This window comes from Verrucosispora sp. WMMD703, assembly GCF_049178935.1.
In the GTDB taxonomy this organism is placed as follows: domain Bacteria; phylum Actinomycetota; class Actinomycetes; order Mycobacteriales; family Micromonosporaceae; genus Micromonospora; species Micromonospora sediminimaris.
In genome coordinates this window covers 1-54,918 of sequence record NZ_JBMHMM010000004.1, presented here as the reverse complement: position 1 = coordinate 54,918, position 54,918 = coordinate 1, and the positions used below count along the sequence as shown (strand labels likewise).

The window sequence follows — 54,918 nt, the reverse complement described above, 5'->3', positions numbered from 1 at the left end:
GGCGAGCGCCGCCGTCCGGATCCGGTCCGTACCCAGCCGACCGGTGCGAGCGGACGCGGAGGCAGCGTCCGCAGCCATCGACGTACCCTCACCAACCCGGCCCGGACGCAGCACGTCCGGCCCACCGGTCCGGTCGACCGTGCGGGGAGGTGGAGAAGGGTTCGCTGCCATGGCGGGAAGACTGCCACACCTGCCGTCGCCCATCCCATCAGGTCAACGGATGGTTCGGTGGTGACGGGGGGAGGGTCGCCGCGGGCCGCGTACAGTGGCCGCCACCAGCGCGGTCGGTCGCCGCGCACCGGCAGTGGTGAGGTCGACGGATGCGGGAACGGCTGGTGCCGCACGCGGTGGCCGCCGCCGTGACGGCGGTGGTGCTCGCGCCGCTGGCCCTGCCCGGGTATGTGCTGCGCTACGACATGGTCTTCGTGCCCCGGCCGGCGTTGAGCTGGGAGGTGATCGCCCCGGCCACGGCCCTGCCCCGGGCCGTTCCGCAGGACGCCGTGGTGGCGCTGGCCTCGCAGGTGCTCCCGGGGTGGCTGCTGCAACGACTGGTGCTGGTGGCGATTCTCTACCTGGCCGCGCTGGGCGCCGCGCGGCTGGTGCCGACGGAGCGGGTCGGGGTGCGGGTGGTGGCCGCCCTCGGGTACGCGTGGACGCCGTATCTGGCAGAGCGTTTGCTGATCGGGCAGTGGGGGCTGCTTGTCGCGTACGCCGCGTTGCCCTGGCTGGTGCGGGCCGCGATCGGGGTGCGTGGCGCCGAGCGGGGTGCGCTGCGTCGGCTGTTGCTGGCGGTGGCGGCGTCCGCGATCACCCCGACCGGCGGTCTGCTCGCCCTGCTCGTGGTCAGCGTGCTGCTGGTCGGGAAGTACCCGGGGGCGGCCCGGACGGCGCTGGCCGGGGTGGGTACGACGCTGCTGTTGAACGCGCCGTGGCTGGTGGCCGGGTTCGTCAGCTCGGGTGCCGGCCGGTCCGACCCGGCCGGTGTGGCGGTCTTCGCCGCCCGAGCGGAGAACTGGGCGGGGCCGCTGGTGGCGTTGGCCGGCACCGGTGGCATCTGGAACGGACAGGCCACCCCGGCCTCCCGCAGCGGATGGTTGGTGCCACTGGCGACGCTGCTGGTGCTGGCGGTCGCCGGGTACGGCGTGCCGGTGCTGTGGCGTCGCTGGTCGCGGCCGGTCATCGGTCGGCTCGGGTTGTTGGCGGGCGCCGCGTGGCTGGGTGCCGCGCTCGGCGTGCTGCCTGGCGGGGCCGGTCTGCTGGGCTGGTTGGTCACCACCGTGCCCGGTGCCGGGTTGCTCCGCGACGGGCAGAAACTGTTGGTGCCGTACGTGTTGCTGCTGGCGGTCACCGGGGCGCTCGGCGCGGAGCGGCTGGCCGGCCGCCTCGCGGCCCGGTTCGACCTGGCCACCGGGCGGGTGCTGCTGGCCGGCGCGGCGTTGCTGCCGTTGGCGGTGATGCCCGACCTCGCCGTCGGCGGCGCGGGACGCCTGCGGCCGGTGGCGTGGCCGGCGGACTGGGACACGGTGGCGCGGCTCGTCGACGAGCGGCCCGGCGAGGTGGTGTCGCTGCCGTTCCAGGAGTATCAGAGCTACGCCTGGAACGGTGGCCGGGTGGTGATCGATCCGGCGCCCCGGTACCTCGGCGTGCCGGTCCTGATCGACGACACGCTGCGCGTGGATGGCACCGCCGTCGCCGGGGAGGATCCCCGCGCCGCTCGGCTGCGCGAACTGCTCGCGGCCGGCGAGCCGGTGGCGGCGGCCGGTCCGCGCTGGGTGCTGGTGCAGCGCGCCGCCGGCCCGACACCGGACCCGGCGACACTGGCCGGACTGCGGCCGGTGTACGCCGGTGCCGAGCTGGCGTTGTACGAGAATCCGGCGTGGCGTCCGGCAGCGCGGCCGAGCCACCCCGGTCCGGTGGGCCTGGCGCACCTGTTGGCCGGAACGGTGGTGCTGGTCCTCGTTTTTTCGGGCACTGCGCAATGGTGCTACCGCGTGGTAGCGTCCCGGCACGCGAGTCCCGCGGAAGGAGAAGGTGGATGAGGAACCTGCCCGCGTTCGTCGCCGTCGGGGTACTCGGGGTCGTGCTCGGCATGCTCGGCAGCGTCGGTCTGGCGAACGTGCTCAGCCCGTCCGCCAAGGAGGCTGCCAACTCCAAGGTGAGTGAGCAGACCGAGGCCCCGCTGTACGGCACGCGCTGACCTCGAACGGCGGAAAGGCGCCCGCAGCAGGCGGGCGCCTTTCGTCGTGTCCAGCACCGGCCGGTCAGCCGGTGCGAAGAGTTGCCGCCGCGACCAGCTGCGCGAACCGGGCACCGGTCGCTGTCCAGGTGTAGCGGGCGGCATGGGACAGGGCCGCCTCGCCCATCGCCTTGCGCCGGACATCGTCGGCGAGCAGTTCCCGAACGGCCGCCGTGAACTCCTGTTCGTCGTCGACGAGCAGGCCGGTCTCCGTGTCGACCATCGCCTCGGCGACCCCGCCCGCGTACCTGAAGGCCACGGTGGGAGTGCTGCGTGCGGCGGCCTCCACGATGGTCAGACCCCAGCCCTCCTTGAGTGACGGGGTGAGCGCGAGCCAGGCCGAGCAGAGCAGGGCGTGCTTTTCCTCCTCGCTGACGAAGCCGGTGAACCGTACCCGGTCGCTGATCCCGAGGGCGGCGCATCGCTCGCGCAGCGGCTCCTCCCACCACCCCTGCCCGGCTACCACCAGCTCCAACTCGGGTAGCTCCGCAGCCAGCTCGGCGACGGCACGCAGGGCGATCTCGACCCGCTTGTGCGGAACGAGGCGGCCGAGCACCAGCAGCGACGGGTTGCGGGTGCGGGGCAGGGACGGGCCGGTAACCGGAGGGGTTCCGTTGGGTACCACGTCGATCCGTTCGGCGTCGACGCCGAGGGTCGCCAGCTCAGCGCGGGTCGCCTCGGAGACCGTGACGTAGCGGCACCGCCGGTAGAGCCGTACCGCGAGCCAGGATTCGATCCACCAGCCGAGCCGGCACATCCACGGCCCGAAGACCACCGGCCACTGCTCCCGGTGGACGTGGTGGACCAGCGCGATGACCGGCCGCCCAGCGTAGAGCGGGGCGAAGAACGGCACACCGTTGCAGACGTCGACGATCAGGTCGGGTCGGCCGAGACCGCGCCGGCTCAGCGGGCCCAGGCCGAACCGGCCGGCGAGGCAGACCAGCGCCGCCCGGAGGTACACGGTCATCCGCGAGCCGCGGCGCAGCACGCGTACGCCGGATTCGGTGGTCCCGGCCGGCCCGGCGTTGCCGTGGGCGGCACAGAGCAGAGTCACCCGGTGACCGAAGGTGACCAGTTCGGCAGCGATCCGCTCGATGTAGACCTCCGAGCCGCCGCCCTCGGGATTGGTGGTGTCTCGCCAGTTGAGGAACAGGACGTGGCGGGAGGGGGTGTCGGTGTTGTCCACGCTGCTCCTACTGGTGAGTAAGTGAGCACGATCGCGCCACCCTAGGGCGGTCCGGCCCGGCTGCGCAATGGGCAGATCTGGCGGCGACGATCCGGTAACGGGTCGTGGACGAGGGGTTTGCCGACGGGCGGAAACCTTGGCAGGGTGTGCAGCGCAACCGCGTGCGATGCCCGGTGTCTGGTGGCCGATTTCGTCGCGGCAGGTGTTGTGACCTGCGGCTGGACATCGTCCGCAGGCGTGACGAGGAGGTGAGGCGGCGGTGGTTGCCGACCGTCCCGCGCCGGCGCGCGTCCTGTCCCGCCGTTCACCGGTGGTGCTGCTCAGTGCCGCCCTGGTGCTGCTGCTTGCCGGCTGGGCGGCGGTGTCGTACATCCGGGCCGATCGGGGCACCCCGACCTGCGTCGAACAGGTCCGCCTCCGGGTGGTGGCCGCTCCGGTGATCGCCCCGGCCCTCGACCGGGTGGCCCGAGCCAACGCCGGAAGCCAACCGTGCGTCTCCGTCGAGGTGCAGGCCCGGCCGTCGGCGGCGGTCGCCCGGGAACTCGCCAACGATGGCGACGTGGCCGACGCGTGGCTACCGGAATCGACGTTCTGGCTGCGCCGGGCCCGTGCCGCCGGTGCTTTCGAGGTGCCCGGACAGGGCACGTCGGTGGCGAGCACCCCGGTGGTGCTGGCCGTCACGGATCGGATCGCGCGTCGATCCGGTTGGCCGGACAAGCCGCTGAACTGGGCGTCGCTTCTAGGCACCCGGGCGAGAACGGTCCAGGTCGGGCTGCCCGATCCGGCGGCCGACCCGGCCGGGGTCAGCGCCCTGCTCGGCGCCCGCGCGCTGGCCGACGACAACCGGGACTCGGCCGCGACCGTGGCGGCCACGTTGCGTCGGCTCGCCGAGCGGACCTTCAGCCCGGCCGAGGAAGCCAGCTCGTTGACTCCGAACCAGGACCTGCCGGGTCGGGTGAGCGTCGTCGCCGCCAGCGAGCAGGCGGTGCTGGAACACAATGCGCTGGCGGCCAGCGGCAAGCTGGTGGCGGCGTACCCGGAGGTCGACGTGCCCTGGCTGGATCTGCCTTACGTGGTGCTGCCCGCCGCGCAGGGGCGGGCTCGGGACGCCGGTGGCGCGTTCCTCGACACGTTGCTGACCGGCGAGGCCCGGGAGGTGTTCGCCTACTACGGTTTCCGGACCGCGGCCGGTTTCCCGCCGGCCATGCCGGAGGACGACCGGCTGCGGGCCGAGGAACGCCGGCCGGTGCCACTACCCGCCGAGGAGACGGTCAGCGACGTGTTGACCGGTTGGAGCGGCGTCCAGCGCAGCGCCCGAATCCTCACCCTGTTGGACATCTCCGGCTCGATGGCGGCACCGGTACCGGCCGGTGGCACCCGACTCGACGCCACGGTGCGAGCTGCCCGGGAAGGGGCGGCGCTGCTGCTGGACAACAGCGAACTCGGCATCTGGGCCTTCTCCACCAAGGTCGACGGCGACCGGGACTACCGCGAGGTCCTGCCGGTGCGCCCGCTGGGTGGCCAGCGCAAACGGTTGACCGAGGCGTTGGCTGAGATCGCGGTGAAGCCGCAGGGCGGCACCGGGCTGTACGACAGCACGCTGGCCGCGTACCGCGACGCGCGCCGTAACTGGACCCCGGGCCGGATCAACCTGGTGCTCGTGATGACCGACGGGCGCAACGAGGACGACGACACCATCGGGCGGGCCGACTTCCTGGCCGAACTCAAGCGGTTGCAGGAACCACGCCGCCCCCTGCCGATCATTTTCATCGGTCTCGGCGCGGACATCGACCCGGAGGAGCTGGAGGCCATCACGAAGGTCACCGGCGGCCGGGTCTTCGTCACCGAGCAGCCGGGCGGGATGCGGCGCATCTTCTTCTCGGCGCTGGCCGACCTGAGCTGCCTGCCACCGGAGTGCCGCCGATGAGGAGAATTCCGGCGCGGCTGCGCCGCTCGCCCGGCACGGTGCTGTCGCTGTTACTGCTCACCGCGATCGCCTTCGGCCAGCGGCCCGGTCAGGTCACCTTCGACACCAAGCTCGACCTGGCCGCGAACCCGATCCACTTCATGGCCCGGGCGCTGCACCTGTGGAACCCGGAAGCCACCTCGGGAGAGTTGCAGAACCAGGCGTACGGCTACCTCTTCCCGATGGGACCGTTCTTCGCCGCCGGGCAGTGGCTGGCGGTGCCGCCGTGGATCACCCAGCGGCTGTGGACGGCACTGCTGCTGGCCGCCGCCTTCTACGGGCTGTTGCGGCTGGCCCGGGCGCTGGACATCGGCACCGAACCGACGCGGTACGCGGCGGCGCTCGGCTACGCGTTGGCCCCGCGCATCCTCACCGAGGTGGGCGCGCTCTCCTCGGAGACGCTTGCCGCCTCGATGCTGCCCTGGGTGCTGCTGCCGCTGGTGACCGTACGCCGGATCGGGTCACCGCGCCGGGCCGCCGCGCTCTCCGCCCTGGCCGTGCTCGGGATGGGCGGGATCAACGCGGCGGTGGTGCTGATGGCGCTGCTGCTGCCCGGCGTCTGGTTGCTCACCCGGCGGTGGGACGCGCAGCACGTACGGCTGGTCGCCTGGTGGTGCGCCTGCGTCGTCGGGGTCTGCCTGTGGTGGATCGTGCCGCTGGTGCTGCTCGGCCAGTACAGCCTCCCCTTCCTCGACTACATCGAGTCATCCACCACGACCACCGCGGTGGCCTCCCTGTTCCAGGCGGTACGCGGCACCAACCAGTGGGTCGCGTACATCGTGCAGGGCGAGCCGTGGTGGCCGGCGGGCTGGCTGCTGATCGACCATCCGGTGCTGATGGCGCTGACCGCGGTGGTGGCGTTGGTCGGGCTGGCCGGGCTGGCCGGCAACCTGCTGCCGCAGCGACGCTTCCTGGTGACCGGGTTCCTCACCGGGCTGACCCTGCTCACCATCGGCTACGTCGGGGCGGTGGACAGTCCGCTTTCCGAGCTGGTCCGTGATCTGCTGGACGGCCCGTTGGCGCCGTTCCGCAACGTGCACAAGCTCGACCCGGTGCTTCGGCTGCCACTGATGCTCGGTTTCGCGCACGGCGTCGACGCGGTGGCCACCCGGATGCATCACGCCCTGGCCCGTCGTAGGCCCGGGATCCGGCTGCGACCGTTGGTCTTCGTGCCGGTGCTGCTGCTCGTGCTGGGGGCTGCCGCGCCGGCCTGGCTGGGCCTGTTGCGTCCCGGCCCGGGTTGGTCCGACCTGCCGCCGCACTGGCGATCGGCGGCGACCTGGCTGGCCGACCGTGACGCGCTGGCCCGCACCCTGGTGGTGCCCGGCTCCGGCTTCGGGCAGTACGACTGGGGACGCACCGTCGACGAGCCGTTGCAGGCGTTGGCCGGAGCGCCGTGGGCGGTCCGCCACCAGGTGCCGCTGGGTTCGGCGGGCAACACCCGGATGATGGACACCGTCGAGGAGGTGCTGGCCAGCGGCCGGGGCTCGACCGGCCTGGCCGACCTGCTCGCCCGCTCCGGTTTCCGGCATCTGCTGTTGCGTAACGACATCGACCGGACCCAGGGGGACGCTCCGCCGGTGACGGTGCTGCGCCGGGCACTGGCCGACTCGCCCGGTATCGGGCGGGTGGCCACCTTCGGCACCACCGACGCGCTGTCCCGGACACTCGGCAGCCCGGTGGACGATGGCGCCGGTTCCTTACCGGCGATCGAGGTGTACGAGGTGCAGCGGCCGGTGCCGGCCGCCTCGGCGGTGCTGACCGCCGACGTGCCGACAGTCAGCGGTGGTCCGGAGTCGTTGCTTCCCCTGCTGGAGCAGGGGGTGGTGGAACGGGACCGGCCCGTGGTGCTCGCCGGGGACCGGGACGACTCCCCGGCTGACGCTGTCGGTGGCCGGTGGATCGTCACGGACGGTCTGCGTCGCCGGGAGCGCGACATCGGCCGGGTGCGGGACAACCTCTCCCAGACGTTGACCGCGAACGAGGCGGGACGACAGGGCCGCGTCGCCCTCGACGTGCTGCCCTTCGCCGGGGAGCAGCACCAGACGACCGCGACCTACCAGGGCATCCGTGAGGTGACGGCGTCCTCGGCCGCGAGCTTCGTGGACAGTCTCGGCCCGGCCGACCCGTCGCGCCTGCCGTTCGCCGCCGTTGACGGGGAGTACGGCACCGCCTGGCACTCGGCGCCCCTGGCCGGACCGGTCGGGCAGTGGCTTCAGGTGGATCTGGACACCCCACGCCAGGTGGACAGCGTGCGACTCGCGTTCGTCAGCGATCTGGCGGTTGGCTGGCCGGTGCAACGGTTCCGACTCACCACCGATCGGGGTTCGGTGGACCACGACGTTGCCGACACGCTCGGCGGGCACTCGTACTACACGTTGCCGGGCCCCACCAGCCGGATCCGGGTGACGGTGCTGTCGGTGACCGGCGGCCGGCTCGACGGTGCCGTCGGCATCGAGGAGCTGTCCATTCCGGACACCGAACCGCGCCGAGCGCTACGGGCCCCGGCGGATCTGCCGGACGACCTGTCGACGCCGGTCAGTTGGGCGTTCAGCCGTGGGCCGGCGGACCGGCCGGCGTGCTATCCGGCGCAGCAGACCGGCCCGGAGTCGGTGCCCGCTGGTGGTTCCGGCGGAGCCTCCCTCCGGCCGGACGGCACGGTGATTCGTTGCGACCGGTTCCTCGCCCGGGTCGGTGAGGAGCCGCTGGGCCTGGACCGGTTGTTCCGCAACCCGGCCGCCGGTACGTATCGGCTGGAGCTGTCGGCGGTGCCGCGGCCGGGTGGTGAGCTGACGCTGTCCGGTACGAAGGTGCGGGCGGCTTCGTCGTCCCGACTGAGCGGCGACCCGGCAGTGGCCGCGCACGCGGCGATCGACGGTGACCCGGGAACGACCTGGCTGGCCGGCACCGGAGACCTGCGTCCCACCCTGAGGCTGAGCTGGTCCGGTGAGCGTCGCATCGACAGGTTGCGGCTGCGGGGCAGCGAGTTGCCGATCGGGTCGCTGCCGCGACAGGTGGAGATCCACACGCCCGACCGCGAGGTACAGGTGCCGGTCGAGGCCGACGGGACTGTCACCTTCCCGGCGGTACGTACCGACCGGCTCGACATCGTGGTGCGGGAGACCGAGCACCGGCTGGCGGATCTGCGGGGCAACGGCTGGCCCGCCACGGCCGGAATCGCGGAGGTGGAGATCCCGGCGTTGGCAAGCCTGCTGAAGCCGATCGACACCGACACCCGGGTGGTGGAGCGCTGCGGTGACGGACCGACAGTCGAGCTTGACGGTTTCCGGTACGACACCTCGGTCTCCGCGAGCCTGGCGGACGTGCTGGCCGGGCGGCCGGTGCCGGTCCGGGTCTGCGGCGAGGACGGTGCGGTGCTGGACCTGCCGGCGGGCGGGCATCGGCTGGCCACCACGCCGTCGGCAGGCTTCGTCGTGCAGGACGCGACCCTGCGGCCGGACGGCGACGCGAACCCCGCACCCCGGCATCGGGAGGTGACGGTGCTCGACTGGGCGGCGACCGACCGGACGGTCCGGGTCGCCGCGGGTGAGCGGGCGTTGCTGGTGGTGCCGGAGAACGCCAACGCCGGCTGGACGGCCACTCTCGACGGAACGCCGCTGGTCCGATCCCGGGTGGACGGGTGGCAGCAGGCGTGGGTGCTGCCGGCCGGTGCCGGCGGCGAGATCCGGCTCGTCTTCGCCCCCGACCGGGCGTACCGGGGCGGCCTGGCGGCCGGCGCGGTGGCGGCGGTTGGTGTGCTGGTGCTGGCCGTCTGGCCGGTGCGCCGCCGGGCAGTGAGCAACGGGGACGCGGCGGACGCCATCGTGGCCGAGGCTCCCGCCTGGGCGATCGGGGTGCTGCTGGTGGTGCTTCTCGCCGCGTTGGGCGGGGTGCTTCCGGTGGCCATCGTGCTGGCCGCGATGCTGCTGCGGCAGTTGGCGGTACGCGCCCTGCCGGTGGTGGTGCTCGGCGGGCTGACCGTGGCCACCGTGATCGCCGTGGCCGGTCGGTTGCAGGGCCATGGACAGGACTGGGCGTACCGGTCGTGGGTGCAGGCGGCGATGCTTGTCGCGATCGGCGCGGTGGTCGCGGCGGTCGTCCCGGTCCCCGGTGTACGCCCCGGACCAACCATCCCGCATGATGTGACGCCGGGCACGTCCGGTGGGCCGCCGGCTGCCGGCCGGGGCGAGGACGAGAACGGGACGGTGGCGCGGTGACGGCAGCGGACGACCGTACGCGGCGGGCGGAGCGACGCCGTTTCGCCTCGCTGCGTCGCTCGGTGGCGCTGTTCCGGGCGTTCCTGGTGGAGCAGACCGACCCCGACCACTTCTACGGCCTGCTGGCTGCCGACTCGGTCCGTCAGGTGTCCGGCTACACCGAGCTGACCGGCCGGACGCTGCTCGACGTGGGCGGCGGTCCGGGGTACTTCGCGGCCGCCTTCCGAGGTGCCGGTGCCCACTACCTGGGGCTGGATCCGGACGTCGGGGATTTCTCCGCTGCCGGCGAGTCGGTGGCGGGAATGCTGCGGGGCAGCGGCACGGCGCTGCCGATCCGCACCGGCAGCGTGGACGTGGCGTTCTCGTCAAACGTCGTCGAACACGTCGCCGAGCCGCCCCGGATGCTCGACGAAATGGTGCGGGTGACCCGTCCCGGCGGGCTCATCTTCGTGTCGTACACCCCCTGGCTGTCGCCGTGGGGCGGCCACGAGACCGCGCCCTGGCACTATCTCGGCGGCAACCGGGCCCGCCGTCGCTACGAGCGACGGATGGGACGGCCGCCCAAGAACCGCTACCGGGAGACGCTGTTCCCGGTCTCGATCTCGGACACGCTGCGTTGGGCGCGGGGAAACCGCGACGTCGAGGTGCTGGACGCGTTGCCGCGTTATCACCCGTGGTGGGCGCGGTGGGTGATCCGGGTGCCCGGCGTTCGGGAGGTGGCGGCGTGGAACTTCGTGCTCGTCCTGCGGAGGGCCGGTGACGGGCAGCCCGGTGCGGTGGAGAAATCAGAGCTGACCGGGGGTCGCGTGGCTATGTGACTTGGTAGTAACCTCGCGGCCATCTCACTGATTGACATCGACGATATTGAGCTCCTCAGGGAGGAAACATGAAGCACCGCGCCGTGGGTGCCGTGCTGTTCGGCGGCGGCGTCCTGCTCCTGGCGCTGGCCGCCGGGTTGGTGTTCGTCGTCAAGCCTGCGATGACCAAACTGCCCTACGACCTGGAGTCGTCGACGTCGGTGGCCGAGGCCCGGGCGGCGACGTTCCTTCAGATCACCAACGGTGCGGTCGACATCGTCGATCAGACGGACCTGAGGTCGACCGTCCAGGTCACCCCGGAGCGTGCCAAGACCGCGGCGCTCAGCGGCGACCTCGCCGGTGACGCGGTGGTCTGGCGGGTCGGCCAGACCGTCGAGCGGACCGACACCAAGGCGCTGGTCAGCGCGTACGGCGCCGAGCTGGCACTGGATCGGGTCTCCGCGGCCGCCGTGGAGTGGAACGAGCAGTTCCTCGACGAGAGCGGCACGCCGGAGAAGGTCTCGTTCGCCGGCCAGGTCTACAAGTTCCCGTTCAACTCCGCCAAGGACAACTACGAGGTCTTCGACCGGGATCTGCGGCAGACCCGGATGGCCGAGTTCAAGGGCACCGAGGACATCAACGGCATCGAGGCTTACCGCTACGAGCAGGTCATCACCGACGAGAAGCTGCCGTTGGCCACCGACCGGGTGGCGCTGCTGCTCGGTGCGCTCGCTCCGGGCTCCACGTCGGGTGACGTCGTCTACAGCAACACCCGTACGGTCTGGGTGGACCCGGTCACCGGCTCCTACCTGAAGGTCCGGGAACAGCAGAAGAAGGTGCTCGTGCCGAACACGGGCACCCCGGTGACGCTGCTGGACGCCGACTTCTCCTACAACGAGGAGACCGTGGCGTCCTCGGTGGACCGCGCCAAGGAGAGCCGGAACCAGCTCAACATCCTCGGAGTGTTCGCACCGCTCGGGCTCGCCGTGCTGGGCCTGGTGCTGATCCTGGTCGGGCTGCTGCTCTCGCGTAGTCGTACCCCGGCCACGGTGGCCCGGCACGCCGCCGCCGACCCGGCACCGACCCGGGTCGATCAGCCGCCGGTGCGGGACGAGGCTCGGCCGGGTGGGCCGTTGACCGACGAGATCCCGCCCGCCTCGACCAACTGGAAGTCCGAGGAGCCCACGGTGCCCAGCCAGCGGTCGGCACAGGGCGAGTCAGAGAAGCAGTAGCACCAGCAGTGACGGTTGTGGGGGCGGGCCGACTGCCCGCCCCCACAACCCGTCAGCCGCGAGCCGCGAATCAGCCGATCAGGCTGTCAGAGCCGGGCCAGCGCCCGGCGGAGCGGGTCGAGACCGAGCGCACCGAGGTCGAGCGCCTGGCGGTGGAACTCGCGCAGGTCGAAGTCGGCGCCCTTGCGGGCCTTCGCGTCCTCCCGCGCCTGAAGCCAGATCCGTTCGCCCACCTTGTACGACGGTGCCTGCCCCGGCCAGCCCAGGTAGCGGTTGAGCTCGAAGCGCAGCATCTCGTCCGGCACCCGGCAGTGCGCCCGCAGGAACTCCCAACCCAGCTCCGGGGTCCAACGCTCACCCGGGTGGAAGTCGAACGGGTTGTCCTTGGGAATCTCCAGCTCCAGGTGCATGCCGATGTCGACGATGACCCGGGCCGCCCGCAGCGCCTGACCGTCCAGCATCCCGAGTCGGTTGCCCGGGTCGTCCAGGTAACCCAGTTCCTCCATCAGCCGCTCGGCGTACAGCGCCCAGCCCTCGCCGTGACCGGATACCCAACAGAGCAGCCGCTGCCAGCGGTTGAGCAACTCGGCCCGGACGGCGGTCTGGCCGATCTGGAGGTGATGGCCGGGGACCCCCTCGTGGTAGACGGTGGTCACCTCCCGCCAGGTGGAGAAGTCGGTCAGGCCCTGCGGCACCGCCCACCACATTCGACCCGGTCGGGCGAAGTCCTCGCTCGGGCCGGTGTAGTAGATGGAACCGTCACTTGTCGGCGCGATCATGCACTCGATCCGCCGGACCTGCTCGGGGATGTCGAAGTGGGTGCCGTTGAGGTCGCTGATCGCCTGGTCGGCCAGCTCCTGCATCCAGTCGCGGAAGGCGTCCCGACCCCGGATGGTGCGGGCCGGGTCGGCGTCCAACGCCGTCACGGCCTCGTCGATGGTGGCGCTCGGACCGGCGATCTGGGCGGCCACCGTCCGCATGTCGGCCTCCAGCCGGGCCAACTCCGTGAAGCCCCAGGCGTACGTCTCGTCGAGGTCGATCCGAGCCCCGAGGAAGTACTGGGAGGCCAGCTCGTAGCGCTCACGCCCGGCGGCCTGCTTCTCCCGTCCGTGGGGAGCCAGCTCGGTGCGGAGGAACTGCCCGAACTCGGCGGTAGCCGCCGTGGCCGCAGCCGCACCGCGACGCAGTTCGGAGCCGAGGGCGCCATCCTCGCCCAGCCGATCGACCAGCCCGTGGAAGACGTTGTCACCGTCCGGATCGACCCAGGTGTCGCACTGTTTGGCCACCTCGATCAGCTGTGCGCGCGAACTGATCCGTCCGGCGGCTGCCGACTCCCGCAACGTGGTCTTGTAGTCCTCCAGCGTGCTCGCGAAGAGGTTCAGCCGGGCGGCCAGGTTGGCCCGGGCCTGCTCCCCTTCGGTGGGCATCAGGTCGAAGACCATCCGGATCTCGTGCAAGCCGCTGGTGATGACGCTTACCTCGCTGGCCGTCTCGCCGGTGTCGTACCGGTCCAGTTCGAGGCCCAGACGCTCCTGCATCGCCTCCCGCGCGGTGCGTTCGGCCTCCGTCACCGGCTCGATGCTGTCGAGCTCGGCAAGGGTGCGTCGGGTCAGTTCGGCGCGTGCGGCGTACCCGTCGGGGGAGAGGTCGTCGAACTTGTCGTCATGGCCGGCGATGCCGACGGAGGTGGCGCCGGTCGGGCTCAATGCCGCCCAGTCGGCGACGTAACGGTTCGCGAGATCGTCGATTCTTCCCACGCTGCGTACCCTACGCGAGGTGCGCGTCGCGATGATGCCGCCGACGCCGTCAGGGCAGCAGGTCGGCAGGATCGAAGTCGATCGGGAACGGCTCGTCGGCGCGTAGCCGGTCACCGCTGACCGCCTTGGCGAGCGTGTCGTAGCCGCCGAACGTGCCGAGGGCGAACAACTCCACCGCGGCGTGCCGCAGCCGGCGCGAGATCTCCACCCGCATGAAGTAGGGCACCCGCCCCTCGGCGCAGCGGATCGGCTTGTCGACGAAGTCCTGCCGGCGGCTGCCGGGGGAGACGAACTCCACGGCCATGGTGCACAGGTGGGCCGGGATCCAGCGGTCCTCCTCGTCCGTCTTCGGCAGCGCGTGCAGCACGGTGATGTCCGGCTGGATCCACCGCTGCGGGGAGAAGGTCAGATTCACCTGACCGAAGACGTAGAAGTTGTGGGCCTCGGCAGCGGGTGAGAGTAGCCAGGCGAGTTCGATCTCGCCGTAGCTGTTCGTGCCGACCGCGGCGGGCGTCCTGACCAACCTCCCGTCGATGCACTCGTACCGCGCATCTGGTAGCTCAGGCAACGGGAGGTAGCGGTCGGCGAGCTGGGTCGTCCACATGCCGTCAAGGTCGACGAGCGGGTCGAAACGGATCGGCATCGCCACGATGTTCACCTCCTCGGTCGGTCAACGCCCTATCAAAGGATGTGGTTTCTGTGGCGCGCGACACGACGGTCGAAAACCGCAGGACAATGTCGTACCCCGGCGGCAGAGTGTCAGGGGTGACAGGCGACTTCACCCCTGACCGGCCGGCGCTGCGGAGCTGGCTGCCCGGCTTCATCGCCCTCGCCGCGATCTGGGGTTCCAGCTTCCTCTTCATCAAGGTCGGGGTGGCCGAGCTGCACCCGCTGCACCTCACCCTCTACCGGGTCGCCTCCGGCGCGCTGACCCTGCTGGTGGTGCTCGCCGTGCTGCGTGACCGGCTACCGCGCGAGCTGCGGGTCTGGGGTCACCTGACGGTGATCGCCGCCTTCGGGGTGGCGTTGCCGTTCACCCTGTTCGGCTACGGCGAGCAGCGGGTCGAGTCGATGCTCGCCGGCATCTGGAACGCGACCACTCCGCTTGTCGTGCTGCCGCTGGCGGTGCTGGTGTTCCGCACCGAGCGGCTGACCGCACGCGGCGCCCTCGGGCTGGCGCTCGGCTTCACCGGCGTAATGGTGGTGCTCGGCGTCTGGCAGGGCGTCGGCGGTGCGCACTTCGTCGGCCAGTTGATGTGCTTCGGCGCCGCCGCCTGCTACGGCTTCGCCATCCCGTACCAGAAGAAGTTCATCGCCGGCAGCACCCTGTCCGGGCTGTCCCTCTCGGCGGCGCAGCTGATCGTCGCGGCGGTCCAGCTCGCGATCGTGGCGCCGGTGGTGGCCGGTGCGCCGCCGCTGCCGACCGCGCTGTCGCCGCGGGTGCTCGCGGCCGTGCTGGCGTTGGGCGCGCTCGGCACCGGGCTCGCCTTCGTGATCCACCTGCGGAACATCCGGACCGTCGGCGCGACGACCGCCTCCACCGTGACGTACCTGATCCCGGTGTTCGCGGTGCTGATCGGTGCCGTCGTGCTCGGCGAGCGACTCACCTGGCACCAGCCGGTCGGCGCGCTGATCGTGCTGCTCGGCGTCGCCGTGTCGCAGGGCCTGCTCGGCCGACGTCGTCGCCGCCGGGTGGCACCGGGTGTGGGCACCCCGACGGCACCCCTGGTCGAGCCCGCTACCCGCTGAGCGGAGGCGGGCGGGCCGGGCGGTTGGGCACGCGTCAGTCGCGCGTCCAGGCGATCAGCTCGTCCGCCGCCCACGTGTTGATCACGCGGTCCGCGGGGACTCCGCACAGGGCGGCCCGCTCGCAGCCGAAGCGCTGCCAGTCCAACTGGCCGGGGGCGTGCGCGTCGGTGTTGATGGCGAACCGGCAACCGGCCTCCAGCGCCCGCCGGATCAGCCGCTTCGGCGGGTCCTGCCGCTCCGGCCGTGAGTTGATTTCCACGGCGACGTCGTGTTCGACACAGGCGGCGAAGACGGCGTCGGCATCGAAGTCACTCTCGGCCCGGGTCCGGGCGCGGTGCCCCCGGTCGCCCGGCCCGGTCACCCCGGCCGGTCGGGACGAGACCATCCGACCCGTGCAGTGGCCCAGGATGTCCAGATGCGGGTTGGCGATGGCGGCCAGCATCCGGCGGGTCATCTTCGCCCGGTCGTCGTTGAGGCCGCTGTGCACCGACCCGACCACCACGTCCAGCCGGGCCAGCAACGCCTCGTCCTGGTCGAGCGACCCGTCGGCGAGGATGTCGACCTCGATGCCGGTGAGGATGCGGAACCCCTCCGGCAACGCCTCGTTGACGCGTGCCACGTGGTCGAGCTGGCGGCGCAGCCGATCCGCGGTCAGTCCCCGGGCCACCTTCAGCCGGGGCGAGTGGTCGGTGAGCACCAGGTACTCGTGGCCCAGCTCGACGGCGGCCAGCGCCATCTCCTCGATCGGTGACCCACCGTCGGACCAGTCCGAGTGGGTGTGGCAGTCGCCGCGCAGGGCGGTACGCAGGGCGGTGGCCTCGGCGTCCAGGTCGGTGCCCTCGGTGGCGAGCAGCCGGCGCAGGTAGACCGGCTCCTCACCGGCAAGCGACTCGGCCACGCAACGAGCGGTGACGTCGCCGACCCCGGCCAGCTCGGTGAGCTTGCCGGCACGGGCCCGCTCGGCCACCTCCTCGACCGGCAGCGCGGCCAACGCCTTGGCCGCCGAGCGGAAGGCGCGTACCCGATAGGTCGCCTCGTTCGCCCGCTCCAGCAGGAAAGCGATCCGGCGCAGATCGGCAATGGGGTCCCGCTGATGATTCGCTCGCTGGCGCTCGCTCATGTCGGCAAACCTACGCGGCCGCGCCGCCGGTCGGGGTACGACCGGCGGCGCGGGGCGGATCGCGGTGTGCGGGATCAGGCGTACGGCAACCGCACCACGGAGCGGTCACCGACACCGAGGTTGGTGGGGTTGTTGCCGATGGCGGACCAGACCTCCACCCGGACGGTGCCGCCACGCAGGTTGCCGAGGGAGCCGCTGCTGGAGTGCAGCCCAGCGGCCTGGGTGTAGTGCTCCCAGCCCGGCACCGGGTCGGTGGCGAAGTAGCGGTACGTCTCCACCCGCTCCCAACTGCCGTCACCGGTCAGGTCGTACGAGACGCGGGCCTGCACCCCGTTGCCGACCGCCGTGCCGGCATCGAGGAAGAGATCGAACGCGGTCTGCCCGCCGTTGTGGTTGAGATTGAGCCCGGTCGCGGTGAAGACCACCGGGTTGCGCGGCGTGCCGTCGTGGTTCGCGCCACCGGCGCTGCTCACGGTGGTGGTGCCGGCGCTGCCGGACGCACCCAGACCGCCCCCGGACAGCAGGTAGCGCACAGGTGAGCTGGACGGCGGGTCGGTCGGCGTCGGCGTGGGAGTGGGCGTCGGGGTCGGCGTCGGGCTGGACGTCGGCGTCGGCGTCGGGCTCGGTGGCGTACCCCCACCGCCGCTGCCTCCGCTCCAGGTGTGCGCCCCACTGGTGGTGGTGCGCCCGGCAGCCACGGTCAGCTGCGTGCCGTCGGAGAACCGTACGGTCAGCGGTGAGCCGGAGATGTTGCTGGCCACGTACGTCCGGGCGCCGTTGCGGTTGAACACCGCGGCCAGCGGGTGGTCGGCGGTGACCCCGGTGTCGACCCGGCCGAGCGCGGCCAGGTTACGGACCCAGTGGAAGGTGTGCGCCCGACTCTCGCCCTCCTCCGGGGTGTAGCCGGGGTTGGCCCGCAGCTTGGCCAGCGCCGCGTCGGCGTCACCGAGGGCGAGGAACTGCCAGTGGATGTCCTGCCACACGGTCGGCTCACCGCCGTTGTTGCGGACCAGTTCGGCGTACTTCACCGAGTTGTAGTTCGGGTGCTGGCCCAGGTAGAGGTGCCCACCGGTGATCGGCAGCAGGTTGATGCCCTGGATCATCTCGGGCTCCGCGCTGAACCAGGTGGCGTACGCGCCGCCGTCACCCCAGACCATGCCCACGTTGGAGTGCCCGAACTCGGTGGGGAAGTTCTCGCCGGTGACGTCGAACCAGTACTCGTGGATTGCGGCGGCCTGGGTGGTGTAGAGGTAGATGCCGGCGTCGCGTACCGCTGTGTCGCCGGTGGCCTGTCCCCACTGGATGAGGGCGTTGGCGAAGTTCATCCCCTCCGACGACGACTCCTGGTTGTTGCCGCTGGCGAACGCGCCGTGCCCGGAGGCCCAGTCGTGCCCGGCGTAGATGTCGAAGTCGCGCAGGTACGGGAAGCGGGTGTCCGACCTGTCGTAGTTGTTCGCGTCCCGGATGAGCAGGTCGATCATGCCGCCGTACTGGTCGTCCCGGGCCCAGGCCGGGTCGAACTTGGCAAGCGTGGCGGCGGCGGCGATGTAGTAGCCGTAGTGGAAGTGGTGGTCGTTCAGTTCCTGGTCGGAGCCGTACGACGCCGGGTAGCCGATGAGCGTGCCCCACCGCTGGTCGTAGTAGAACAGCCGTTGGGTCTCGCCGGACGAGGCGGTGAGCCAGTCGTTGAGGGTGGTGCGGATGGCGTTCAGCGCCGAGGTGCGGGTCTCGGTGTCGCCGACCAGGTCGGCGATCTCGGCGATGCGGGCCGCCCGGCCGAGTCCCTTGCCGGTCCAGTAGGTGTCGCCACCGCGCTGGTCCATCGGGTTGCTCCGCACCGCCGCCAGGTGCTGCCGCAGCGTGGTCAGGTCGCTGCCGGCTCCGGTGGCGACGGCGGGCAGTTCCGGCAGTACGCCGTTGAACCGCATCGAGGTGCGGAACTCACCGACGCCGGTGACCACCTTCATCCGCCCTCGGGCGGAGGGGTAGGTCGGCGTGATCGGCGTGACACCGGTCAGCGCTCGCCAGTGGTGCGGGTAGAGGCTGACCACGGTCCGCGTCTCGGTGCCCTCGCGGGGCGTGGTGGTGAAGGTGTAGCGGGTCTCCACCCGGCTCGTCGTCGCGTTGTAGCTGTAGCTGACCCGGGTGCCGGTGACGTGGGCGTGCGCGTACTGACCGTAGGTGCCGGCGAGTTGGGTGCGGGCGGTGCCGCCACCGGTGGCCGGGAGCAGCGCGACGCTGAAGTAGCCGCGTCCGGCGAGGTTGGAACTGATCCGGCTGCCGCTGACGGTCCAGGTCGCGCCGCTCGGCGCGTACGCCACGTAGTCGTGGCCGCGGACGGTGAAGCCGATGCTGCTTCCGTTGTTGGACCAGACCGCGGGGCTACCACCGGTCGCGTTGATCACCGCGTCACCGCCGCTGGTGCGGAAGTACGCCAGCGGCAACCCGTGGCCGATGGTGGCGCGCATCGTCCGCGCCCCGTCGCCCCAGTACGGGGTGACCGTCCAGTCAGTCCAGTCGTCCACCAGCACGTTGGGGGCGGCAAGTCCGGCCACACCGACCCGGATGTCCTCGACGTAGGGGTACTTGAACTCGCCCACCCCGGTGGCGGTGCCGGAGATGGCGGGGGTCGAGGTGGCGGAAAAGCCGAGCCCGTCGGTGACGGGTTGGTAGGACACCGGGTGCGCGTGCAAGGGCTCGCTGAAGGTGCAGTTCAGGCGCTTCCACAGCAGCGAGGACCACCAGTCGTTCGTGGGTACGGCCCCCGATGGCGCGGCGGCGGTGACGTACTGCCGGGGGTTGCTGGCGATGTTGCCGCAGCCGCCGGGGAGGGGGCCGACGGGAGTTGTGGTGTAGCTGCCGGCGCCGACCGGTGCGGCCTGCGCGGGGGAACTGGCGATGACGGCCAGCCCGCCGAGAACGAGGGTCGCGGCGGCGGTGGCGGCCAGGATCCGATGGTGGGTGCGGCGTGGGACGGGAGGTCTCATCTTTCCTCCAACGCGTGCCGGCCCGGCCGCGCCGGTCGGCGCACGCTTCGTCGGTATTGTGAATTAAGCGACGTGAGAGAGCGCTCTCTCTGGTCTACCGGACGGTAGTTCACCGGCGAGACCTGCGTCAATGTTTCGGACTGATGAACCCGGATGGCGCTTATCGGCGCGCGGGCGGTTTGCTCGGGCAGCCGTGCTTGCGATGCCACGCGGTCACCTCGGCGGCCGGCTCCCGGTTGCCGCCCTTGCGCCACGAGTCGAGGTACGGCGCGGGCCAGACCACGCCCCGGCGGATCCACCAGCCGTCCTCGCCCAGGCACGGCGGGGAGATGCCGAAGTGCAGATGGCAGACGTTGTTGGCGTTGCCCGTCCGGCCCACCGTGCCGAGCCGTTGACCGGCGCGTACCCGCACCCCCGCGTCGATGCCCTCGGCGATGTCGGTCAGGTGCGAGCCGTAGTAGCGCACCCCGTCGTCACCGATGACCGATACGGAGAGGCCACCGTTGTACGGCCCCTGCGGACCACTCTTCTTGTACCGGTCACGCCGGCTGACCTCGCCGATCGTGCCGTCGGTGACCGCCACGACCGGCTCACCGCAGTCGGCGAAGATGTCCGTCCCCGGGTACGCCGAGTGGGTCGGGTGATACGACACCTTTCCGGCGCGTACCGGAAAGATGTGGGGCAGGCCCTTGCGGGGAGTCGCCGCCGGCTGGTCCGTGAGATCGGGCGCCGCGCTGGTCGCGGTCGGTGCGCCGGTGGTCGCCGCGGCGGTCGGTCCGGGCGCGGCCGTCGGGCTGGTAACGGCGGTGGGGCTGGTCACGGGGGTCGGGCCGGCGTCCGTCGGTACGCCGGGCGTACCGCAGCCGCTCGCCGCGAGTACCGGCACGAGCAGCAACAGGGCGTACGCCCGGCGGCGTCCGATCGTCAGCGGAACCATCCGGCCATCCTGACAGACTCGATACGGTGGTAAGACAGCGTCCGTGCGTGTGGAGGAGTGGGTACCGGTGTTGCCGTACAACCCGTCGGGCCTCTTTCCCTCCGGGCGGCCACCGCGCCCCGCCTACCGCGAGCCGAACCCGGTCGGCGGTGCCGGTGTCGCGGCGGGAGCGGTCGGAACCCTGGCCTGGCTGGTCCTCTTCGGTCTGCTCGGTGGCAGCCTCGTCGGGTACGTCTGGTGGACGCTGCTCGCCGGTGCGCTGGCCTGGCTCGCGGCCCTGGCGTTGGTCAGGTACGGCGATCGGGGAGTGGCGGCCGGCATCGCGATCGTCACCGCCGGAGGGTGGAGCATCGCCACCGCTGCGGTGGTCACCCGCTGGATGAGCAGCGGTGACTGGCCGCTCTGGTGAACCGTGCCGGTGGCGACTGCGGTGCGTCGTCGCGCAGACACCGAAACCCGTCTTGACTGGATGGCCGTAACTCGGCACTCTCCCGGTATGGCCTGGACCACTCCGCGGCTGGATCCCGATCGCAGCCGCCGCCGCCTTCAGCTTCTGGCGCAGTTGGCGGACGCGCGCGCGGTACGCGAACGCGAACGGCCACAACGCGCCCGCACCGCACAGCTCCGCCAACTGATCGCCACTCGCCGACGCCTCGCCGGCTGAGCGGCGCGGAGATCCTTTCCCCAGGAATGACCGGCCCTTCGGGGCGTTGACCGGTCGCCTGCCGACCCGACCGGCTAACGTGCACGCGTAACGGGTCGGCGAGTGCTGTGCCGAGGCAACTTGGGGGAAACGTGTCGTACTTCGCTGCGGCCGTCGTACGCGAGAAGGGCGGCTGGACAGCCGCCGAGCTGAGTCTGCGGGGTGCCGCAGACGTCGATGACGTCGCCGAGCGGCTCCGCGATGTCGCTCCGGACGCGGACGTGTCGCTGCTGTTCGTCGAGGCGGACGACACCTACCTGGTCATCCTGCGCCTCGACGAGGGCGAGGACCTGCGGGTCTTCGGCTCCGACTCGGCGTACGCGGAGGAGTCCCGGCTGGGCGCTCTGCTGGTCGGTGACCTGAAGACGTCGGTGACCGGGCTGGACGACACCGAAGAGGTGCGTCCGGCCGCCGCCAGCGGTGGCGACGACAACGAGCAACCTGCCGTCGATCCCGAGGCGGACCCGGTGGGCGAGGCGGATCTCCTGACCGACCTGGGCATCCCCGCGCAACGGCTGCTCGGCCTCTGCGCCCACGAGGGGATGATGCCGGCCGACGTCACCGCCGAGATCTGCCAGGTGCTGGGTTGCGTCGACGACGTCGAGGAACTGCGTGAGGTCTGAGCCGTCTGACGTGACCGATCCGGCGCTGGAGACGGTCCGGCCTGGGCAGCCCACGCCCGGTTCCGTCGGCCGGCGCGGGCCGGGAGCGGACGAGGGCCTGGCCGACCCGACCGGCACCGGCCGGCGACAGCGGCACGAACTCTGGATGCGCCGCGCCCTCGAAGTCGCGGTGAGCGGCCCGGCGGTCCCGGGCGGGGGCGGCGGTCCGGCCGGCGCGGCGGACGGTGACGCTGTCGCGGTTGAGCCCGGCCAGTCCGGCGATGTGCCGGTGGGCGCGGTGCTCTACGGGCCGGACGGCAGTGAGCTGGCGATCGGTCGCAACGAGCGCGAGCTGACCGGCGACCCGACCGCGCACGCCGAGGTGCTCGCGCTACGCCGGGCGGCCGAGCGGCTGGGCCGCTGGCGGCTGGACGGCTGCACGCTGGTGGTGACCCTCGAACCCTGCACGATGTGTGCCGGGGCGCTGGTGCTGGCCCGGGTCTCGACAGTGGTCTTCGGTGCCTGGGAACCCAAGACGGGTGCCGCCGGTTCGCTCTGGGACGTGCTGCGTGACCGCCGGCTCAACCACCGACCCGAGGTGTACGGCGGCATCCTGGAGACCGAGAACGCCGCCGTCCTGCGCGCCTTCTTCCGCTGAGCCCTCAGGGATTCAGGAGCGCAGCAGCGTGGTGGCGACCGCGCGGGCGGTGTCGGTCCAGGGGGCCGGCCGCAGGGTGGCCGGGTCGAGGCGGACGACCGCGCGCTGCCCTTCCGCGTACGTCGTGGTGCCGTCGAGCGAGTGGAAGCGGAAGGCGTACCTAGCGCTGCTGGTGCCGAGCTGCTCCAGCCAGAAGTGCACCGCGACCGGGCCGGTGCCGGTGACGGGCGCGAGGTAGCTGATGGTGAATTCGCGTACCGCGTGGAACACGTCGGGCGTGCTGGCCCGGCCAGCCTGGTAGGCGACGCCCCGGTCGGACCAGTACGCGGTGAGCGCCCGTTCCAGCAGCAACGCGTACCGGGCGTTGTGCAGGATGCCGAGGGCGTCGAGGTCGTCGAAGTGAACCATGGTGCGCTCGACGTGGCCGTACTCGACGGCGGGTTGTTCGGCGACTGCGTGACTCATGACGGGCCTTCCGGTAGCAGAGCGGGATCGGGGCAGAGCGCCCGTAGGCGGTTCAGCACGCCCAGGCGGGCGTGCCGGTAGGTGACCTCCGGGTCGAGCAGGCGGGAGCGCATGGCGGCGGCGATGCCGTACGCGTCGATCTCGTACGCCAGCAGCGCCACATCCGTGCCGGCGGGCAACTCGCCCAGCTCGACCGCCTCGGTGACGAGCCGTTCCAGGAACCTCGTCCACGCGGCGAAGACCTCGGCGAGACGGTCGCGGACGGCGCCGGGTCGGGCGTTGAACTCGAATTCCGTGGTGGCGAAGAAGCAGCCGCCGGGCAGCACCCGACCGGCGTAGAAGGCGATCCGGGCCTCGTGCAGGGCGTGGATCCGGCGTACGCCCCGGGGGGTGCGCAGCGCCGGGCCGATGATCTGTTCCTGCCACTGGGCGACGGCCCGGTCGATGGTGGCGAGCTGCAACTCCTCCTTGGAGCGCCAGTGCGCGAAGAGGCCGGACTTGCTGACCCCGAGCGACTCGGCGAGATGCCCGAGGGAGAGCCCGTCGAGGCCGCTGGCGGAGGCCAGGCCGACGGCGGCGTCCAGCACGGCGGTGCGGGTGCGCTGTCCCCGGGCGAGCCGGCCGTCGACGTTCATGCGGCGAGACTACTAAATAAGAACGACCGGTCGTATACATTTATCGAGTGGAGGCCGTCACACCGACCCCGACACAGAGCGTCCCGCCACCGCACGGGGGGTGGCGGGACGTCGGGCTCGACCGGGATCAGGCGATGATGGTGTCCAGGGCGATCTCGACCATCTGGCTGAAGGTCTGCTCCCGCTCCTGGGAGGTGGTCTTCTCGCCGGTCTTGATGTGGTCGCTCACCGTCAACAGGGTCAGGGCGCGGGCCTTGAACCGGGCCGCGATCGTGTAAAGCGCCGCCGACTCCATCTCGACCGCCAGCACGCCGTACTCCGCGAGGCTGTCGTAAAGGTCCGGCCGGTCGGTGTAGAAGGCGTCCGCGGCCAGGATCGGCCCGACCCGCATCGCGATGCCGCGCCGCTCGGCCACCTCCACCGAGGTACGCAGCAGCCCGAAGTCGGCGACCGGGGCGTAGTCGATCAGCCCGTCGAAGCGCATCCGGTTCATGTTCGAGTCGGTGGACGACCCGATCGCCGCGATCACGTCGCGCAGCTGGAGATCCTCAGTGAGCGCGCCGCACGAGCCGACCCGGATCAGCGACTTCACGCCGTACTCGTTTACCAGCTCGTGGGCGTAGATCGAAGCCGAGGGCATGCCCATGCCGGAGCCCTGCACGGAAACCTCCACGCCGTTCCAACGGCCGGTGAAGCCCAGCATGCCCCGGACCGTCGAGTAGCAGTTCGCGCCCTCGAGGTAGGTCTCCGCGATCCACTTGGCCCGCAGGGGGTCACCCGGCATCAGGACCCGCTCGGCGATCTCGCCCGGCTTCGCGCCGATGTGCGTACTCATGGCGTTGATCCTGCCAGGCCGGCCTGGCCGGGACCGGTTCGGCGTCGGAACCTGTGGTCCTGTACCCTCGTCGGCGGTGGCGTGTCCGAGCGGCCTAAGGAGCACGCCTCGAAAGCGTGTGAGGGTTTACGCCCTCCGAGGGTTCAAATCCCTCCGCCACCGCTCGTGAGCAGCGCGAACGCCCGGCAGGTCCGCGAGGACCGGCCGGGCGTTCCGCTTTCCTCGCGGAGTCCCAGAGCAACCTCCGACGGGCTGAGCGACGTTCCGGCACGTGAGTCACGCTCAGTGATCGATTGCCTTCGCTGGGAAGTAGTGCCATGGTAATTGCATGGTGGCGGTCGAGGGCGGTCCAGTACGACACCCGTTGAACGTCGACGCCGATGGCATCGACCGGACGCGCGGCCCGGAGAAGCACCCCTACTACGCGCAGCTCGCCGCCTCGGAATCCGGCGTCCTGCCGGTGGTCCGTCAGGTTGGCGGGGAGTGGCTGCCGGCGCTGCTGATCTGCCGGTACGACGACGTCCGGGAGGTGCTCCGCCGCCAGGATCTGTTCTCCCGGGCTGCCGCCGCCCACGCTGACCAGGTCGATGTGTCCGGGACGATGCTCGGCATGGACGGGGCGGAGCACGCCGCGGTCCGGGGAACTGTGAAGGACAGCTTCACCAAGCCCGCCGTGTCCGGGCTACGCGAGACGGTGCGTGCGGCTGCCGAGGCTCAGCTCGCGGTGCTGGCCGCCAAGGGCGGCTCGGCGGATCTGGTGGGTGACTTCGCCGTACCGTTCGCCCTGAACGTGATATCCGACCTGCTCGGCCTGCCCGAGCCGGACCGGGCGCAGTTCCGCCGCTGGGGCGACATGTTCATGGGCACCGCCGACCTCACCCGAGCCGAGGCCGCCCGGTCCGCCGAGGAGATGGGCGGCTACCTGTGGCAGCAGCTGGACGGGCGGCGCGGTTGCCCCCGCGATGACCTGATGACCCGGATCGCGACCGCAGCGGCGGACCAGCCGGTGGACGTCCAGGTCAAACTTCCCCTGTCGCTGCTCGTCGGCGGGTGGGAGACCACGGCCAGCTCCATCTCGACGTTCGTGTACCTGTTGCGCACCCGCCCGTACGCGGGGCACGACTTCGCGTGGGACTACCTACTGGAGCATCCGGAGCAGGTCGACGGGGCGGTCACCGAGTTGGAGCGGCTGCACTCGACCTCCAACGGCGACGAGATGCCCCGACGGGTGATGGCGGACGTGACGCTGCCCAGCGGCGTGCGGCTGACCGAGGGCGACATCGTGATCCCGTCGCACGACGCCGCGAATCGGGACCCACGGGTATTCGCCGACCCGGAGCGGATGGACTTCGGCCGGGACCCGAACCCGCACCTTTCCTTCGGGTACGGCCCGCACTACTGCGTCGGCGCGCACCTGGGTGCCCTGGAGGTCCGGGTCGCGTTGGCGCTGCTGCTGCGCGAGCTGCCGACGTTGCGGCTGGCCGTGGCTGCGGACGAGGTGCGGTGGAAGCAGGGGCACGCCATCCTCGGCCCGGTGGAACTGCCGGTCAGCTGGTGACGCGGTTCAGCAGGGGGCGTGGCCCTCGATAAAGAGGCGGTGGGCCCAGTCGGCGTACCCGGCGATGACTTTTCGCACCGTCTGGCCGTCGTGCAGGAACAGGTAGGCGCGGTCGCCGTCGCGGGCGAGCAGGCCGTCGAAGCGGTACGTCCCCTGTGGAGCTTGCAGTTCGCGTACCGTCGGATGGCTCGCCCGGACCTCGGCGACGGGTGAGCCGGCCGCGATGCCTTCCGGGGTGCGGACCGGGTCGCCGGCCCAGAGCAGCACCAGCCGATCCTCGATGAAGATCGGGCTTATCTCGTCGTGTCCGGCCAGCGTCGGGCCGCAGGCGTCGACGTCGGTACGCAGAATGCCGCGCCGGGTCAGCTCGCTCTCCGAGTCACCGAAGTCCACATCGGCCACTCCGTCGAGATCGACGACGCTCACCGACGCGACGGGCTCGCGGACGGCGATGGTGTCCGGTGGCATGACTCCGCTGCCCGATGCCGAGGCAGCCAGAAGCAGTGCGGCGATGAAGCCGAATTGTCGCAATTTCATCAGAATCCCCCAGTCCCCAACGTGACGGGGGCTCTGAGGTTATTGCCGAGCTTCCCATTCGTCGGCCAATTCGTCCCAGTAGTCGGCGCTGAGCCCTCGCCGCCCGTGCGCGAGCCACCCCTCGGTGCTCCGCTCGACGTGCAACCCCAGCTCAGCGAAGGGGTCGATCCACCGGCCCGGCTCCACGCCCAGCTCGACAAGTGCCGCGTTGATCGGCCAGTCCGGACGCGGCCCGTCGAACGCCGCGTCGAAGCGCGGCCCCCAGGTGAGGGCACCGTCGAGCCAGACCGCCGCGGCCTGGTGCCCGGCCCCACCGGCGAACTCCGCCTCGACGTACGCCAGCGGGCCGCGCACCGACCAGCGGGCCAGGACCTCGGTAAGCGCGGGAGAGAGGATCAGCTCGAACGGCTGCGTCGGGTCGGGATCGTCGGTGAGGTAGTCGGGCGGGGCCCCGGTCAGCTCCACCACGAGCTGCGGCGTGACCGGCAGCAACGCGAAGTCCTGCCGCAGCCCGCCGAGCACGGCATGATCCAGCTCGCGGGTCTCCTCGCGCAGCAGCTCGGCGTCCGCGACGACCGCGCTGAGCTGGTAACTCACCCGGCGTCCACAACCTGTGGATAGAACATGTGTACGACGGTGGTCAGGTCTTGTCGACGGTGGCGACGAAGGCACGCCAGGCGGCCGGGCTGAACAGCAGTGCCGGACCGGTCGGGTCCTTCGAGTCGCGTACGCCCACCACGTCGGGCAGGTTCCCGGCGACCTCGACACAGTCGCCGCCGTTGCCACTGCTGCGGCTGCTCTTGTGCCACCGGGCGCCGGACAGCGCCGGGGTGTCGCTCAGTGCCATGACTCCGCCACCTCCCTGATCAGGTCGACCGACTGCCAGTGCGAGAGTGTCTCGCCGCGCACGTTCTCCCAGGCGGCCAGTATGGCCGCGATCTCGGCCTGCTCGCTCACCACCTGCCCCTGCAACTGATTGTCGAGGTAGCCGGCTATGCGGTGATCGGGCGCGGTCGCCAGCACGAACGGGCCGTTCAGCCCAGCGTATTCGCCCACTGTGGACGGCACCACATGTAGCCGGATGTGCGGCTGGGTCGACGCCTCGGCGAGCGCCAGCAGCTGCTCGCGCATCACGGCCGGGCCGCCGACCGGCCGGCGCAGCACCGCCTCGTCCAGCACGGCGGTGAGCAGCGGCGGCTCCTCGCGGTGCAGGATCAACTGGCGGGACATCCGGTGGTCGACAAGCCGTGCCACCTCGCTGCGCGGGATCAGGCCACCACCGGTGAGCACCGCGCGGGCGTACGCCTCGGTCTGGAGCAGGCCGGGTATCACCAACGGTTGGTATGAACGCAGCGTGGTCGCCTCGCGCTCGATCTCCTGCCAGGGGCGGAACCAGACCAGCGCCCGACGTCTCGAAATGTCCGGCCAAATGTCCGAGACATTCTTCTGGAGCGCATCTGCCGCCGTCAGGCGGTGCCGGGCATGCGGGATCCGATCTTCGAGCAACCAGCGGCTTACCGTCTTCGGGTCGACGCCGACGCGTTCCGCGAGCGACTCGATCGTGTGCCCGGTGTCCCGCAGCGCCACCCGCAGCGCGTCGTTCATGGCCGCCTCCCATCGGACGTCTCGAATATCCGCCGACCATACCCACACGCCATGTAGTTGTCCCGTTACCTGCGGCAAGTTGGGGTATCGATGGCGCGGCCGGTGGAGGTTCATCCCCCTTGACCCGGCGGTCGCGACATCGGGGGCCGCCGCCGGGCGAGCAACCACGGCGGCCCCCATCCACTACTCGACGCGCTGTCGAGCTGAGCACGCGGATGGCTCACCCCGGGCGCGTCGAGTGACCTGTGCAGACAGTTCGACCGCCGGATGGAGCGAGGTGCCCAGTGCCGCACCACAGCGCGAGCCGCCGGCCGCACCGTCGTCAGGTCGGACACGCTGCCGGCCGAGACGCCATCGGCCAGGGCGTCGTCGGGCGGGACGCCGTCGGGCCCCATCCGTGCCGCCGGCCCGGTCCGTGCGTGTGCGCTGGCTCGATCAGCCCCGGGGAAGTCTTCCTGCTGAGCAGCGCGGCGTCCCCGCAGTTCGTTCGCCCGATCACGGTCCGGGTCATCCGGCACCGCACCGACCGGGTCACCTACGACGGGTGGACCTGGATCGAGTGCTACCAGCTTGACGCCCGAGGCGACGCTGTCGAGCGCCGAGAGCTGTTCCTGATGCCGGCCGGCCTGATCCGGGCCGGAGATCACCCGTCGGCGTCCCGTGCCCGGTCAGGCCGTCCGGCCGGGGTGGCTAGCCGATGAGCCGCCGTCGTCCGGAACATGCGCCGTCCCGCCCTACCTGGCGTTGCCGAAACTGCGGCGTCAGGTGGCCGTGCAGCGCGGCCAAGCTCCGGCTGCTCGGCGAGTACCGGGAGGACCGGGCCGCGTTGCTGGTGCACCTCGCGACGCTGTACGCGCAGGCCAGCGTGGAACTCGGTGACCCGGCGTCGACGGTCGGGCTGTTCGACCGCTTCGTGTCCTGGGCGCGTGTGCGAGGTTAGGAGGCTGTCCGCGTACCGTCGCGGGTGCCGGACCGGGACGGGCCCGGCGCATGCCCAGGGGCCGCTCCCGGTCGGAGCGGCCCCTGCCCCCGTTGTCGCGCGTCAGCCCGGTACGACGCTGGGCTGTGGTGGTTGGTCGCCCGGACGGGCGGTGAGGATCGCGGCGACGGCGACCACGAGCCCGGCGACGGTAAGCCCGAGCACCAGCCACTGCGGGCCGAACGGGTAGTACTCGCCGGGCGTGAAGGCGCTGTGCACGGTCAGCGGAGAGCCTTCGTGGACGCTGCTGTCCCGGAACACCCGCATGACGTTGCCGTAGAGAGCGACCGCCGGTAGGGCCAGCACCATCAGGGCACCACTCCAGAGCGCTGCGGCGGCGTGGCGGCGTCCGGACGGCGTTGCCGTCATCCGGTACGCGCCGGCTGCCGCCAGCAACCAGCCAGCGAGCAGTCCGACGGCGGTACCGGTGACGACCAGAGGAAGGAACGCGGCGGTACGCGCCGGTATCGCGTAGAGCGAGACGTCACTGCGGATGGCGGCGGAGCGGTTTTCCGCAGGGTTCCAGCCCATCACGTTGATGATCACGCCATCCGACTCGGCGGTGAAGCGCGTGCCGCGCAGCGGAACCTCGACGAACGAGCCGGCGTCGTCGACGGTGCCCGACATGCCGGTGATCGGGGTGAAGCCGGAAACCGACCAGCCGTCCGCAACGAGCCGCTGCCGGACCTGCTCGGCATCCCAGGTGCCGTCGACCCGGCTGAACGAGTGGGCCGTTTCGGCGGTCCACGGCGATGACGAGTAGTAGGAGTGGAGCGTGTCGTCGCCACCGGTCTGTTCGGTGAGTCTGGCCATGCCGGCTTCGCCGGGCAGATCGGCGAAGGTCTGGGCACCGAGCCAGGAGCCGGCGGCGGCACCGAAACCGCCCATGACCAGTGCGGCGAGCAGCGCCGCGATCGCCATGAACGGCCGGCCGGCGGGCAGCCGGAACCGCAGCCGCAGACCGCTGCCGATCAGGTGCAGGGCCTCGCCGACCCGAGGTCGGCGCTGGCCTGGTTCCGCCATCTCCAGCAGCGTGGTCACCACCTCGGTACCGTGCCGCCGCCGGTGCCGGCGCGGGTAACTGAGCAGCAGCCGGCGGTAGCCACGCTCCAGCCGGTCATCGGCGTTCGGCCAGGCCGCCGTCATCCGGTCACCGTGCCGAAGATGGGGGCGCTCGCCGGGCCGAAGCTCAGCGCATCGCCGAGGCGCCTGCGCAACTGGATCTCGGCTGCGGTGGCGTGCCGGCGCAGCCGCTCGACCTGTGCCCGCAACGCGGCGGCACCGGCGTCGCTGAGCCGGTAGTAGCGGCGCAGCCGGCCCTCGACGGCCTCCTCCCGGTCGACGGTGACCAGGCCCTGCTCGGCCAGCCGGTCCAGCGCGCCGTAGAGGGTGCCCGGCCGCAGCTTGACCTCGCCCGCCGACAGCTCGTCGACGGACCGGATCACCCCGTACCCGTGCAGCGGCTGCGCCGCCAGCGCGGTGAGGATCAGAAAGGTAGGTTCCTGCATGAGTGGATAGTACGTCTGGCGTTATATATCGTCAACTTGACTTACTGGCGTGGCTCGGCCCTTGGCGTCATGAACCGTTCCAGCCGGTGGGGAGGGTGTAGCGCCAGCCCTCCTGCCAGCCGAAGGGTGCATCGACCTGTTCTTCGAGTGGGACTCCGGTCAGGAGGTTGGCCAGAGCCCATCGGTTGGCGGAGTGCGCGATGAGAAGGATCTTCTTGCCGTCCCAGTCGCGCGCGATTTCGATGAGGAGATCGCGCGTCTGGTCGACCACGTCCTGGTAGCTCTGCCCTCCGGGAAACGGCTTACTGATGTGCTGGAACCTGAGCCGCGCGAGTTCGGTGACCGGCATCCCGTTGAACGTTCCGTAGTTGCACTCGCGCAGTCGCGGGTCGTGACGAAGGGGGATACCGGTTCCGGCGAAGGCGATTTCGGCGGTCTCGACCGCGCGGGCCAGGTCCGAGGTGAACACCACGGCGAGGCCATCCTCACTGCGGCGCTGTCCGAGTTCCCGAGCAAGCCTTCGGCCCGTCTCCGACAGGCGCCCGGGCAGCCAGCCGGTAGCGATGCCGGTCTCGTTGTCCGTGGTGATCGAGTGGGTCTCGTAGATGATCTCAACTGGCATCGTCGACTACTCCTCGCTGCCGCCCTCGGGCCATCGTGGCAACCCCTGACCGTCGCCTGGGCTCGTGGGGCAACGCATCTCCGTCTGTCGCTCTATCGTTCTCGCCATGTCGGAGGCGGAAAGCACCGAGCCGCACCGCCACGGCCGGTTGGATCGCCACCGTGATCTGACGGGTTACGTCCTGACGCCGCTGCTCACGCTCGCGGCGGCCCCGTTGGTGGCCTGCTGCACGGCGTTGCTGGCCGACGACGGTCAGGCGTACCCATCGGTGTGCGACCCGGTGCGGGCCGTCAACGGATGCGAGGAACGCGTTCTCGGCATCGTGGCCGGGCATGTCCTGTCTTTCGCCGCGCTCTGGCTGTTGCTGTGGGTGCTGCCATGGTGGCGGGGCCTGCGGATGGCACGGATCCTGCTCGCCGTCATCGCCTCCGCAGTGGTCGTCGCCCTGGTGCTGCGGATCGACTGATGTCCGCCTGCCGGCCTCGTCGTTGCACCGACGAGGCAGTTCACGTTGCGGCAGGCGATGTCGACCGTGCCCGTCGAGACGACTCAGGGCCGGTCCCCACTGGGGCCGGCCCTGTCGTTCGTGCTGCTCAGGTGAGCGGAGGATACGAGATTCGAACTCGTGAGGGTGTTAACCCAACACGCTTTCCAAGTCTGCTCAGCTTCGTACGTCCTTGATTCAACCAGTTCACCACTTCAGTGGGCTGTACCTGATGTCCGTCTACAGCCGCCCCCGTACGTGGACGAACGAGACGACAAGTGAGACGAGGGCAGGGCAGCAGCACTGCACCGTCTAGGGCCTGCCCCTGTCTCCGCTCTCTGTTGCCGGTGGGGTCGTTCTCTGCGTCGCAACGGGATCTTCAGCGGGCTGACGGGCCATCGGTGGCTGGGCCAAAATAACCGAATCCAACGCCCCGCTATCTCGTAATCCTTGGTAGAGGGGATCTAGCCGTATCCTGAGCGGAGTCAACTTACCCGCATCAAGTAGATCTCGTGTGGATTGGATAGCGTACTCGGTTTTTTCGAGCAATACCGCACGAACGTGCACGTAATATGGTTCCAGTCCACCTATGTCCCATGCCTCAACCTCGCGGCGCATTTTGCGTTCTTCACCTAGTTGTCGCATCGCGATCCACTGGCGAATTCGAAAATCGAGGTCATGCTGACGCGACAGACGGCCCCGGCTGGTGCGCAGAATTGTTGTCGTTATAGTCCTTACCGCGTTTTGATGGCCGCTCTCCGAAATTTCCTGGACCTTGCCTGACAGCCAGGCGATGGGAAGGATGGACCCCTTCTCGATCTGCAACAAGCATCCTGTCGTAAGCAGCGCGGCAAAGGCTGTCATGCGGTCAAGTGCTAGCGACAGATATGCCGGGTCAACTACGATCATGTTACCAGCTTCTGGGAGATCGTCGGTCCACCCTGCGTCTCGCAGCCGCGATAGGTACTGCTGGTTTGCCTTGCCATCGTTATGAACGACGAGATTACGTCGTGCAAAGATTTCCGCGAAGTGAGGCCAATGATCAGTCATATCACGAAACTTAACGCCAAAACCTCCGAACCATGATTCCCAGTCGGCTAGGCTTGCTCGAAGCAAGTCCTCCACTCGTCTCTCAATAACGTAATTTACTGCGGCCTGTACGCTGCCGAATTGGGTAAGCTGCGCCAAGGTTAACGTTGCGTCCGCTCCCCTTACCGCATCGGGGACTTTGTGCATTATGGCGGAGGCGACCTTGCCGATTAGTAGCTCGAAATCGCTGACGCTCAACATGAGTAGTGATTTGCATAGGGTTTCGGTGGGATCTGGCGTTATGGTCCTCGCTGTTCCCGCATTGAGGAGTCGGAAAACCAATTCATTGACATGTGGATCGGAAGTATTCGGTGCAATTGCCCGAGGCGTTTCCCACTTTTCACCCCTGCGCTGCGCGTCCACTGCTTCATGAAATAACCCGGCTAACTTTTCCAGTTGCCCAGTAAGTTGATCTAACTGCGTATTTGACATTGCCTCCAGTTCGGCTGAATAGAAATCAGGAAGCCTCTCTGGGGTTATTCCCACTGCTATCGAGGCAAGTCGCCGAACGGCAGCTGCACGGGCGAGATATCGGTTTCCCGCATTCACAACCTGAAGCTCGAACGCCCCGAACCGGTACTGGCCATCTTTCATGTCGCTCCCTTGTCGCTCCATGAGCTACAGCTAGGCGGTTGGATAATGAATGGCCCACCTCGTGCAGTTGGCATTTACTTGCCGCTATTCTGCTAGCAGCCCGGCTGGGATGTCTTTAAGTTCAATGACCTGGCCGGGTCCTATGAAGCGCCGAGCGACGAGCAGCCCGGCAGCGTGAGCTTCGGCCCCGGCGTGGCTGGCGGAAGCGTCAGCAATTAGCCACGGTGTAAAGCCCCGCTCGAATGCGTCAACAGCACCCTTCAAAACGCAACTTTCCGTTGCGATGCCGCAGAAGTAGAGATGGTCCCAGTCTTGCTGTTCAAACAGTCGAATGCCTTCATCTGTAAAGGGACTGTAGATCCTCTTGTCTAGAATCATCCCTCTTTTGACGAACGGGCGAAGTTCGGAGACAATGTCCGTTTCCGGGGGGGATTGAAGTCGCCGCCAACCGAAAAAGCGCTCGAACGGACTGCCGGGATAGTTCAGGTAGCGGGTGAAAACCGTCTCGCCGCCGGCTTCCTGCCAGCGGTCAACCAGACCCACGACGATAGGAACGATATGCGCCGACTGCTCGCGTACGAACCCGTTCTGCATGTCGGTCACGACAAGCACAGGGCGACCCGACGTCATTGGGCTCAACCTCGATTCGTATCGCGGAGGGTTTCGATGGCTTGGTCTAGTGCTGGCATTAGGTCGCACGTCCGCAGAATCGCTCGACGCATCGCCTGATGCTGTCCGGTCTCCCGCAGGCGAGAGACAGTCAGACGGGAGCGTACTCCACGGAGGTAGCGCCATCCATATTCCGGCGGCACCTGTGGGTCTTTCCCTTGCTCTACTTGACGGGCGATTGCGTCGCAATATGCCCACACGGATTGAATCGCAAGCTCACAGGAAGTCATCTCGGCTTCCGTCAAGGAGCGCTCGGCCGAGATTGGGTGGTACACGACGCCGGACCATGAGGCGTAGCCCGCTGAAATGCCGCGTACGCCGAATGACTCGATGCCCACATGGTCATACGCCTCAGAGAGCAACGACTGTTCGATTAGCTCTGCATGTGCCAGGTGTTCGTCATCCATGGCACGGTCTCGGTGCAGCAACACCTTTGGCGTCGACATAATGCGTAGCGCAGTCTCCAGCAACTCTGCCGGCCACGCTGGCTCAACAACCCAATGAGCACCCAGGACGTACACCGCAGACTCGTCAACCACGGGCGCGACGGGTGCGAGGTAGTCGATAGCCCACTTGATGTTGTCGCCGTACGAGACGGCCCGCCATGCTGCGAGCGCTGCGATCGTGGATAGCTGGACCGGCTCGACCAGGTGGAAGACTGTCGACCCGCACGGCCAGACGTAGAGCGTGCAGTCGCCTTCCGGGTGTTCGACGGGTGCCGAGTAGCAGGTATGCCACTCTCCTGTGGCCGGCGTGCAGCCCGTGACTTCCCGCAACCGGGCGGACCTCTCAGCGCCGACGAACGCTGTCACGAACTTGTGGGATCGCGCCGTGAAGTGCGGCCGATCTTCGGCGCTGCCGGTCAGTTCGCCGAACAGGTCGTGGGGCTTTGCGTCGTACGCCAGGCAGTAGAGCTGGCGGTAGATGGGGTCGGTGACCGCCACTCGCCCGGTCTCGTGGCGGTACATCGCCTTTTCGATGGCCTCAACGGTGGGCGTCTCGCGGATGCCGCGCTGCTGGCCAACGCGGTGCAGCTCCCGCGCGGCGCGCTTGCGCGACTCCCAACCGACCGCCTTCCGGCGGTTGACCAGCACAAGGTTCGGCTTGTACTGCCGAGGAACCTCAGTGGACATACGCCGTGTCCTTCGTGTCCGTGCGTAGGACCTGCCCGGAAGGCCGCCCGCCGGGCAGTCTCATTGGCAGGCGAGCAAGGTGCCGCCGCAGACGGGAACCGAGGACAGGAGGCACCAGATGATCCGACCTAGCCGGTGGTGCCTCGGCGCGGCCTCTCGGCCTGCCACTTTCGGATGGTCTCGGGCTGCCACGCCGGAGACCGGCCGAATACTCGGTCAGGCGCGGGAGCCTGCCCGCGTGAGACGTATGAAGCCCAGGTTGCGCGACTGATCGGGGCACCTACCGACGCGAGGTAGGTGCGTACGTGGTCCGTCGTCCACCAGTCGGCGGGCAGGTCAGCGTCAGTCATCAGTACAAGCCTACGTGGTACGGGTGCTTGCGCGAATACAACGTGGCGTTGTAGCGTCACGAATACAACGCCACGTTGTATCTCGTCAGTTGGGGTCCGAGGAAGGCAGTGCGTAGCAGCGCTGCGCGCCTACGTCCCGCTGTGCGGTTGGTCTTTGACAACTTCAGAGCAGAAGCGCCGCGTTTGATCTGGCTTGCGGTATTCCCGCCTTGAGTCACACGGTGGCCGACCCCTGTAGATCCAGGGCGAGCGGGCCGAGCGGGCTAGGTCTTGGCGCGCGGACTGTCTTCTGCCTCTCTGCATCTGCCCCGGGGTGGGGCGTCGCGCCGTTCTGGTGCGCGGCCTCACCCCGGTTTCCCGTCTTGATCCCCGCTTGTGGAGGTGAGCCGTCATGACCGTGAGCGTCTTCGCTGCCGTTCGAGTGACCACCAAGAACAGCGCCGTTTGGCGTACCTGCCACCGCTGCGGCGGGCTCGCCCCGCTGGCACCCGACGAGCGTCACTGCCGCCCCTGCCGGCCCGTGTTGCGCTCTCGCCGTTCTGGAAGGAACCGATCGAAGTGATCACCCACCTCCCCACCGCCACCGCTGAGCCGACCGCTGCTGACCTGGCCGCGATCGACACCGAGTGGCCGCTGATCGCCGCTGAACTCGACGTGCTCGACGCGCAGATCACCATGCTCTACGCCGAGGACCACGGCGGCCCGACCGCGCTGGACTGGCGTCGGCTGCGTCGGGCTGAGGCCCGCGTGACCCGCGCCGCCGCCGAGGTGGCCGCCCGCAGCACCGATCCGCAGCGCGCGGCCTGATGTCCCGCATCCGCGCCGCCTACTACGACCCGGACGGGTCGCGGTACGGCATCCCGACGTTCTGGTGGCGCGGCGCACCGCCGGGCTACGCCACCCGCCGCCAGCTGCGCGCCGCCGGCCTATGCCCAGGTGGTCAGCCGATCGCCGCGCAGATCCTCTGGCGCGGCATCGGTGGCACCCGCACCGCCTACCTGTACCGCCTCGATTTGGCCCGGCCGAAGCGCACCGCCACCCCCGCGCAGCTACGCGCGATCCGCGCGGCGTTGACCGCCCGCCGCACCTGCCCGACCTGCCGAGTTGTCCGGCCCTACTGCATCCCGCGCTCGCTCGGCGAGTGCGTCGACTGCGCCTACCCGATGGAGGAAGCAGCATGACCGCCCCCACGATCAACGGCACGAAGTATCCGCAGCCGGTAGAGGCACTGCTGCCGGCCGCTCGCGCTCTGGAACTGCCGGACGGGCAGGAGTTCCCGTCGCGCAACCGGCTGATGCGCGAGTTCCGCATCGGCGCGCCGAAGGCCGATGACCTGCTCGCCCGGCTGCGGGCCGAGCACGCCGAGCGGACCCGTACCGACACCCTGCGCTCGGCGATGGCCGTTCGGGGTGCGCTGCTGGCACCGCAGACCGACATCGACACGCCGCCCGCGCTTCGGTTGGACTACGCCGAGCCGATCGGCTCGGACCCGGCACCCACCCCGGTCGTGCCCGAGCACGCGCCACCGCCCGCCGAGCCGGTGAAGATCCCACCGCCCGCGCCGCCCGCCGAGGCCACGACGGTCGGTCACCCGGACACGCCCACCCCGGCAGCGCCGGTCCGGCCGGTGGCCGCGTGGCCGGTGATCCTGCTGGCGCTTCCCGCGTTCGTGGCGATCTGGTCCGGGTGGGTCGGCCTCGGCGGACTCACCGGGTTCGGGGTGGTGCACCCGCTACCCGGTATCGCGGACGGATTCGCGATCAATACCGCCATCACCCTGCCGATCGGCGTGGAGACGTACGGCGCGTACGCGCTGTACGTCTGGCTGTCCGGCCGGGTACCGCACCGGGCGCGTGAGTTCGCGAAGTGGTCGGCCATCGCCTCACTGCTGGTCGGTGCGCTCGGCCAGGTCGCCTATCACCTGCTCGTGGCACCGCCGAACGGTGCGCCGTGGTGGATCACCACCGCTGTGTCGGTGCTGCCGGTGGCGGTGCTCGGCATGGGCGCCGCACTGGCGCACCTGGTGCGCTCGCACGACTAGTTCCGCCCGGCGGCACGGCCCCTGGCTTCCCAACCTGCGCCGTGCCGCCGGTCCCTCTGCTGATCCGTAGACCGTTGGAGGAACCCCCATCATGACTGCCCCTGATGATGACCGTTTCGACTGGCAGGCCGCCGAGCGCGACCTGAACGCCCCCGGCCCGGATGCCGAGGTGGTCGACCTGGACGCCGCCCGGTCCCGCCGTCAATCCGCCGCCCCCGACAACGACCCGGCCGAGGCCACCATCGGCCCGCGACTGGTTGACTCGCCTGCCGCGCAGCGGTCCCCGCGGTTCACCGTGGCCGGGTTGCAGGACGCGAAGCGTCGGCCCATCGTGCCTGCGTGGCTGCGTTCGCGGGCCGAGCTGCGCGACGCGGCCCGGTGGACGGTCGGTCACCTGTTCCACGCTGGCACCTATCACCTGACCCGTAGCCCGAAGTACGTCGGGAAGTTGGCGTGGCGTGCCCCGCGCGGCGCGTACCGCATCCTGACGGGTTGGGGTCGGTGGTTGTTCGACCTGCAAGGCGAGCATGTGCGGCAGGTGTTGGCGGACAAGGGCGACGCCGAGTTGTACCTGAAGGTGTCGCGGTTGCGTGACCAGCGGGTGCGGTGGCGTGGGTTCGTCACCGCCGCCGTGGTGCTCGGCGTGCTCCCGGCGCTGGGTATCGCCTACGCGCTCGCCCCGCCCGAGGCCCGGTATGCCACCCTCGCCGCGCTGCTGGCCGCGTTGGGTGCGTTGGGCCGTCCGGCGGACAAGCCGCTGCTCGACACCGCCGTGGTCGTTCCCCGTGTGCAGAAGCTGACCTCGGATGTGGTGGTGCGGGCGTTGGGCAACCTCGGCATCACCGGCATCAACCAGGCCATCTCCAAGGGCGACCGGGGCAAGGACTGGTTTCCCGCCCCGATCACCCGTGACGGCCCCGGCTGGCGCGCGGATGTGGAGCTGCCCAACGGCGTCACCGCCACCGAGGTCATCGAGAAGCGGGAAAAGCTGGCCGCTGGCCTGTCCCGGCCGCTTGGCTGTGTGTGGCCGGAGGGACAGCCCGAGGTGCACCCCGGCCGCCTCGTGTTGTGGGTGGGCGATCAGGACATGTCGAAGGCCCGTAAGCCGGTGTGGCCGCTGCTCAAGGCAGGGACGGTGGACCTGTTCCGGCCGCAGCCGTTCGGCACCGACCCGCGCGGCCGGTGGGTCGAGCTGACGTTGATGTTCATGGCGATGGTCATCGGTTCCATCCCGCGTATGGGCAAGACGTTCGCGCTGCGGGAGGTGCTGCTGATCGCCGCGCTCGATCCGCGTGCGGAGATCCACGCCTACGACCTCAAGGGCACCGGTGACCTGTCCGCGTTGGAGCAGGTCGCGCACCGCTACCGCGCCGGTGAGGAAGACGAGGACATCGAGTACGCGGTGGCCGGTATGCGGGAGCTGCGCGACGAGTTGCGCCGCCGCGCCAAGGTGATCCGCGACCTGCCCCGCGACCTGTGCCCCGAGAACAAGGTCACCCCCGAGTTGGCGTCGAAGAAGTCGCTTGGCCTGCATCCGCTGGTCATCGGGGTGGACGAGTGCCAGAAGTGGTTCGAGCACCCCGAGTACGGCAAGGAGTTGGAGGCCATCTCCACCGACCTCGTGAAGCGCGGGCCGGCACTGGGGATCATCCCCGTGTTCGCCACGCAGCGGCCGGATGCCAAGAGCCTGCCGACCGGCATCTCGGCGAACGCGTCGACGCGGTTCTGCTTGAAGGTGATGGGGCAGACCGAGAACGACATGGTGCTCGGTACCTCGCAGTACAAGCAGGGCATCCGGGCGACCATGTTCGCCTGGACCGACAAGGGCACCGGCTACTTCGTCGGTGAGGGAGCCGACGCGAGGATCACCACCACCGTCAACATCGACGGACCCCTCGCCGAGCGGATCGCCGCCCGCGCTCGCGCCGCCCGCGAGGCTGCCGGACGGCTGACCGGGCACGCGCTCGGCGAGCAACCCGCAACCGCCCCGGCGCTGTCGTTCAACCTGCTGGAAGACATCACCGCCGTGGTTCCCGCAAATGAGGCCAAGGTGTGGTGCCGCACCGTCGCCGCCCGCCTGGCCGAGCTGCGCCCGGACACCTACGGCGGGTGGGACGCCGAGCAGGTGACCGTGGCCCTCAAGCCGTTCGGCGTGAAGGTCGGCCAGACGTGGGGCACCGATCCGGACACCGGCAAGGGAGCCAACCGAGGCGGTTTCGAACGCGCCGCCATCATCGCCGCCATCGCAGAGCGTAACCGCAAACGGGACGCGAGCTAACCCGCGATCGGTCCTAGGTCTAGGACCACACGACTCCTAGACCTAGGACCACCCCTAGGACGGCATCCGAACCCTGATCAGGACGCTAGGAATCTAGCGGCCTCCACCGAACACACCCCGAAACCGGCCCTGGAGGCTGTCATGGACCCCCGCACCCTGCTAGCCACCGCCCCCTGCCTCACCCTCGCCATACTCACCCTCGGTTACCTCGCCGCGTGCGTGGTCGTCCCGTTCGGACGCTGCCGCACCTGCCACGGCACCGGCCGCAAACGCTCCCCGATCAGCCGCGCCGGGCGGGAATGCCGCCGCTGCGCGGGCACCGGACTACGGCTGCGCGTCGGCCGGCACGTCATCAACCACATCAAAGACGAGTACCAGGCAGGCAAGCGATGAACCGCCACCGCAGCGCCCGCGACGGTCACACCGGCTGGTGCGCCGGTGGCCACCGCTGCAACCTCGGCGAACACCGCTCCGCCGAAATCGTGGTCGACGCTGGTCACGCGCGGGCGGTGCTCGTGCGCGTGCGGTCCGCCGCCGGCCGCGACCATGCCGAGGTGCGCGTCAGGGTGGCGCTCGCCCCGACCGAGGTGGCCGCACGCCGTCAGTTGGTCGGCCTGCTCGGCGACGTGCGCCAGGCCGTCACCCGCGCGGCGATCGCGGCGCAGCCTCGGCCGCGTCGGGCCGCGTGATGGCCGGGCCGCGCCGCGATGGCGCTTCCCCTCGCGATGCCCGGCTGTCCGGGTTGGAAATCTGGCTGACCGGCACACCGGCCGAGCTAGACGCCGCCACCGCTGCTTTCACCGCCGCCGGGCACCACGTCGCCCAACGCGGCACCCGCCGCCCGCTGACCGGCGCTGATGCCGGTCGGTGCCGCCTCTACCTGCGGCTGTCCATCGCCACCGCCACCCGGCCGTTAGGCCGCACGCCGGACACCGGCGGCGCGGCGCTGCTCGACCTGGACACCGCCCGCCGCAAGACCGCCTGATCAGGAGAACTTCCCCATGTCTGACCTGCTCACCGCCGCGCTCGGCCACGCCGAACGCGGATGGCATGTTTTTCCGCTCCGTCCCGACGGCAAGCGGCCCGCCTTCCCTGACCATGCGGCCGACCGGTGCACCGGCCGTGACCCTCGCTGCCGTGCCGGACACGTTGGGTGGGAGGTCCGGGCCACCACCGACCCGGACCGCATCCGCCGCGCATGGTCTGCCCGCCCGTACGGCATCGGCATCGCGTGCGGGCCGTCTCGGCTCGTGGTGGTCGACCTCGACACTCCGAAACAGCCCGCCGAGGTGAGCCACCGGGACGGCCTGGTGGTGCTCGCCGCACTGGCCGACTCCCACCGGGCGACCATCGATCCGACCTACACCGTGACCACCGGCCGAGGCGGCACCCACCTCTACTACCAACACCCGGCCACCGGCCCGGCTCTCCGGAACACGGCCGGGACGCTCGGGCCGATGGTCGACACCCGCGCCGCCGGTGGCTACGTCGTCGCCGCCGGCTCGACCGTCGCCGCACGGCCCTACACCGTCGCCCTCGACGTCGATCCCGCGCCGCTGCCCGGATGGCTCGCCGACCTGCTCGCCCCCGCACCACTGCCGGAACAGCGGCCCGTGGTGGTCGACCTCGGCACCGGCCGGGCCGGTGCCTATGTGCGGGCCGCCATCGCCCGGGAAGTCGACCGGGTGACCGCCGCCGCGCCGGGCGAGCGGAACCGCAGCCTGTACGTGGCCGCCGTCGCGCTCGGGCAACTCGTGGCCGGTGGCGCGCTGACCGAGGATGACGCTCACAGCGTGCTGGAACAGGCCGCAGTGTCGTCCGGGCTGCGCACCGCCGAGGCGTATCGCACCGTCCGATCCGGCCTGACCGCCGGTGCCCGCCGGCCTCGGACGGTGGCCGCATGAGCGCCGCCCGTCTCCACCTCGTGACCACCGACCACCCGCACACCACCGCCGAACAGTCGCCGGCCGGGCCGCTGTGGGATGTTCCAGTGCCCCTGACCGGCCCCACCACCGCGCCGCCGCCGTTCCCGGTGGAGGTGTTCCCCCGCTGGTTGGGCGACATGGTGACCGGGGTGGCCCGGTTCACTGCCACCGACCCGGCGATGGCCGGCACCCTCGCCATGGCCGTGCTGTCCGCGTGCGCGGGTGGCCGGTTGGAAGTCGAACCGGTGCCCGGGTGGCGGGAGCCGGTGAACGTCTTCGCCGCCGTCATCGCCGGCCCCGGCGAACGGAAGTCCCCGGTGCATCGGGCGATGACCGCGCCTCTGTTCGCCGCTCAGTCGACGCTCGCTGAGGCGGCGCGGCCTCGGATCGCTGAGGCCGCCGCGTTGCGGGATATCGCCGACCGGCAGGCCGAGCAGGCGAAGACGGCTGCGGCGAAGGCCAGCGACCCGCACAAGCGCGACGAAGCAGCGGCCGAGGCCGTCGCCGCTGCCATCGCCGCCGAGGCCATCACGGTTCCGACCTTGCCGAAACTGATCGTGGACGACGCCACCCCGGAAGCGCTGATCGGGTTGATGGCCGCGAACGGTGGACGGATGGCGATCATCTCGGATGAGGGCGGGATCTTCGACACCCTCGCCGGCCGGTACTCCGGTGCGCCGAACCTCGACCCCTACCTGAAAGGGCATGCGGGTCAGCCGATGAGCAACGAACGGCAGACCCGCGAAGGCGCATCCGTCGACAAGCCGGCGCTCACGGTGTGCGTGATGGCGCAGCCGACCGTGCTGCGCAAGTTCGGCGGGAACGCCGACCTGGCCGGGCGTGGCCTGCCGGCCCGGTTCCTGTTCGCCCTACCCCGATCCCTGGCGGGGTATCGGCCGGTGGACACGCCGCCGGTGCCGGAGCAGGTGACCGCCGGCTACCGCCACCGGGTACACGACCTGGCCGCGACGTTCGCCGAGTGGCCCGACCCGAACGTGGTCACCCTCACCGACGACGCCGGCCGCGTGCGGCGGGCCGCCGCCGAGCAGGTCGAAGCCGAGCTACGGCCCGGCGGCACCCTGTACGACATGCGCGAGTGGGGCAACAAGCTCACCGGCGCAACGCTGCGGCTGGCCGGGCTGTTGCACGTCGCGCACCATCCGACCGATGCGTGGCTGCGACCGATCGACGCCGACCGGATGACCGACGCCGTACGGCTGGCCGAGTTCTTCGCCGCGCACTACCGGGCCGCCCTCACCGCCATCGGCACCGACACGGCGGTGGAGAACGCCCGGTACGTGCTCGGCGTGCTCACCGGCAAGGGCATGACGACGTTCACCCGCCGGGAGCTACACCGCCGGGTGTCCCGCCGGCTACCGAAGTCCGATGACGTGTCGGCGGTGCTCGCCGAGCTGGCCGCGCTCGGATGGGTCCGCCACGGCCCGGACGGACGCTACGAACTGCACCCACGCGCCACCGCCGACGAGTCCGGAAGCGTTGACACGCTGACACCCGACCCCGACCCCGACGTTTCCGCAGGTCAAGACATGCGCGAGGGTGTCAACGGGTCGCGTTGACAGCCGTTGACAGGCGTTGACAACCCACCGCCGGCCCGCCCGGTGTCAACGGGTGTCAACGCCTGTCAACGGCCCCCGTTGACACCCGCGCACCCGCCGCTGCCTGCGGAAACGCTCGAATGTCGGCGGATTGTCAACGTGTCAACGCCTCCCGGCCCCACCACCCGACCGACAGCAGTCATCCGACCGGCTCGCCGGTGGCCGGAAACGGCCCGCTGAGAGCGACTGAGAGCGCCACGCCCTACGCCCTACACCGGAACACCCGAGATCTTGCCTCTGTGGCGCTCTCAGCGGGCCGTTCTGCGGCGTTCTGCGGTGATACCTCCCTATCCCTCCACAAGTGACCGCCACCGACCGGAAGGCCGCCACCGTGCGAATCAGGCTGCACGGCACACCCACTGAAACAGCCGCAGCACTCGCCGCCATCGCCCGAGTGCTGCACATCCGCTCTGCGTCCCGGCCCTACCCCGACCGCCGATCCCCGATGTTCCAGCGCATCTACCTCGACGCCACCCCGAGGGAGGACACCCGCCGATGAGCACCCCCGACAACCACCTGGTTCTGACCATCGAGCAAGCCGCAGAGCGACTCGGTATCGGCCGCACCACGATGTACGCCCTAATCAAGACGGGTCAGATTCGCACCGTCACGATCGGCCGTCTACGCCGAGTGCCCACCTTCTGCCTTGACGAGTACGTGCAGAGCCTCCTGGCCAACCCGACGCAACTCGACCACGCCGCCTGACGAAAGGAGCCCGTCGAATGGGAAGAAAGCCGAACGGCGCATCCAGCATCTACAAGGGCGGTGACGGCTACTGGCATGGCCGGGTAACTGTCGGCGTCAAGGACGACGGCAAGCCGGACCGGCGGCACGTTCAGGCGAAAACCGAGGCCGAGGTAATCCGCAAGGTGCGTGCCCTGGAACGGGAGCGCGACAACGGCACGGTTCGGAAGCCGGGTAGCCGCTGGACGGTCGAGAAGTGGCTAACGCATTGGGTCGAGAACATCGCCGGCCCGGTGGTGCGGACGAACACGCTCGACGGCTACCGGGTCGCCGTTCGTCGGCACCTGATTCCCGGTGTCGGTGCCCACCGCCTTGACCGCCTGGAGCCGGAACACCTGGAACGGCTTTACGTCCGGATGATGGCCAACGGCAGCGCGGCCGGCACCGCCCACCAGGCGCACCGGACCATCCGCACGGCACTCGGCGAAGCGGTCCGCCGTGGGCACCTCGCCCGGAACCCTGCCGCGTTGGCCAAGCCGCCCCGACTGCCGGATTCCGAGGTGCAGCCCTACTCCGTTCCGGAAGTACAGGCGATCCTGCGTGCGGCATCGTCACGGCGGAACAGCGCGCGATGGGCGGTGGCGTTGGCGCTTGGTCTGCGCCAGGGCGAAGCGCTCGGCCTGAAATGGTCAGACGTGGATTTGGACAACGGATCGTTGACCGTCCGCCGGGCACTACTTCGGCCGAAATGGCGGCACGGCTGCGACGGGAAGTGTGAACAGAAGTTGTCCGGTCAATGCCCCGAGCGGGTGAACGACCGCCCGATTGCGGCTGACACGAAATCGCGTGCTGGTCGACGCTCGATCGGTCTGCCGGATGCCCTGGTCGACCTGCTGCGCCGGCACCGGAAAGAACAGGACGCCGAGCGCGAAACCGCCGCGCAACTCTGGCGGGACGAGGGATGGGTATTTGCCTCGCCGACTGGCGAGGCGATCCACCAGGCGACGGACTACGACGAGTGGAAACGGCTTCTCAAGCTTGCCGGAGTGCGGGATGGCCGACTGCACGACGCTCGGCATACCGCCGCCACCGTGCTTCTGGTTCTCGGCGTCTCCGGCCGCGCCGTGATGGGCATCATGGGCTGGTCTAACTCGGCGATGGCCGTCCGGTACCAGCACATGACCGACCAGGTACGCCGGGACATCGCGCAGCAACTCGGCGGACTGCTCTGGGGTGACCCGCCGAGCGGGTCGGGGGAGAAGGCCACCGAGCCGCCGCCTGACGAGCCGGAGCAGGGCAAGTGAGACGACAACTGAGACGAGAGCGACCGTAGACACGACTCAGGGCCGGTCCCTTCGGGGGCCGGCCCTGTCGTTTTTCCAGCTCAGGTGAGCGGAGGATACGAGATTCGAACTCGTGAGGGTGTTAACCCAACACGCTTTCCAAGTCTGCTCAGCTTCGTACGTCCTTGATTCAACCAGTTCACCACTTCAGTGGGCTGTACCTGATGTCCGTCTACAGCCGCCCCCGTACGTGGACGAACGAGACGACAAGTGAGACGAGGGCAGGGCAGCAGCACTGCACCGTCTAGGGCCTGCCCCTGTCTCCGCTCTCTGTTGCCGGTGGGGTCGTTCTCTGCGTCGCAACGGGATCTTCAGCGGGCTGACGGGCCATCGGTGGCTGGGCCAAAATAACCGAATCCAACGCCCCGCTATCTCGTAATCCTTGGTAGAGGGGATCTAGCCGTATCCTGAGCGGAGTCAACTTACCCGCATCAAGTAGATCTCGTGTGGATTGGATAGCGTACTCGGTTTTTTCGAGCAATACCGCACGAACGTGCACGTAATATGGTTCCAGTCCACCTATGTCCCATGCCTCAACCTCGCGGCGCATTTTGCGTTCTTCACCTAGTTGTCGCATCGCGATCCACTGGCGAATTCGAAAATCGAGGTCATGCTGACGCGACAGACGGCCCCGGCTGGTGCGCAGAATTGTTGTCGTTATAGTCCTTACCGCGTTTTGATGGCCGCTCTCCGAAATTTCCTGGACCTTGCCTGACAGCCAGGCGATGGGAAGGATGGACCCCTTCTCGATCTGCAACAAGCATCCTGTCGTAAGCAGCGCGGCAAAGGCTGTCATGCGGTCAAGTGCTAGCGACAGATATGCCGGGTCAACTACGATCATGTTACCAGCTTCTGGGAGATCGTCGGTCCACCCTGCGTCTCGCAGCCGCGATAGGTACTGCTGGTTTGCCTTGCCATCGTTATGAACGACGAGATTACGTCGTGCAAAGATTTCCGCGAAGTGAGGCCAATGATCAGTCATATCACGAAACTTAACGCCAAAACCTCCGAACCATGATTCCCAGTCGGCTAGGCTTGCTCGAAGCAAGTCCTCCACTCGTCTCTCAATAACGTAATTTACTGCGGCCTGTACGCTGCCGAATTGGGTAAGCTGCGCCAAGGTTAACGTTGCGTCCGCTCCCCTTACCGCATCGGGGACTTTGTGCATTATGGCGGAGGCGACCTTGCCGATTAGTAGCTCGAAATCGCTGACGCTCAACATGAGTAGTGATTTGCATAGGGTTTCGGTGGGATCTGGCGTTATGGTCCTCGCTGTTCCCGCATTGAGGAGTCGGAAAACCAATTCATTGACATGTGGATCGGAAGTATTCGGTGCAATTGCCCGAGGCGTTTCCCACTTTTCACCCCTGCGCTGCGCGTCCACTGCTTCATGAAATAACCCGGCTAACTTTTCCAGTTGCCCAGTAAGTTGATCTAACTGCGTATTTGACATTGCCTCCAGTTCGGCTGAATAGAAATCAGGAAGCCTCTCTGGGGTTATTCCCACTGCTATCGAGGCAAGTCGCCGAACGGCAGCTGCACGGGCGAGATATCGGTTTCCCGCATTCACAACCTGAAGCTCGAACGCCCCGAACCGGTACTGGCCATCTTTCATGTCGCTCCCTTGTCGCTCCATGAGCTACAGCTAGGCGGTTGGATAATGAATGGCCCACCTCGTGCAGTTGGCATTTACTTGCCGCTATTCTGCTAGCAGCCCGGCTGGGATGTCTTTAAGTTCAATGACCTGGCCGGGTCCTATGAAGCGCCGAGCGACGAGCAGCCCGGCAGCGTGAGCTTCGGCCCCGGCGTGGCTGGCGGAAGCGTCAGCAATTAGCCACGGTGTAAAGCCCCGCTCGAATGCGTCAACAGCACCCTTCAAAACGCAACTTTCCGTTGCGATGCCGCAGAAGTAGAGATGGTCCCAGTCTTGCTGTTCAAACAGTCGAATGCCTTCATCTGTAAAGGGACTGTAGATCCTCTTGTCTAGAATCATCCCTCTTTTGACGAACGGGCGAAGTTCGGAGACAATGTCCGTTTCCGGGGGGGATTGAAGTCGCCGCCAACCGAAAAAGCGCTCGAACGGACTGCCGGGATAGTTCAGGTAGCGGGTGAAAACCGTCTCGCCGCCGGCTTCCTGCCAGCGGTCAACCAGACCCACGACGATAGGAACGATATGCGCCGACTGCTCGCGTACGAACCCGTTCTGCATGTCGGTCACGACAAGCACAGGGCGACCCGACGTCATTGGGCTCAACCTCGATTCGTATCGCGGAGGGTTTCGATGGCTTGGTCTAGTGCTGGCATTAGGTCGCACGTCCGCAGAATCGCTCGACGCATCGCCTGATGCTGTCCGGTCTCCCGCAGGCGAGAGACAGTCAGACGGGAGCGTACTCCACGGAGGTAGCGCCATCCATATTCCGGCGGCACCTGTGGGTCTTTCCCTTGCTCTACTTGACGGGCGATTGCGTCGCAATATGCCCACACGGATTGAATCGCAAGCTCACAGGAAGTCATCTCGGCTTCCGTCAAGGAGCGCTCGGCCGAGATTGGGTGGTACACGACGCCGGACCATGAGGCGTAGCCCGCTGAAATGCCGCGTACGCCGAATGACTCGATGCCCACATGGTCATACGCCTCAGAGAGCAACGACTGTTCGATTAGCTCTGCATGTGCCAGGTGTTCGTCATCCATGGCACGGTCTCGGTGCAGCAACACCTTTGGCGTCGACATAATGCGTAGCGCAGTCTCCAGCAACTCTGCCGGCCACGCTGGCTCAACAACCCAATGAGCACCCAGGACGTACACCGCAGACTCGTCAACCACGGGCGCGACGGGTGCGAGGTAGTCGATAGCCCACTTGATGTTGTCGCCGTACGAGACGGCCCGCCATGCTGCGAGCGCTGCGATCGTGGATAGCTGGACCGGCTCGACCAGGTGGAAGACTGTCGACCCGCACGGCCAGACGTAGAGCGTGCAGTCGCCTTCCGGGTGTTCGACGGGTGCCGAGTAGCAGGTATGCCACTCTCCTGTGGCCGGCGTGCAGCCCGTGACTTCCCGCAACCGGGCGGACCTCTCAGCGCCGACGAACGCTGTCACGAACTTGTGGGATCGCGCCGTGAAGTGCGGCCGATCTTCGGCGCTGCCGGTCAGTTCGCCGAACAGGTCGTGGGGCTTTGCGTCGTACGCCAGGCAGTAGAGCTGGCGGTAGATGGGGTCGGTGACCGCCACTCGCCCGGTCTCGTGGCGGTACATCGCCTTTTCGATGGCCTCAACGGTGGGCGTCTCGCGGATGCCGCGCTGCTGGCCAACGCGGTGCAGCTCCCGCGCGGCGCGCTTGCGCGACTCCCAACCGACCGCCTTCCGGCGGTTGACCAGCACAAGGTTCGGCTTGTACTGCCGAGGAACCTCAGTGGACATACGCCGTGTCCTTCGTGTCCGTGCGTAGGACCTGCCCGGAAGGCCGCCCGCCGGGCAGTCTCATTGGCAGGCGAGCAAGGTGCCGCCGCAGACGGGAACCGAGGACAGGAGGCACCAGATGATCCGACCTAGCCGGTGGTGCCTCGGCGCGGCCTCTCGGCCTGCCACTTTCGGATGGTCTCGGGCTGCCACGCCGGAGACCGGCCGAATACTCGGTCAGGCGCGGGAGCCTGCCCGCGTGAGACGTATGAAGCCCAGGTTGCGCGACTGATCGGGGCACCTACCGACGCGAGGTAGGTGCGTACGTGGTCCGTCGTCCACCAGTCGGCGGGCAGGTCAGCGTCAGTCATCAGTACAAGCCTACGTGGTACGGGTGCTTGCGCGAATACAACGTGGCGTTGTAGCGTCACGAATACAACGCCACGTTGTATCTCGTCAGTTGGGGTCCGAGGAAGGCAGTGCGTAGCAGCGCTGCGCGCCTACGTCCCGCTGTGCGGTTGGTCTTTGACAACTTCAGAGCAGAAGCGCCGCGTTTGATCTGGCTTGCGGTATTCCCGCCTTGAGTCACACGGTGGCCGACCCCTGTAGATCCAGGGCGAGCGGGCCGAGCGGGCTAGGTCTTGGCGCGCGGACTGTCTTCTGCCTCTCTGCATCTGCCCCGGGGTGGGGCGTCGCGCCGTTCTGGTGCGCGGCCTCACCCCGGTTTCCCGTCTTGATCCCCGCTTGTGGAGGTGAGCCGTCATGACCGTGAGCGTCTTCGCTGCCGTTCGAGTGACCACCAAGAACAGCGCCGTTTGGCGTACCTGCCACCGCTGCGGCGGGCTCGCCCCGCTGGCACCCGACGAGCGTCACTGCCGCCCCTGCCGGCCCGTGTTGCGCTCTCGCCGTTCTGGAAGGAACCGATCGAAGTGATCACCCACCTCCCCACCGCCACCGCTGAGCCGACCGCTGCTGACCTGGCCGCGATCGACACCGAGTGGCCGCTGATCGCCGCTGAACTCGACGTGCTCGACGCGCAGATCACCATGCTCTACGCCGAGGACCACGGCGGCCCGACCGCGCTGGACTGGCGTCGGCTGCGTCGGGCTGAGGCCCGCGTGACCCGCGCCGCCGCCGAGGTGGCCGCCCGCAGCACCGATCCGCAGCGCGCGGCCTGATGTCCCGCATCCGCGCCGCCTACTACGACCCGGACGGGTCGCGGTACGGCATCCCGACGTTCTGGTGGCGCGGCGCACCGCCGGGCTACGCCACCCGCCGCCAGCTGCGCGCCGCCGGCCTATGCCCAGGTGGTCAGCCGATCGCCGCGCAGATCCTCTGGCGCGGCATCGGTGGCACCCGCACCGCCTACCTGTACCGCCTCGATTTGGCCCGGCCGAAGCGCACCGCCACCCCCGCGCAGCTACGCGCGATCCGCGCGGCGTTGACCGCCCGCCGCACCTGCCCGACCTGCCGAGTTGTCCGGCCCTACTGCATCCCGCGCTCGCTCGGCGAGTGCGTCGACTGCGCCTACCCGATGGAGGAAGCAGCATGACCGCCCCCACGATCAACGGCACGAAGTATCCGCAGCCGGTAGAGGCACTGCTGCCGGCCGCTCGCGCTCTGGAACTGCCGGACGGGCAGGAGTTCCCGTCGCGCAACCGGCTGATGCGCGAGTTCCGCATCGGCGCGCCGAAGGCCGATGACCTGCTCGCCCGGCTGCGGGCCGAGCACGCCGAGCGGACCCGTACCGACACCCTGCGCTCGGCGATGGCCGTTCGGGGTGCGCTGCTGGCACCGCAGACCGACATCGACACGCCGCCCGCGCTTCGGTTGGACTACGCCGAGCCGATCGGCTCGGACCCGGCACCCACCCCGGTCGTGCCCGAGCACGCGCCACCGCCCGCCGAGCCGGTGAAGATCCCACCGCCCGCGCCGCCCGCCGAGGCCACGACGGTCGGTCACCCGGACACGCCCACCCCGGCAGCGCCGGTCCGGCCGGTGGCCGCGTGGCCGGTGATCCTGCTGGCGCTTCCCGCGTTCGTGGCGATCTGGTCCGGGTGGGTCGGCCTCGGCGGACTCACCGGGTTCGGGGTGGTGCACCCGCTACCCGGTATCGCGGACGGATTCGCGATCAATACCGCCATCACCCTGCCGATCGGCGTGGAGACGTACGGCGCGTACGCGCTGTACGTCTGGCTGTCCGGCCGGGTACCGCACCGGGCGCGTGAGTTCGCGAAGTGGTCGGCCATCGCCTCACTGCTGGTCGGTGCGCTCGGCCAGGTCGCCTATCACCTGCTCGTGGCACCGCCGAACGGTGCGCCGTGGTGGATCACCACCGCTGTGTCGGTGCTGCCGGTGGCGGTGCTCGGCATGGGCGCCGCACTGGCGCACCTGGTGCGCTCGCACGACTAGTTCCGCCCGGCGGCACGGCCCCTGGCTTCCCAACCTGCGCCGTGCCGCCGGTCCCTCTGCTGATCCGTAGACCGTTGGAGGAACCCCCATCATGACTGCCCCTGATGATGACCGTTTCGACTGGCAGGCCGCCGAGCGCGACCTGAACGCCCCCGGCCCGGATGCCGAGGTGGTCGACCTGGACGCCGCCCGGTCCCGCCGTCAATCCGCCGCCCCCGACAACGACCCGGCCGAGGCCACCATCGGCCCGCGACTGGTTGACTCGCCTGCCGCGCAGCGGTCCCCGCGGTTCACCGTGGCCGGGTTGCAGGACGCGAAGCGTCGGCCCATCGTGCCTGCGTGGCTGCGTTCGCGGGCCGAGCTGCGCGACGCGGCCCGGTGGACGGTCGGTCACCTGTTCCACGCTGGCACCTATCACCTGACCCGTAGCCCGAAGTACGTCGGGAAGTTGGCGTGGCGTGCCCCGCGCGGCGCGTACCGCATCCTGACGGGTTGGGGTCGGTGGTTGTTCGACCTGCAAGGCGAGCATGTGCGGCAGGTGTTGGCGGACAAGGGCGACGCCGAGTTGTACCTGAAGGTGTCGCGGTTGCGTGACCAGCGGGTGCGGTGGCGTGGGTTCGTCACCGCCGCCGTGGTGCTCGGCGTGCTCCCGGCGCTGGGTATCGCCTACGCGCTCGCCCCGCCCGAGGCCCGGTATGCCACCCTCGCCGCGCTGCTGGCCGCGTTGGGTGCGTTGGGCCGTCCGGCGGACAAGCCGCTGCTCGACACCGCCGTGGTCGTTCCCCGTGTGCAGAAGCTGACCTCGGATGTGGTGGTGCGGGCGTTGGGCAACCTCGGCATCACCGGCATCAACCAGGCCATCTCCAAGGGCGACCGGGGCAAGGACTGGTTTCCCGCCCCGATCACCCGTGACGGCCCCGGCTGGCGCGCGGATGTGGAGCTGCCCAACGGCGTCACCGCCACCGAGGTCATCGAGAAGCGGGAAAAGCTGGCCGCTGGCCTGTCCCGGCCGCTTGGCTGTGTGTGGCCGGAGGGACAGCCCGAGGTGCACCCCGGCCGCCTCGTGTTGTGGGTGGGCGATCAGGACATGTCGAAGGCCCGTAAGCCGGTGTGGCCGCTGCTCAAGGCAGGGACGGTGGACCTGTTCCGGCCGCAGCCGTTCGGCACCGACCCGCGCGGCCGGTGGGTCGAGCTGACGTTGATGTTCATGGCGATGGTCATCGGTTCCATCCCGCGTATGGGCAAGACGTTCGCGCTGCGGGAGGTGCTGCTGATCGCCGCGCTCGATCCGCGTGCGGAGATCCACGCCTACGACCTCAAGGGCACCGGTGACCTGTCCGCGTTGGAGCAGGTCGCGCACCGCTACCGCGCCGGTGAGGAAGACGAGGACATCGAGTACGCGGTGGCCGGTATGCGGGAGCTGCGCGACGAGTTGCGCCGCCGCGCCAAGGTGATCCGCGACCTGCCCCGCGACCTGTGCCCCGAGAACAAGGTCACCCCCGAGTTGGCGTCGAAGAAGTCGCTTGGCCTGCATCCGCTGGTCATCGGGGTGGACGAGTGCCAGAAGTGGTTCGAGCACCCCGAGTACGGCAAGGAGTTGGAGGCCATCTCCACCGACCTCGTGAAGCGCGGGCCGGCACTGGGGATCATCCCCGTGTTCGCCACGCAGCGGCCGGATGCCAAGAGCCTGCCGACCGGCATCTCGGCGAACGCGTCGACGCGGTTCTGCTTGAAGGTGATGGGGCAGACCGAGAACGACATGGTGCTCGGTACCTCGCAGTACAAGCAGGGCATCCGGGCGACCATGTTCGCCTGGACCGACAAGGGCACCGGCTACTTCGTCGGTGAGGGAGCCGACGCGAGGATCACCACCACCGTCAACATCGACGGACCCCTCGCCGAGCGGATCGCCGCCCGCGCTCGCGCCGCCCGCGAGGCTGCCGGACGGCTGACCGGGCACGCGCTCGGCGAGCAACCCGCAACCGCCCCGGCGCTGTCGTTCAACCTGCTGGAAGACATCACCGCCGTGGTTCCCGCAAATGAGGCCAAGGTGTGGTGCCGCACCGTCGCCGCCCGCCTGGCCGAGCTGCGCCCGGACACCTACGGCGGGTGGGACGCCGAGCAGGTGACCGTGGCCCTCAAGCCGTTCGGCGTGAAGGTCGGCCAGACGTGGGGCACCGATCCGGACACCGGCAAGGGAGCCAACCGAGGCGGTTTCGAACGCGCCGCCATCATCGCCGCCATCGCAGAGCGTAACCGCAAACGGGACGCGAGCTAACCCGCGATCGGTCCTAGGTCTAGGACCACACGACTCCTAGACCTAGGACCACCCCTAGGACGGCATCCGAACCCTGATCAGGACGCTAGGAATCTAGCGGCCTCCACCGAACACACCCCGAAACCGGCCCTGGAGGCTGTCATGGACCCCCGCACCCTGCTAGCCACCGCCCCCTGCCTCACCCTCGCCATACTCACCCTCGGTTACCTCGCCGCGTGCGTGGTCGTCCCGTTCGGACGCTGCCGCACCTGCCACGGCACCGGCCGCAAACGCTCCCCGATCAGCCGCGCCGGGCGGGAATGCCGCCGCTGCGCGGGCACCGGACTACGGCTGCGCGTCGGCCGGCACGTCATCAACCACATCAAAGACGAGTACCAGGCAGGCAAGCGATGAACCGCCACCGCAGCGCCCGCGACGGTCACACCGGCTGGTGCGCCGGTGGCCACCGCTGCAACCTCGGCGAACACCGCTCCGCCGAAATCGTGGTCGACGCTGGTCACGCGCGGGCGGTGCTCGTGCGCGTGCGGTCCGCCGCCGGCCGCGACCATGCCGAGGTGCGCGTCAGGGTGGCGCTCGCCCCGACCGAGGTGGCCGCACGCCGTCAGTTGGTCGGCCTGCTCGGCGACGTGCGCCAGGCCGTCACCCGCGCGGCGATCGCGGCGCAGCCTCGGCCGCGTCGGGCCGCGTGATGGCCGGGCCGCGCCGCGATGGCGCTTCCCCTCGCGATGCCCGGCTGTCCGGGTTGGAAATCTGGCTGACCGGCACACCGGCCGAGCTAGACGCCGCCACCGCTGCTTTCACCGCCGCCGGGCACCACGTCGCCCAACGCGGCACCCGCCGCCCGCTGACCGGCGCTGATGCCGGTCGGTGCCGCCTCTACCTGCGGCTGTCCATCGCCACCGCCACCCGGCCGTTAGGCCGCACGCCGGACACCGGCGGCGCGGCGCTGCTCGACCTGGACACCGCCCGCCGCAAGACCGCCTGATCAGGAGAACTTCCCCATGTCTGACCTGCTCACCGCCGCGCTCGGCCACGCCGAACGCGGATGGCATGTTTTTCCGCTCCGTCCCGACGGCAAGCGGCCCGCCTTCCCTGACCATGCGGCCGACCGGTGCACCGGCCGTGACCCTCGCTGCCGTGCCGGACACGTTGGGTGGGAGGTCCGGGCCACCACCGACCCGGACCGCATCCGCCGCGCATGGTCTGCCCGCCCGTACGGCATCGGCATCGCGTGCGGGCCGTCTCGGCTCGTGGTGGTCGACCTCGACACTCCGAAACAGCCCGCCGAGGTGAGCCACCGGGACGGCCTGGTGGTGCTCGCCGCACTGGCCGACTCCCACCGGGCGACCATCGATCCGACCTACACCGTGACCACCGGCCGAGGCGGCACCCACCTCTACTACCAACACCCGGCCACCGGCCCGGCTCTCCGGAACACGGCCGGGACGCTCGGGCCGATGGTCGACACCCGCGCCGCCGGTGGCTACGTCGTCGCCGCCGGCTCGACCGTCGCCGCACGGCCCTACACCGTCGCCCTCGACGTCGATCCCGCGCCGCTGCCCGGATGGCTCGCCGACCTGCTCGCCCCCGCACCACTGCCGGAACAGCGGCCCGTGGTGGTCGACCTCGGCACCGGCCGGGCCGGTGCCTATGTGCGGGCCGCCATCGCCCGGGAAGTCGACCGGGTGACCGCCGCCGCGCCGGGCGAGCGGAACCGCAGCCTGTACGTGGCCGC

58 protein-coding genes and 1 tRNA gene (1 of these 59 only partly in view) are annotated in these 54,918 nt (G+C 69.6%); 36 read left to right on the top strand and 23 right to left on the bottom strand.

The window, feature by feature from the left end; translation table 11 throughout:
- Positions 1–78: the beginning of a hypothetical protein gene (locus tag ACN26Z_RS00845; RefSeq protein ID WP_421459589.1), read on the bottom strand. The gene continues 2,268 nt to the left of window position 1, outside the view; the window shows 78 of its 2,346 coding nt (coding positions 1–78); it begins with the start codon at positions 76–78; the stop codon falls past the left edge of the window.
- 242 nt (positions 79–320) lie between these two features.
- Here ACN26Z_RS00845 and ACN26Z_RS00840 point away from each other — a divergent pair, with 242 nt between their 5' ends.
- Positions 321–2,039 (top strand): hypothetical protein, encoded by a 1,719-nt coding sequence (locus tag ACN26Z_RS00840; protein ID WP_421459588.1) that lies wholly within the window; start codon positions 321–323, stop codon positions 2,037–2,039.
- Positions 2,036–2,197 (top strand): hypothetical protein, encoded by a 162-nt coding sequence (locus ACN26Z_RS00835; RefSeq protein WP_013736401.1) that lies wholly within the window; start codon positions 2,036–2,038, stop codon positions 2,195–2,197. Before ACN26Z_RS00840 ends, ACN26Z_RS00835 begins: the two co-directional genes overlap by 4 nt.
- Positions 2,198–2,261: 64 nt before the next feature.
- On the opposite strand, the gene ACN26Z_RS00830 is transcribed toward ACN26Z_RS00835, so the two are convergent.
- Positions 2,262–3,422 carry a glycosyltransferase family 4 protein gene (locus ACN26Z_RS00830; RefSeq protein ID WP_282236522.1) on the bottom strand — a complete coding sequence of 387 codons (1,161 nt, stop codon included), beginning with the start codon at positions 3,420–3,422 and terminating at the stop codon, positions 2,262–2,264.
- Positions 3,423–3,681: 259 nt separating this feature from the next.
- Here ACN26Z_RS00830 and ACN26Z_RS00825 point away from each other — a divergent pair, with 259 nt between their 5' ends.
- The 4 genes from ACN26Z_RS00825 (at position 3,682) to ACN26Z_RS00810 (ending at position 11,634) form a co-directional block, all read left to right on the top strand.
- Positions 3,682–5,349 carry a substrate-binding and VWA domain-containing protein gene (locus tag ACN26Z_RS00825; protein ID WP_421459587.1) on the top strand — a complete coding sequence of 556 codons (1,668 nt, stop codon included), beginning with the start codon at positions 3,682–3,684 and terminating at the stop codon, positions 5,347–5,349.
- Positions 5,346–9,605: an alpha-(1->3)-arabinofuranosyltransferase domain-containing protein gene (locus ACN26Z_RS00820; RefSeq protein WP_421459586.1), complete on the top strand. Its 4,260-nt coding sequence runs from the start codon at positions 5,346–5,348 to the stop codon at positions 9,603–9,605. Before ACN26Z_RS00825 ends, ACN26Z_RS00820 begins: the two co-directional genes overlap by 4 nt.
- A complete protein-coding gene (locus ACN26Z_RS00815) occupies positions 9,602–10,423 on the top strand; it encodes a class I SAM-dependent methyltransferase (RefSeq protein ID WP_282236525.1) in 822 nt (273 codons plus the stop codon). The genes ACN26Z_RS00820 and ACN26Z_RS00815 overlap by 4 nt, the downstream gene beginning before the upstream one ends.
- A gap of 68 nt (positions 10,424–10,491) precedes the next feature.
- Complete coding sequence (locus ACN26Z_RS00810; RefSeq protein ID WP_421459585.1) at positions 10,492–11,634, top strand: DUF3068 domain-containing protein; 1,143 nt, start codon at positions 10,492–10,494, stop codon at positions 11,632–11,634.
- An 86-nt stretch (positions 11,635–11,720) separates the two neighbouring features.
- On the opposite strand, the gene ACN26Z_RS00805 is transcribed toward ACN26Z_RS00810, so the two are convergent.
- Both ACN26Z_RS00805 and ACN26Z_RS00800 read right to left on the bottom strand, forming a co-directional pair.
- Positions 11,721–13,391, bottom strand: coding sequence for a DUF885 domain-containing protein (locus tag ACN26Z_RS00805; RefSeq protein ID WP_421459584.1), 1,671 nt, complete (start codon positions 13,389–13,391; stop codon positions 11,721–11,723).
- A 49-nt stretch (positions 13,392–13,440) separates the two neighbouring features.
- Positions 13,441–14,034 (bottom strand): Uma2 family endonuclease, encoded by a 594-nt coding sequence (locus ACN26Z_RS00800; RefSeq protein WP_421464470.1) that lies wholly within the window; start codon positions 14,032–14,034, stop codon positions 13,441–13,443.
- A 92-nt stretch (positions 14,035–14,126) separates the two neighbouring features.
- On the opposite strand from ACN26Z_RS00800, the gene ACN26Z_RS00795 reads away from it, so the two are divergent.
- On the top strand, positions 14,127–15,140 hold the full coding sequence (locus ACN26Z_RS00795) for a DMT family transporter (RefSeq protein ID WP_139233239.1): 1,014 nt from the start codon (positions 14,127–14,129) through the stop codon (positions 15,138–15,140).
- A 34-nt stretch (positions 15,141–15,174) separates the two neighbouring features.
- On the opposite strand, the gene ACN26Z_RS00790 is transcribed toward ACN26Z_RS00795, so the two are convergent.
- The 3 genes from ACN26Z_RS00790 to ACN26Z_RS00780 form a co-directional block, all read right to left on the bottom strand.
- Positions 15,175–16,260, bottom strand: a complete 1,086-nt coding sequence (locus ACN26Z_RS00790; RefSeq protein ID WP_421459583.1) for a PHP domain-containing protein — start codon at positions 16,258–16,260, stop codon at positions 15,175–15,177.
- Positions 16,261–16,334: 74 nt separating this feature from the next.
- Positions 16,335–19,247 carry a glycosyl hydrolase gene (locus tag ACN26Z_RS00785; protein WP_421459582.1) on the bottom strand — a complete coding sequence of 971 codons (2,913 nt, stop codon included), beginning with the start codon at positions 19,245–19,247 and terminating at the stop codon, positions 16,335–16,337.
- Positions 19,248–19,407: 160 nt separating this feature from the next.
- Entirely contained in the window at positions 19,408–20,184 is a 777-nt protein-coding gene (locus ACN26Z_RS00780) for a M23 family metallopeptidase (protein ID WP_421459581.1), read from the bottom strand.
- Between the two features lie 49 nt (positions 20,185–20,233).
- On the opposite strand from ACN26Z_RS00780, the gene ACN26Z_RS00775 reads away from it, so the two are divergent.
- The 4 genes from ACN26Z_RS00775 (at position 20,234) to ACN26Z_RS00760 (ending at position 22,147) form a co-directional block, all read left to right on the top strand.
- Positions 20,234–20,593, top strand: a complete 360-nt coding sequence (locus ACN26Z_RS00775; protein WP_232511435.1) for a hypothetical protein — start codon at positions 20,234–20,236, stop codon at positions 20,591–20,593.
- 87 nt (positions 20,594–20,680) lie between these two features.
- A complete protein-coding gene (locus ACN26Z_RS00770; protein WP_170863604.1) occupies positions 20,681–20,848 on the top strand; it encodes a hypothetical protein in 168 nt (55 codons plus the stop codon).
- 131 nt (positions 20,849–20,979) lie between these two features.
- Positions 20,980–21,510, top strand: a complete 531-nt coding sequence (locus tag ACN26Z_RS00765) for a tRNA adenosine deaminase-associated protein (protein ID WP_093410069.1) — start codon at positions 20,980–20,982, stop codon at positions 21,508–21,510.
- Between the two features lie 145 nt (positions 21,511–21,655).
- The gene (locus ACN26Z_RS00760; RefSeq protein ID WP_421464468.1) at positions 21,656–22,147 is read left to right on the top strand and encodes a nucleoside deaminase; all 492 of its coding nucleotides are present in this window, start codon (positions 21,656–21,658) and stop codon (positions 22,145–22,147) included.
- Between the two features lie 12 nt (positions 22,148–22,159).
- Here the strand turns inward: ACN26Z_RS00760 and ACN26Z_RS00755 are convergent, their stop codons facing one another.
- The 3 genes from ACN26Z_RS00755 to deoD all read right to left on the bottom strand — a co-directional run bounded on the left by ACN26Z_RS00755 (position 22,160) and on the right by deoD (position 24,082).
- The gene (locus tag ACN26Z_RS00755; RefSeq protein WP_093410064.1) at positions 22,160–22,612 is read right to left on the bottom strand and encodes an acyl-CoA thioesterase; all 453 of its coding nucleotides are present in this window, start codon (positions 22,610–22,612) and stop codon (positions 22,160–22,162) included.
- Positions 22,609–23,247 (bottom strand): TetR/AcrR family transcriptional regulator, encoded by a 639-nt coding sequence (locus tag ACN26Z_RS00750; RefSeq protein ID WP_421459580.1) that lies wholly within the window; start codon positions 23,245–23,247, stop codon positions 22,609–22,611. The genes ACN26Z_RS00755 and ACN26Z_RS00750 overlap by 4 nt, the downstream gene beginning before the upstream one ends.
- A 127-nt stretch (positions 23,248–23,374) precedes the next feature.
- Entirely contained in the window at positions 23,375–24,082 is a 708-nt protein-coding gene (gene deoD / locus ACN26Z_RS00745) for a purine-nucleoside phosphorylase (protein WP_204024134.1), read from the bottom strand.
- A 75-nt stretch (positions 24,083–24,157) separates the two neighbouring features.
- Between deoD and ACN26Z_RS00740 the strand changes: the two genes are divergently transcribed.
- Positions 24,158–24,244 (top strand) — tRNA-Ser (locus ACN26Z_RS00740).
- 166 nt (positions 24,245–24,410) lie between these two features.
- Complete coding sequence (locus ACN26Z_RS00735) at positions 24,411–25,640, top strand: cytochrome P450 (protein WP_421459579.1); 1,230 nt, start codon at positions 24,411–24,413, stop codon at positions 25,638–25,640.
- 6 nt (positions 25,641–25,646) lie between these two features.
- Here ACN26Z_RS00735 and ACN26Z_RS00730 read toward each other — a convergent pair whose 3' ends face one another.
- The 4 genes from ACN26Z_RS00730 to ACN26Z_RS00715 are packed head-to-tail and all read right to left on the bottom strand — an operon-like array spanning position 25,647 to position 27,782.
- On the bottom strand, positions 25,647–26,177 hold the full coding sequence (locus ACN26Z_RS00730; RefSeq protein WP_093410052.1) for a hypothetical protein: 531 nt from the start codon (positions 26,175–26,177) through the stop codon (positions 25,647–25,649).
- Between the two features lie 39 nt (positions 26,178–26,216).
- The gene (locus ACN26Z_RS00725) at positions 26,217–26,774 is read right to left on the bottom strand and encodes a hypothetical protein (protein WP_421459578.1); all 558 of its coding nucleotides are present in this window, start codon (positions 26,772–26,774) and stop codon (positions 26,217–26,219) included.
- A 43-nt stretch (positions 26,775–26,817) separates the two neighbouring features.
- Positions 26,818–27,024 carry a DUF397 domain-containing protein gene (locus ACN26Z_RS00720; RefSeq protein ID WP_282236539.1) on the bottom strand — a complete coding sequence of 69 codons (207 nt, stop codon included), beginning with the start codon at positions 27,022–27,024 and terminating at the stop codon, positions 26,818–26,820.
- Positions 27,015–27,782, bottom strand: a complete 768-nt coding sequence (locus ACN26Z_RS00715; RefSeq protein WP_093410045.1) for a helix-turn-helix domain-containing protein — start codon at positions 27,780–27,782, stop codon at positions 27,015–27,017. Before ACN26Z_RS00715 ends, ACN26Z_RS00720 begins: the two co-directional genes overlap by 10 nt.
- Before the next feature lie 419 nt (positions 27,783–28,201).
- Between ACN26Z_RS00715 and ACN26Z_RS00710 the strand changes: the two genes are divergently transcribed.
- Positions 28,202–28,483 (top strand): hypothetical protein, encoded by a 282-nt coding sequence (locus tag ACN26Z_RS00710; RefSeq protein WP_421459577.1) that lies wholly within the window; start codon positions 28,202–28,204, stop codon positions 28,481–28,483.
- Positions 28,480–28,722 carry a flavin reductase gene (locus tag ACN26Z_RS00705; protein ID WP_421459576.1) on the top strand — a complete coding sequence of 81 codons (243 nt, stop codon included), beginning with the start codon at positions 28,480–28,482 and terminating at the stop codon, positions 28,720–28,722. The genes ACN26Z_RS00710 and ACN26Z_RS00705 overlap by 4 nt, the downstream gene beginning before the upstream one ends.
- Positions 28,723–28,824: 102 nt before the next feature.
- On the opposite strand, the gene ACN26Z_RS00700 is transcribed toward ACN26Z_RS00705, so the two are convergent.
- The 3 genes from ACN26Z_RS00700 to ACN26Z_RS00690 form a co-directional block, all read right to left on the bottom strand.
- The gene (locus ACN26Z_RS00700) at positions 28,825–29,907 is read right to left on the bottom strand and encodes a hypothetical protein (RefSeq protein ID WP_282236541.1); all 1,083 of its coding nucleotides are present in this window, start codon (positions 29,905–29,907) and stop codon (positions 28,825–28,827) included.
- Positions 29,904–30,269 carry a PadR family transcriptional regulator gene (locus ACN26Z_RS00695; protein WP_421459575.1) on the bottom strand — a complete coding sequence of 122 codons (366 nt, stop codon included), beginning with the start codon at positions 30,267–30,269 and terminating at the stop codon, positions 29,904–29,906. Before ACN26Z_RS00695 ends, ACN26Z_RS00700 begins: the two co-directional genes overlap by 4 nt.
- A 67-nt stretch (positions 30,270–30,336) precedes the next feature.
- Complete coding sequence (locus tag ACN26Z_RS00690; RefSeq protein ID WP_282236543.1) at positions 30,337–30,891, bottom strand: histidine phosphatase family protein; 555 nt, start codon at positions 30,889–30,891, stop codon at positions 30,337–30,339.
- A 106-nt stretch (positions 30,892–30,997) separates the two neighbouring features.
- Here ACN26Z_RS00690 and ACN26Z_RS00685 point away from each other — a divergent pair, with 106 nt between their 5' ends.
- Positions 30,998–31,357, top strand: a complete 360-nt coding sequence (locus tag ACN26Z_RS00685; RefSeq protein ID WP_282236544.1) for a hypothetical protein — start codon at positions 30,998–31,000, stop codon at positions 31,355–31,357.
- 330 nt (positions 31,358–31,687) lie between these two features.
- Here ACN26Z_RS00685 and ACN26Z_RS00680 read toward each other — a convergent pair whose 3' ends face one another.
- The 3 genes from ACN26Z_RS00680 to ACN26Z_RS00670 form a co-directional block, all read right to left on the bottom strand.
- Positions 31,688–33,058 (bottom strand): hypothetical protein, encoded by a 1,371-nt coding sequence (locus ACN26Z_RS00680; protein WP_421459568.1) that lies wholly within the window; start codon positions 33,056–33,058, stop codon positions 31,688–31,690.
- A gap of 84 nt (positions 33,059–33,142) precedes the next feature.
- A complete protein-coding gene (locus ACN26Z_RS00675) occupies positions 33,143–33,688 on the bottom strand; it encodes a cysteine hydrolase (protein WP_421459567.1) in 546 nt (181 codons plus the stop codon).
- A gap of 5 nt (positions 33,689–33,693) precedes the next feature.
- On the bottom strand, positions 33,694–34,860 hold the full coding sequence (locus ACN26Z_RS00670; protein ID WP_421459566.1) for a hypothetical protein: 1,167 nt from the start codon (positions 34,858–34,860) through the stop codon (positions 33,694–33,696).
- A 908-nt stretch (positions 34,861–35,768) separates the two neighbouring features.
- Between ACN26Z_RS00670 and ACN26Z_RS00665 the strand changes: the two genes are divergently transcribed.
- From ACN26Z_RS00665 to ACN26Z_RS00610, 12 genes are all read left to right on the top strand, one after another.
- Positions 35,769–36,017 (top strand): DUF6284 family protein, encoded by a 249-nt coding sequence (locus ACN26Z_RS00665; RefSeq protein WP_421459565.1) that lies wholly within the window; start codon positions 35,769–35,771, stop codon positions 36,015–36,017.
- Positions 36,017–36,391 (top strand): RRQRL motif-containing zinc-binding protein, encoded by a 375-nt coding sequence (locus ACN26Z_RS00660; protein ID WP_421459564.1) that lies wholly within the window; start codon positions 36,017–36,019, stop codon positions 36,389–36,391. The genes ACN26Z_RS00665 and ACN26Z_RS00660 overlap by 1 nt, the downstream gene beginning before the upstream one ends.
- Positions 36,388–37,251 (top strand): ABC transporter permease, encoded by an 864-nt coding sequence (locus ACN26Z_RS00655; RefSeq protein ID WP_421459563.1) that lies wholly within the window; start codon positions 36,388–36,390, stop codon positions 37,249–37,251. The genes ACN26Z_RS00660 and ACN26Z_RS00655 overlap by 4 nt, the downstream gene beginning before the upstream one ends.
- A gap of 91 nt (positions 37,252–37,342) precedes the next feature.
- Positions 37,343–39,529 carry a cell division protein FtsK gene (locus ACN26Z_RS00650; protein ID WP_421459562.1) on the top strand — a complete coding sequence of 729 codons (2,187 nt, stop codon included), beginning with the start codon at positions 37,343–37,345 and terminating at the stop codon, positions 39,527–39,529.
- Between the two features lie 141 nt (positions 39,530–39,670).
- Entirely contained in the window at positions 39,671–39,922 is a 252-nt protein-coding gene (locus tag ACN26Z_RS00645; RefSeq protein WP_421459561.1) for a hypothetical protein, read from the top strand.
- Positions 39,919–40,218, top strand: a complete 300-nt coding sequence (locus ACN26Z_RS00640) for a hypothetical protein (RefSeq protein ID WP_421459560.1) — start codon at positions 39,919–39,921, stop codon at positions 40,216–40,218. Before ACN26Z_RS00645 ends, ACN26Z_RS00640 begins: the two co-directional genes overlap by 4 nt.
- Before the next feature lie 53 nt (positions 40,219–40,271).
- The gene (locus tag ACN26Z_RS00635) at positions 40,272–40,514 is read left to right on the top strand and encodes a hypothetical protein (RefSeq protein ID WP_421459559.1); all 243 of its coding nucleotides are present in this window, start codon (positions 40,272–40,274) and stop codon (positions 40,512–40,514) included.
- A 16-nt stretch (positions 40,515–40,530) separates the two neighbouring features.
- The gene (locus ACN26Z_RS00630) at positions 40,531–41,433 is read left to right on the top strand and encodes a bifunctional DNA primase/polymerase (protein ID WP_421459574.1); all 903 of its coding nucleotides are present in this window, start codon (positions 40,531–40,533) and stop codon (positions 41,431–41,433) included.
- Positions 41,430–43,031, top strand: coding sequence for a YfjI family protein (locus ACN26Z_RS00625; protein WP_421459573.1), 1,602 nt, complete (start codon positions 41,430–41,432; stop codon positions 43,029–43,031). Before ACN26Z_RS00630 ends, ACN26Z_RS00625 begins: the two co-directional genes overlap by 4 nt.
- Positions 43,032–43,371: 340 nt before the next feature.
- Positions 43,372–43,569: a hypothetical protein gene (locus tag ACN26Z_RS00620; RefSeq protein WP_421464741.1), complete on the top strand. Its 198-nt coding sequence runs from the start codon at positions 43,372–43,374 to the stop codon at positions 43,567–43,569.
- Entirely contained in the window at positions 43,566–43,775 is a 210-nt protein-coding gene (locus tag ACN26Z_RS00615) for a helix-turn-helix domain-containing protein (RefSeq protein WP_421459572.1), read from the top strand. The genes ACN26Z_RS00620 and ACN26Z_RS00615 overlap by 4 nt, the downstream gene beginning before the upstream one ends.
- Positions 43,776–43,792: 17 nt before the next feature.
- Entirely contained in the window at positions 43,793–45,058 is a 1,266-nt protein-coding gene (locus ACN26Z_RS00610; protein WP_421459571.1) for a tyrosine-type recombinase/integrase, read from the top strand.
- 283 nt (positions 45,059–45,341) lie between these two features.
- On the opposite strand, the gene ACN26Z_RS00605 is transcribed toward ACN26Z_RS00610, so the two are convergent.
- From ACN26Z_RS00605 to ACN26Z_RS00595, 3 genes are all read right to left on the bottom strand, one after another.
- Positions 45,342–46,712, bottom strand: coding sequence for a hypothetical protein (locus tag ACN26Z_RS00605; protein WP_421459568.1), 1,371 nt, complete (start codon positions 46,710–46,712; stop codon positions 45,342–45,344).
- Between the two features lie 84 nt (positions 46,713–46,796).
- A complete protein-coding gene (locus ACN26Z_RS00600; protein ID WP_421459567.1) occupies positions 46,797–47,342 on the bottom strand; it encodes a cysteine hydrolase in 546 nt (181 codons plus the stop codon).
- A 5-nt stretch (positions 47,343–47,347) separates the two neighbouring features.
- Complete coding sequence (locus ACN26Z_RS00595; RefSeq protein WP_421459566.1) at positions 47,348–48,514, bottom strand: hypothetical protein; 1,167 nt, start codon at positions 48,512–48,514, stop codon at positions 47,348–47,350.
- 908 nt (positions 48,515–49,422) lie between these two features.
- Between ACN26Z_RS00595 and ACN26Z_RS00590 the strand changes: the two genes are divergently transcribed.
- The 8 genes from ACN26Z_RS00590 to ACN26Z_RS00555 form a co-directional block, all read left to right on the top strand.
- Positions 49,423–49,671: a DUF6284 family protein gene (locus tag ACN26Z_RS00590; protein WP_421459565.1), complete on the top strand. Its 249-nt coding sequence runs from the start codon at positions 49,423–49,425 to the stop codon at positions 49,669–49,671.
- On the top strand, positions 49,671–50,045 hold the full coding sequence (locus ACN26Z_RS00585; protein ID WP_421459564.1) for an RRQRL motif-containing zinc-binding protein: 375 nt from the start codon (positions 49,671–49,673) through the stop codon (positions 50,043–50,045). Before ACN26Z_RS00590 ends, ACN26Z_RS00585 begins: the two co-directional genes overlap by 1 nt.
- Positions 50,042–50,905, top strand: a complete 864-nt coding sequence (locus tag ACN26Z_RS00580; protein WP_421459563.1) for an ABC transporter permease — start codon at positions 50,042–50,044, stop codon at positions 50,903–50,905. The genes ACN26Z_RS00585 and ACN26Z_RS00580 overlap by 4 nt, the downstream gene beginning before the upstream one ends.
- 91 nt (positions 50,906–50,996) lie before the next feature.
- Positions 50,997–53,183 (top strand): cell division protein FtsK, encoded by a 2,187-nt coding sequence (locus ACN26Z_RS00575; RefSeq protein WP_421459562.1) that lies wholly within the window; start codon positions 50,997–50,999, stop codon positions 53,181–53,183.
- 141 nt (positions 53,184–53,324) lie between these two features.
- Positions 53,325–53,576: a hypothetical protein gene (locus ACN26Z_RS00570; RefSeq protein WP_421459561.1), complete on the top strand. Its 252-nt coding sequence runs from the start codon at positions 53,325–53,327 to the stop codon at positions 53,574–53,576.
- The gene (locus ACN26Z_RS00565; protein ID WP_421459560.1) at positions 53,573–53,872 is read left to right on the top strand and encodes a hypothetical protein; all 300 of its coding nucleotides are present in this window, start codon (positions 53,573–53,575) and stop codon (positions 53,870–53,872) included. The genes ACN26Z_RS00570 and ACN26Z_RS00565 overlap by 4 nt, the downstream gene beginning before the upstream one ends.
- A 53-nt stretch (positions 53,873–53,925) precedes the next feature.
- Positions 53,926–54,168 carry a hypothetical protein gene (locus tag ACN26Z_RS00560; protein ID WP_421459559.1) on the top strand — a complete coding sequence of 81 codons (243 nt, stop codon included), beginning with the start codon at positions 53,926–53,928 and terminating at the stop codon, positions 54,166–54,168.
- A 16-nt stretch (positions 54,169–54,184) separates the two neighbouring features.
- A partial coding sequence (locus ACN26Z_RS00555; RefSeq protein ID WP_421459570.1) for a bifunctional DNA primase/polymerase occupies positions 54,185–54,918 on the top strand: 734 nt, incomplete at its 3' end.

Coding starts and splice junctions, on each gene's coding strand:
- ACN26Z_RS00660 (WP_421459564.1), top strand. CDS start 36,017: ATGTCCCGCATCCGCGCCGCCTACTACGACCCGGACGGGTCGCGGTAC.
- ACN26Z_RS00630 (WP_421459574.1), top strand. CDS start 40,531: ATGTCTGACCTGCTCACCGCCGCGCTCGGCCACGCCGAACGCGGATGG.
- ACN26Z_RS00785 (WP_421459582.1), bottom strand. CDS start 19,247: ATGAGACCTCCCGTCCCACGCCGCACCCACCATCGGATCCTGGCCGCC.
- ACN26Z_RS00645 (WP_421459561.1), top strand. CDS start 39,671: ATGGACCCCCGCACCCTGCTAGCCACCGCCCCCTGCCTCACCCTCGCC.
- ACN26Z_RS00680 (WP_421459568.1), bottom strand. CDS start 33,058: ATGAAAGATGGCCAGTACCGGTTCGGGGCGTTCGAGCTTCAGGTTGTG.
- ACN26Z_RS00600 (WP_421459567.1), bottom strand. CDS start 47,342: ATGACGTCGGGTCGCCCTGTGCTTGTCGTGACCGACATGCAGAACGGG.
- ACN26Z_RS00685 (WP_282236544.1), top strand. CDS start 30,998: ATGTCGGAGGCGGAAAGCACCGAGCCGCACCGCCACGGCCGGTTGGAT.
- ACN26Z_RS00585 (WP_421459564.1), top strand. CDS start 49,671: ATGTCCCGCATCCGCGCCGCCTACTACGACCCGGACGGGTCGCGGTAC.
- ACN26Z_RS00760 (WP_421464468.1), top strand. CDS start 21,656: ATGCGCCGCGCCCTCGAAGTCGCGGTGAGCGGCCCGGCGGTCCCGGGC.
- ACN26Z_RS00790 (WP_421459583.1), bottom strand. CDS start 16,260: ATGAGCGAGCGCCAGCGAGCGAATCATCAGCGGGACCCCATTGCCGAT.
- ACN26Z_RS00705 (WP_421459576.1), top strand. CDS start 28,480: ATGAGCCGCCGTCGTCCGGAACATGCGCCGTCCCGCCCTACCTGGCGT.
- ACN26Z_RS00730 (WP_093410052.1), bottom strand. CDS start 26,177: ATGAAATTGCGACAATTCGGCTTCATCGCCGCACTGCTTCTGGCTGCC.
- ACN26Z_RS00570 (WP_421459561.1), top strand. CDS start 53,325: ATGGACCCCCGCACCCTGCTAGCCACCGCCCCCTGCCTCACCCTCGCC.
- ACN26Z_RS00650 (WP_421459562.1), top strand. CDS start 37,343: ATGACTGCCCCTGATGATGACCGTTTCGACTGGCAGGCCGCCGAGCGC.
- ACN26Z_RS00655 (WP_421459563.1), top strand. CDS start 36,388: ATGACCGCCCCCACGATCAACGGCACGAAGTATCCGCAGCCGGTAGAG.
- ACN26Z_RS00575 (WP_421459562.1), top strand. CDS start 50,997: ATGACTGCCCCTGATGATGACCGTTTCGACTGGCAGGCCGCCGAGCGC.
- ACN26Z_RS00690 (WP_282236543.1), bottom strand. CDS start 30,891: ATGCCAGTTGAGATCATCTACGAGACCCACTCGATCACCACGGACAAC.
- ACN26Z_RS00800 (WP_421464470.1), bottom strand. CDS start 14,034: ATGCCGATCCGTTTCGACCCGCTCGTCGACCTTGACGGCATGTGGACG.
- ACN26Z_RS00695 (WP_421459575.1), bottom strand. CDS start 30,269: ATGCAGGAACCTACCTTTCTGATCCTCACCGCGCTGGCGGCGCAGCCG.
- ACN26Z_RS00810 (WP_421459585.1), top strand. CDS start 10,492: ATGAAGCACCGCGCCGTGGGTGCCGTGCTGTTCGGCGGCGGCGTCCTG.
- ACN26Z_RS00615 (WP_421459572.1), top strand. CDS start 43,566: ATGAGCACCCCCGACAACCACCTGGTTCTGACCATCGAGCAAGCCGCA.
- ACN26Z_RS00625 (WP_421459573.1), top strand. CDS start 41,430: ATGAGCGCCGCCCGTCTCCACCTCGTGACCACCGACCACCCGCACACC.
- ACN26Z_RS00700 (WP_282236541.1), bottom strand. CDS start 29,907: ATGACGGCGGCCTGGCCGAACGCCGATGACCGGCTGGAGCGTGGCTAC.
- deoD (WP_204024134.1), bottom strand. CDS start 24,082: ATGAGTACGCACATCGGCGCGAAGCCGGGCGAGATCGCCGAGCGGGTC.
- ACN26Z_RS00795 (WP_139233239.1), top strand. CDS start 14,127: ATGTCGTACCCCGGCGGCAGAGTGTCAGGGGTGACAGGCGACTTCACC.
- ACN26Z_RS00595 (WP_421459566.1), bottom strand. CDS start 48,514: ATGTCCACTGAGGTTCCTCGGCAGTACAAGCCGAACCTTGTGCTGGTC.
- ACN26Z_RS00770 (WP_170863604.1), top strand. CDS start 20,681: ATGGCCTGGACCACTCCGCGGCTGGATCCCGATCGCAGCCGCCGCCGC.
- ACN26Z_RS00565 (WP_421459560.1), top strand. CDS start 53,573: ATGAACCGCCACCGCAGCGCCCGCGACGGTCACACCGGCTGGTGCGCC.
- ACN26Z_RS00610 (WP_421459571.1), top strand. CDS start 43,793: ATGGGAAGAAAGCCGAACGGCGCATCCAGCATCTACAAGGGCGGTGAC.
- ACN26Z_RS00670 (WP_421459566.1), bottom strand. CDS start 34,860: ATGTCCACTGAGGTTCCTCGGCAGTACAAGCCGAACCTTGTGCTGGTC.
- ACN26Z_RS00820 (WP_421459586.1), top strand. CDS start 5,346: ATGAGGAGAATTCCGGCGCGGCTGCGCCGCTCGCCCGGCACGGTGCTG.
- ACN26Z_RS00605 (WP_421459568.1), bottom strand. CDS start 46,712: ATGAAAGATGGCCAGTACCGGTTCGGGGCGTTCGAGCTTCAGGTTGTG.
- ACN26Z_RS00780 (WP_421459581.1), bottom strand. CDS start 20,184: ATGGTTCCGCTGACGATCGGACGCCGCCGGGCGTACGCCCTGTTGCTG.
- ACN26Z_RS00840 (WP_421459588.1), top strand. CDS start 321: ATGCGGGAACGGCTGGTGCCGCACGCGGTGGCCGCCGCCGTGACGGCG.
- ACN26Z_RS00750 (WP_421459580.1), bottom strand. CDS start 23,247: ATGAACGTCGACGGCCGGCTCGCCCGGGGACAGCGCACCCGCACCGCC.
- ACN26Z_RS00580 (WP_421459563.1), top strand. CDS start 50,042: ATGACCGCCCCCACGATCAACGGCACGAAGTATCCGCAGCCGGTAGAG.
- ACN26Z_RS00720 (WP_282236539.1), bottom strand. CDS start 27,024: ATGGCACTGAGCGACACCCCGGCGCTGTCCGGCGCCCGGTGGCACAAG.
- ACN26Z_RS00715 (WP_093410045.1), bottom strand. CDS start 27,782: ATGAACGACGCGCTGCGGGTGGCGCTGCGGGACACCGGGCACACGATC.
- ACN26Z_RS00755 (WP_093410064.1), bottom strand. CDS start 22,612: ATGAGTCACGCAGTCGCCGAACAACCCGCCGTCGAGTACGGCCACGTC.
- ACN26Z_RS00735 (WP_421459579.1), top strand. CDS start 24,411: ATGGTGGCGGTCGAGGGCGGTCCAGTACGACACCCGTTGAACGTCGAC.
- ACN26Z_RS00640 (WP_421459560.1), top strand. CDS start 39,919: ATGAACCGCCACCGCAGCGCCCGCGACGGTCACACCGGCTGGTGCGCC.
- ACN26Z_RS00835 (WP_013736401.1), top strand. CDS start 2,036: ATGAGGAACCTGCCCGCGTTCGTCGCCGTCGGGGTACTCGGGGTCGTG.
- ACN26Z_RS00675 (WP_421459567.1), bottom strand. CDS start 33,688: ATGACGTCGGGTCGCCCTGTGCTTGTCGTGACCGACATGCAGAACGGG.